The 57,671-nt window shown below is 60.1% G+C and carries 46 protein-coding genes (2 of these 46 only partly in view); 14 read left to right on the forward strand and 32 right to left on the reverse strand.

The window, feature by feature from the left end; all coding sequences use genetic code 11:
- From FP026_RS19695 to FP026_RS19705, 3 genes are all read left to right on the forward strand, one after another.
- Nucleotides 1–247, forward strand: the final stretch of a protein-coding gene (locus FP026_RS19695) for a YcjX family protein (RefSeq protein WP_149636300.1). Its footprint begins 1,229 nt before the window's first position; 247 of the gene's 1,476 nt are visible here — the last part of the coding sequence; its start codon lies off the left edge, out of view; the stop codon is at nt 245–247.
- Nucleotides 244–1,335: a YcjF family protein gene (locus FP026_RS19700; protein WP_149636301.1), complete on the forward strand. Its 1,092-nt coding sequence runs from the start codon at nt 244–246 to the stop codon at nt 1,333–1,335. The genes FP026_RS19695 and FP026_RS19700 overlap by 4 nt, the downstream gene beginning before the upstream one ends.
- Before the next feature lie 104 nt (nt 1,336–1,439).
- Nucleotides 1,440–1,991, forward strand: a complete 552-nt coding sequence (locus FP026_RS19705; protein ID WP_149636302.1) for a hypothetical protein — start codon at nt 1,440–1,442, stop codon at nt 1,989–1,991.
- A 74-nt stretch (nt 1,992–2,065) separates the two neighbouring features.
- On the opposite strand, the gene folK is transcribed toward FP026_RS19705, so the two are convergent.
- Genes folK through folP form a run of 3 tightly spaced genes read right to left on the reverse strand, consistent with a single transcriptional unit; the run spans nt 2,066 to nt 3,878 of the window.
- Nucleotides 2,066–2,584, reverse strand: coding sequence for a 2-amino-4-hydroxy-6-hydroxymethyldihydropteridine diphosphokinase (gene folK, locus FP026_RS19710; RefSeq protein ID WP_188112643.1), 519 nt, complete (start codon nt 2,582–2,584; stop codon nt 2,066–2,068).
- Nucleotides 2,577–2,948, reverse strand: a complete 372-nt coding sequence (gene folB / locus FP026_RS19715; RefSeq protein ID WP_120664156.1) for a dihydroneopterin aldolase — start codon at nt 2,946–2,948, stop codon at nt 2,577–2,579. Before folB ends, folK begins: the two co-directional genes overlap by 8 nt.
- Before the next feature lie 54 nt (nt 2,949–3,002).
- Nucleotides 3,003–3,878 carry a dihydropteroate synthase gene (gene folP, locus FP026_RS19720; RefSeq protein ID WP_149636303.1) on the reverse strand — a complete coding sequence of 292 codons (876 nt, stop codon included), beginning with the start codon at nt 3,876–3,878 and terminating at the stop codon, nt 3,003–3,005.
- Between the two features lie 92 nt (nt 3,879–3,970).
- Here folP and FP026_RS19725 point away from each other — a divergent pair, with 92 nt between their 5' ends.
- Nucleotides 3,971–4,594, forward strand: a complete 624-nt coding sequence (locus tag FP026_RS19725; protein ID WP_149636520.1) for a DUF922 domain-containing Zn-dependent protease — start codon at nt 3,971–3,973, stop codon at nt 4,592–4,594.
- A 450-nt stretch (nt 4,595–5,044) separates the two neighbouring features.
- Here the strand turns inward: FP026_RS19725 and FP026_RS19730 are convergent, their stop codons facing one another.
- The gene (locus tag FP026_RS19730; RefSeq protein ID WP_112339981.1) at nt 5,045–5,365 is read right to left on the reverse strand and encodes a 2Fe-2S iron-sulfur cluster-binding protein; all 321 of its coding nucleotides are present in this window, start codon (nt 5,363–5,365) and stop codon (nt 5,045–5,047) included.
- A 163-nt stretch (nt 5,366–5,528) separates the two neighbouring features.
- Nucleotides 5,529–5,897: an Hpt domain-containing protein gene (locus tag FP026_RS19735; protein ID WP_149636304.1), complete on the reverse strand. Its 369-nt coding sequence runs from the start codon at nt 5,895–5,897 to the stop codon at nt 5,529–5,531.
- A 492-nt stretch (nt 5,898–6,389) separates the two neighbouring features.
- Between FP026_RS19735 and FP026_RS19740 the strand changes: the two genes are divergently transcribed.
- Entirely contained in the window at nt 6,390–13,151 is a 6,762-nt protein-coding gene (locus tag FP026_RS19740) for a hypothetical protein (protein ID WP_149636305.1), read from the forward strand.
- Nucleotides 13,152–13,286: 135 nt separating this feature from the next.
- On the opposite strand, the gene FP026_RS19745 is transcribed toward FP026_RS19740, so the two are convergent.
- From FP026_RS19745 to FP026_RS19790, 10 genes are all read right to left on the reverse strand, one after another.
- Nucleotides 13,287–13,613 (reverse strand): RcnB family protein, encoded by a 327-nt coding sequence (locus tag FP026_RS19745; RefSeq protein WP_149636306.1) that lies wholly within the window; start codon nt 13,611–13,613, stop codon nt 13,287–13,289.
- 119 nt (nt 13,614–13,732) lie between these two features.
- Nucleotides 13,733–15,343, reverse strand: coding sequence for a glycoside hydrolase family 43 protein (locus tag FP026_RS19750; RefSeq protein WP_149636307.1), 1,611 nt, complete (start codon nt 15,341–15,343; stop codon nt 13,733–13,735).
- A 92-nt stretch (nt 15,344–15,435) separates the two neighbouring features.
- On the reverse strand, nt 15,436–16,467 hold the full coding sequence (gene mgrA / locus FP026_RS19755; RefSeq protein WP_149636308.1) for an L-glyceraldehyde 3-phosphate reductase: 1,032 nt from the start codon (nt 16,465–16,467) through the stop codon (nt 15,436–15,438).
- Nucleotides 16,468–16,638: 171 nt separating this feature from the next.
- The gene (locus FP026_RS19760) at nt 16,639–17,772 is read right to left on the reverse strand and encodes a Gfo/Idh/MocA family protein (RefSeq protein WP_149636309.1); all 1,134 of its coding nucleotides are present in this window, start codon (nt 17,770–17,772) and stop codon (nt 16,639–16,641) included.
- 11 nt (nt 17,773–17,783) lie between these two features.
- Nucleotides 17,784–18,545, reverse strand: a complete 762-nt coding sequence (locus FP026_RS19765) for a sugar phosphate isomerase/epimerase family protein (RefSeq protein WP_149636310.1) — start codon at nt 18,543–18,545, stop codon at nt 17,784–17,786.
- Between the two features lie 79 nt (nt 18,546–18,624).
- Nucleotides 18,625–21,102: a beta-mannosidase gene (locus tag FP026_RS19770; protein ID WP_149636311.1), complete on the reverse strand. Its 2,478-nt coding sequence runs from the start codon at nt 21,100–21,102 to the stop codon at nt 18,625–18,627.
- A 57-nt stretch (nt 21,103–21,159) separates the two neighbouring features.
- The gene (locus tag FP026_RS19775; RefSeq protein ID WP_149636312.1) at nt 21,160–22,251 is read right to left on the reverse strand and encodes an ABC transporter ATP-binding protein; all 1,092 of its coding nucleotides are present in this window, start codon (nt 22,249–22,251) and stop codon (nt 21,160–21,162) included.
- Nucleotides 22,252–22,254: 3 nt separating this feature from the next.
- The gene (locus FP026_RS19780) at nt 22,255–23,184 is read right to left on the reverse strand and encodes a carbohydrate ABC transporter permease (protein ID WP_246665399.1); all 930 of its coding nucleotides are present in this window, start codon (nt 23,182–23,184) and stop codon (nt 22,255–22,257) included.
- A gap of 4 nt (nt 23,185–23,188) precedes the next feature.
- Nucleotides 23,189–24,094, reverse strand: coding sequence for a carbohydrate ABC transporter permease (locus tag FP026_RS19785; RefSeq protein ID WP_149636314.1), 906 nt, complete (start codon nt 24,092–24,094; stop codon nt 23,189–23,191).
- Nucleotides 24,095–24,305: 211 nt separating this feature from the next.
- On the reverse strand, nt 24,306–25,541 hold the full coding sequence (locus FP026_RS19790) for an ABC transporter substrate-binding protein (RefSeq protein WP_149636315.1): 1,236 nt from the start codon (nt 25,539–25,541) through the stop codon (nt 24,306–24,308).
- Between the two features lie 459 nt (nt 25,542–26,000).
- Between FP026_RS19790 and FP026_RS19795 the strand changes: the two genes are divergently transcribed.
- A complete protein-coding gene (locus tag FP026_RS19795) occupies nt 26,001–27,032 on the forward strand; it encodes a LacI family transcriptional regulator (RefSeq protein WP_149636316.1) in 1,032 nt (343 codons plus the stop codon).
- 62 nt (nt 27,033–27,094) lie between these two features.
- On the opposite strand, the gene gndA is transcribed toward FP026_RS19795, so the two are convergent.
- A complete protein-coding gene (gene gndA / locus FP026_RS19800) occupies nt 27,095–28,522 on the reverse strand; it encodes an NADP-dependent phosphogluconate dehydrogenase (protein WP_149636317.1) in 1,428 nt (475 codons plus the stop codon).
- A 286-nt stretch (nt 28,523–28,808) separates the two neighbouring features.
- Here gndA and FP026_RS19805 point away from each other — a divergent pair, with 286 nt between their 5' ends.
- Nucleotides 28,809–29,207 carry an SRPBCC family protein gene (locus FP026_RS19805; RefSeq protein WP_149636318.1) on the forward strand — a complete coding sequence of 133 codons (399 nt, stop codon included), beginning with the start codon at nt 28,809–28,811 and terminating at the stop codon, nt 29,205–29,207.
- A 108-nt stretch (nt 29,208–29,315) separates the two neighbouring features.
- Here FP026_RS19805 and FP026_RS19810 read toward each other — a convergent pair whose 3' ends face one another.
- The 7 genes from FP026_RS19810 to FP026_RS19840 all read right to left on the reverse strand — a co-directional run bounded on the left by FP026_RS19810 (nt 29,316) and on the right by FP026_RS19840 (nt 36,596).
- Entirely contained in the window at nt 29,316–29,930 is a 615-nt protein-coding gene (locus FP026_RS19810; protein ID WP_149636319.1) for an ABC-type transport auxiliary lipoprotein family protein, read from the reverse strand.
- A gap of 38 nt (nt 29,931–29,968) precedes the next feature.
- A complete protein-coding gene (locus tag FP026_RS19815; RefSeq protein WP_149636320.1) occupies nt 29,969–31,339 on the reverse strand; it encodes an MlaD family protein in 1,371 nt (456 codons plus the stop codon).
- Between the two features lie 9 nt (nt 31,340–31,348).
- Nucleotides 31,349–32,215, reverse strand: a complete 867-nt coding sequence (locus FP026_RS19820) for an ABC transporter ATP-binding protein (protein ID WP_149636321.1) — start codon at nt 32,213–32,215, stop codon at nt 31,349–31,351.
- A 12-nt stretch (nt 32,216–32,227) separates the two neighbouring features.
- Nucleotides 32,228–33,382 carry an ABC transporter permease gene (locus FP026_RS19825; protein ID WP_149636322.1) on the reverse strand — a complete coding sequence of 385 codons (1,155 nt, stop codon included), beginning with the start codon at nt 33,380–33,382 and terminating at the stop codon, nt 32,228–32,230.
- A gap of 115 nt (nt 33,383–33,497) precedes the next feature.
- Nucleotides 33,498–34,754, reverse strand: a complete 1,257-nt coding sequence (locus FP026_RS19830; protein ID WP_149636323.1) for an MFS transporter — start codon at nt 34,752–34,754, stop codon at nt 33,498–33,500.
- Nucleotides 34,755–34,920: 166 nt separating this feature from the next.
- Nucleotides 34,921–35,727, reverse strand: coding sequence for a UDP-2,3-diacylglucosamine diphosphatase (locus FP026_RS19835; protein WP_149636324.1), 807 nt, complete (start codon nt 35,725–35,727; stop codon nt 34,921–34,923).
- 113 nt (nt 35,728–35,840) lie between these two features.
- The gene (locus FP026_RS19840; RefSeq protein WP_188112636.1) at nt 35,841–36,596 is read right to left on the reverse strand and encodes a glycerophosphodiester phosphodiesterase; all 756 of its coding nucleotides are present in this window, start codon (nt 36,594–36,596) and stop codon (nt 35,841–35,843) included.
- A gap of 258 nt (nt 36,597–36,854) precedes the next feature.
- On the opposite strand from FP026_RS19840, the gene FP026_RS19845 reads away from it, so the two are divergent.
- Together FP026_RS19845 and FP026_RS19850 are read left to right on the forward strand one after the other, a co-directional pair.
- Nucleotides 36,855–39,131: an NADP-dependent malic enzyme gene (locus FP026_RS19845; RefSeq protein ID WP_149636521.1), complete on the forward strand. Its 2,277-nt coding sequence runs from the start codon at nt 36,855–36,857 to the stop codon at nt 39,129–39,131.
- A gap of 144 nt (nt 39,132–39,275) precedes the next feature.
- A complete protein-coding gene (locus FP026_RS19850; RefSeq protein WP_149636326.1) occupies nt 39,276–40,028 on the forward strand; it encodes a hypothetical protein in 753 nt (250 codons plus the stop codon).
- 48 nt (nt 40,029–40,076) lie between these two features.
- Here the strand turns inward: FP026_RS19850 and FP026_RS19855 are convergent, their stop codons facing one another.
- The 3 genes from FP026_RS19855 to FP026_RS19865 all read right to left on the reverse strand — a co-directional run bounded on the left by FP026_RS19855 (nt 40,077) and on the right by FP026_RS19865 (nt 44,549).
- A complete protein-coding gene (locus tag FP026_RS19855) occupies nt 40,077–41,849 on the reverse strand; it encodes an ankyrin repeat domain-containing protein (RefSeq protein ID WP_149636327.1) in 1,773 nt (590 codons plus the stop codon).
- Between the two features lie 164 nt (nt 41,850–42,013).
- Entirely contained in the window at nt 42,014–42,841 is an 828-nt protein-coding gene (locus tag FP026_RS19860; RefSeq protein WP_149636328.1) for a TolB family protein, read from the reverse strand.
- A gap of 28 nt (nt 42,842–42,869) precedes the next feature.
- On the reverse strand, nt 42,870–44,549 hold the full coding sequence (locus FP026_RS19865) for an NAD+ synthase (RefSeq protein WP_149636329.1): 1,680 nt from the start codon (nt 44,547–44,549) through the stop codon (nt 42,870–42,872).
- Between the two features lie 461 nt (nt 44,550–45,010).
- Between FP026_RS19865 and FP026_RS19870 the strand changes: the two genes are divergently transcribed.
- Entirely contained in the window at nt 45,011–45,547 is a 537-nt protein-coding gene (locus tag FP026_RS19870; RefSeq protein ID WP_149636330.1) for a DUF1003 domain-containing protein, read from the forward strand.
- Nucleotides 45,548–45,549: 2 nt separating this feature from the next.
- On the opposite strand, the gene FP026_RS19875 is transcribed toward FP026_RS19870, so the two are convergent.
- From FP026_RS19875 to rpiA, 5 genes are all read right to left on the reverse strand, one after another.
- Nucleotides 45,550–45,975, reverse strand: a complete 426-nt coding sequence (locus tag FP026_RS19875) for a GFA family protein (protein ID WP_149636331.1) — start codon at nt 45,973–45,975, stop codon at nt 45,550–45,552.
- Between the two features lie 157 nt (nt 45,976–46,132).
- Complete coding sequence (locus FP026_RS19880; RefSeq protein ID WP_149636332.1) at nt 46,133–47,506, reverse strand: class II 3-deoxy-7-phosphoheptulonate synthase; 1,374 nt, start codon at nt 47,504–47,506, stop codon at nt 46,133–46,135.
- A gap of 155 nt (nt 47,507–47,661) precedes the next feature.
- Nucleotides 47,662–49,047 carry a glutathione-disulfide reductase gene (gene gor, locus FP026_RS19885; RefSeq protein ID WP_149636333.1) on the reverse strand — a complete coding sequence of 462 codons (1,386 nt, stop codon included), beginning with the start codon at nt 49,045–49,047 and terminating at the stop codon, nt 47,662–47,664.
- 182 nt (nt 49,048–49,229) lie between these two features.
- Nucleotides 49,230–49,787: a DUF2059 domain-containing protein gene (locus tag FP026_RS19890; RefSeq protein ID WP_149636334.1), complete on the reverse strand. Its 558-nt coding sequence runs from the start codon at nt 49,785–49,787 to the stop codon at nt 49,230–49,232.
- Nucleotides 49,788–49,800: 13 nt separating this feature from the next.
- Nucleotides 49,801–50,502, reverse strand: coding sequence for a ribose-5-phosphate isomerase RpiA (gene rpiA / locus FP026_RS19895; RefSeq protein ID WP_149636335.1), 702 nt, complete (start codon nt 50,500–50,502; stop codon nt 49,801–49,803).
- A gap of 195 nt (nt 50,503–50,697) precedes the next feature.
- On the opposite strand from rpiA, the gene FP026_RS19900 reads away from it, so the two are divergent.
- Nucleotides 50,698–51,372 carry an HAD family hydrolase gene (locus FP026_RS19900; RefSeq protein ID WP_149636336.1) on the forward strand — a complete coding sequence of 225 codons (675 nt, stop codon included), beginning with the start codon at nt 50,698–50,700 and terminating at the stop codon, nt 51,370–51,372.
- 65 nt (nt 51,373–51,437) lie between these two features.
- Here the strand turns inward: FP026_RS19900 and FP026_RS19905 are convergent, their stop codons facing one another.
- Nucleotides 51,438–53,336: a L,D-transpeptidase family protein gene (locus FP026_RS19905; protein ID WP_149636337.1), complete on the reverse strand. Its 1,899-nt coding sequence runs from the start codon at nt 53,334–53,336 to the stop codon at nt 51,438–51,440.
- A 406-nt stretch (nt 53,337–53,742) separates the two neighbouring features.
- Between FP026_RS19905 and fumC the strand changes: the two genes are divergently transcribed.
- The 3 genes from fumC to FP026_RS19920 all read left to right on the forward strand — a co-directional run.
- The gene (fumC, locus tag FP026_RS19910; RefSeq protein WP_149636338.1) at nt 53,743–55,134 is read left to right on the forward strand and encodes a class II fumarate hydratase; all 1,392 of its coding nucleotides are present in this window, start codon (nt 53,743–53,745) and stop codon (nt 55,132–55,134) included.
- A 283-nt stretch (nt 55,135–55,417) separates the two neighbouring features.
- On the forward strand, nt 55,418–57,025 hold the full coding sequence (locus tag FP026_RS19915) for a fumarate hydratase (RefSeq protein WP_149636339.1): 1,608 nt from the start codon (nt 55,418–55,420) through the stop codon (nt 57,023–57,025).
- Nucleotides 57,026–57,223: 198 nt separating this feature from the next.
- Nucleotides 57,224–57,671, forward strand: the 5' portion of a protein-coding gene (locus tag FP026_RS19920) for a GGDEF domain-containing protein (protein WP_149636340.1). 620 nt of this gene lie beyond the right edge of the window; 448 of the gene's 1,068 nt are visible here — the first part of the coding sequence; its start codon is at nt 57,224–57,226; its stop codon lies beyond the right edge, outside the window.

Genomic DNA, 57,671 nt, shown 5'->3' on the forward strand with positions numbered 1-57,671 from the left:
CATCGCCGGCGAGCTGTTCGACGGCAACCGCAAGACCGCGATCTTTCCCGGCGATCTGCCGGAAAATCCGCGCTGGCTGTTCGAAGCCCTTGAATCGGATGGGACAAAGGTCCATCTGCCCGAGGTGAACGTCGTGCGGTTCCGGCCGCCGGAGCTGGATGAAACCGGCAGCGGCATCAAGCTGTCGGTGCCGCATATCCGCCTTGACCGCGCCATGCAGTTCCTGTTCGGAGACCGTCTCGCATGACGAAGCCGACCGAAAACGAGCCGAACGGTAACCGCCGACCCGCCGCCTTTACGCTGGAACCGGACGCCTCCAGAAAAGACGCAGATATCAAGGCCATGCCACCGGCGGTGCGCAGGCCGCAAAGCTTCGATGCCGATGTCGTCCTGACTCCAGACGAAGAAGATCCCTTCATCAATCCGACCCTCGATGCCGATGCGGACGGAACCGCCATTGCTAGGCCCCGCCGCGCGGGGTTTTCCTTCGGCAAGATAGCGTTTGGCGCGCTCGGAATTATCGTCTCGCTCGCCTTCGGTCTCTGGACCGACCAACTCATCCGCGACCTGTTCAGCCGCGCCGACTGGCTGGGCTATACAGCCCTTGCGGTCGTCACCGTCGGCATTCTGGCCGTGCTTGCCATCGTGATCCGCGAAACGGCCGGCATGATGCGGCTGGCCGCCGTGCAGACCATCAAGGCAGAAGCGGAAGCCGCCATCGTGGAGACCCGACCGGCCCGCGCCAAAGCGCTGGTGAAGCGTCTCTGCACACTGCTGGAAGCCAACCCAGATACCGCTAGGGGCCGTGCGACGCTGAAGGCGGCAGAGGATGACATCATCGATGCGCCACAGCTGATCGACCTTGCTGAGCGCGAGCTCCTCGGCCCGCTCGACCGCCGGGCGCGGGCACTGATTCTCGGCGCCTCAAAACGGGTATCGGTCGTAACGGCGGTCAGTCCACGCGCCCTCGTCGATATTCTCTATGTTCTTTACGAGGCGGCAAAACTGGTCCGCGCAATGGCGGAACTCTATGGCGGCAGGCCGGGCACGCTCGGCATGATCAGGCTTATGCGCGACGTGCTCGCCCATCTCGCCGTTACGGGCTCCATCGCAGTCGGCGACAGCATCATCCAGCAACTGATCGGCCACGGGCTGGCGTCGAAGCTTTCAGCCCGTCTTGGCGAAGGCGTCGTCAACGGCATGATGACGGCGAGGATCGGAATAGCCGCGATGGATCTTTGCCGCCCGCTTGCCTTCAAGGCACTCAAGCGGCCCGGCATCGCCGATTTTGCCGGCGACCTCACGCCGAATATCACCGGCCGCAACACGACGTGATGACCTGAAAATCAGGTGCTTTAGCATCATGGAAACCAAGCATTAACCATTCTGCGGCAAAAGTGGGAACCAGTTTTACGGTTCCGCCTCGCTAGGAAATATCCATGTTTTCGCGTCGATTTCTTCTTGTAAGCAGTTTTGCCGCCGCAGCCCTCTCTACAGGCGCTGGCGTGCAATCAGCCGACGCGGCGCCCCGCGACAAGGCCTTCTTTCAGTCGATATCAGGCACCTGGAGCGGCCCCGGCGAAATCGTGGCCGGCAAGTATAAGGGCACGAAATTCACCTGCAATCTCTCGGGTAAACCGTCCGACGGCGGCAATGCCGGTGTTAAGCTCGACGGCACTTGCCGCGTCGGGGTCTTCCAGCAGCCGATGTCGGCCGAGATCACGCAAAGCGGCGGCTCCTACAGCGGAAAATTCCTTGATGGCGCGGCCGGCAAGGGTCTCGACGTCACCTCGGGCACGGTCAATGACAATACCGTCGTCCTCGGGCTGATCCGTCAGAAACTGAACGGCGCCATGATCGCTCGCGTTTCGGACAACAAGTCGATGAATGTCACCATCTCGGTGAAGGTCGGCGAACAGATGGTGCCTGTCATCGGCGTCACCCTGAAGCGGGCCGATGTCGATCAGATGGCGGTCGGATCGATCCAGTAAACTTCGGATATCGGTGCTCAAAAAGCAAAAAGGCCGGCAAACTCGCCGGCCTTTTTGCTTTTTCATATTGCGGTTCAGGCGGTTCGCCACCAGTCACAATTTTCATCCGCGACCTCGATGCCCTCGACATCGACCTCCAGCAACCAGTCGCTGATCTTGCGGCCGTTGACGACGAGATCGGCTGCAAAATCGGCAAGCGGCATCAGCACGAAGCCACGCTCGACCATCCGCGGATGGGGGATGGTCAAGAGCGGCTCCACCTGCTGCAGATCTCCATAGGTCAGCACATCGATATCGATCGTCCTCGGCCCCCAGCGTTCGATCCGCACCCGCTTCATCTGCCGCTCTATATCGAGGCATACGTCGAGCAGGGCTTCCGGCGCCAGAGTGGTATCGACGGCCGCGCAGGAATTGTAGAAAAAGGACTGGTCCGTCTTGCCCCACGGCGGTGTGCGGTAAAGCCGCGACACCGAAACCACCTGGCAATCGGCGCGCTGATCCAGTGTGCGAAGGGCGAACGCCATGGCACGGACCGGATTGTCCAGGTTGCCGCCAAGACCGAGCGTCGTCCGCACCGCCAGGTTTTCAGGCAAAATGCTCAATGCTCACCTGCACATAATCGAGGACGCCCGGAACCGGGGCATTGGGTTTGCGCACCGTGATCTTGGCGCGGCGGATGCTGGGAAAGCGCCGGCACAGCTCCTTCGCCACATCGAGCGCCAGCGCTTCGATCAGATAGCGACGGCGTCCGGTCACGATCTCCTCGATGACGGTGAATGCGACGCCGTAATTGACGGTATCGTCGATCGAATCACGCTCCAGCGCATCGCCCGCTTCGACGTCGAGCTCGGCATCGACAAAGAAGCGCTGACCAAGGAACTCCTCCTCGTCATGCACGCCATGGCGAGCAAAGAAAGCGCAATTCTGCAGAGTAATGGTATATGTCACGGCGCTCATGGCGTCCCTCCATTTCGAACAGGCACAACGGCGTCCGAAAAACGCTCCCTACCTTCAAGGATCATGTTTAAGTCTCGCGCGCGTTCTGAGAATAGCATCCGCAACCGCCAGCGCGTCCCTGTTGATTGCGACATTGTGTACGCGGAATAGCGCAGCTCCCTGCAGGCGCAGGATCGCACTGGTCGCAGCCGTTCCGACATCGCGATCGGACGCATCGCGGCCCGTGATGGTGCCGACAAACCGCTTGCGCGAGGTGCCGACCAACAGCGGCAGCTCGAAACGAAGCAGCGCATTGAATCGCGCCATCAGTTCCAGATTCTCCTCCGCACTTTCCTTGGCAAAACCAAAACCGGGATCGAGCACGATATTCCGCCTGTCGACGCCCGACGCCGCGGCGATATCGAGCGATCGGCTGAGGAACAGCATCTGGTCGTCGATCACGTCGGGCAGCTTCGATCTGTCACGACCGGTATGCATGATGCAAAGCCCGGCACCCGTTTGCGCCGCTACGGCGGCGATATCCGGCTCGCGCTGCAGGCCGAAGACGTCGTTGACGATATGCGCGCCGGCCCCGACCGCCAGCCGCGCCGTATCGGCACGATAGGTATCGACCGAGATCAGGGCGTCAGTCCTGCCCCGCAACGCTTCGATGACGGGCAGCACCCGCCCCTGCTCCTCGCTGGCGCTGACGGCGGCGGCACCAGGCTTCGTCGATTCGCCGCCGATATCGATGATAGCAGCCCCCTCCTGGACGCAAGCCAAGGCATGCGCAACCGCTGCGTCGACGGCCTCGTAATGCCCGCCGTCGGAAAAGGAATCCGGCGTCACATTGACGATCGCCATGATGGCGCTCTCTTTGCCGAGCTCGAGGCTGCGGCCATGGGCGACATGCCAGGTTTGGCTGCGAAGCTCCGTCACGAACCGTCCCATCCCATTGAAAATGAAAAAACCTTGCGCTTGATATTGCGCTCACAGTGGCTATGCCGCAAGGTTCGCCGAAGTTCAACATGGTAGCGACACGAATGCCGCTTGCGTTCCAAAAGATAAGTATTTCGTGTGCTCTGTTGCTCGCGTTCTGCATACCCGGTGTGGCTAATGCCGAAGTCGTCGCCCGCAAATCCATTTCCTATTTCGATATCAAAGGCAGCACAGCCGACGAGCTTGATGCGGCGCTGAACCAGCGCGGGCCGCTTGCGATGGGTTCCAGCAGCCATCATCCCGGCGCGACGAAAATCCGCTTCGGCGGCAACGCGACCTACAGCGAGGCGAATGGGCGGTGCTATATCTCCAGCGTCAAGGTCACGGTCGATACTGAAATCATCCTGCCGCGTTGGCGCGACCGGCGCCATGCCAGCAAGCAGCTTTCGACGATATGGGACACATTGGCCGCCGACATCCGGCGCCATGAGGACCGGCACGTCGAGATCGCCCGAGAGCACGCACGGCAAATGGAACGACGGATCCTGTCCCTGCCATCGGCGAGCAATTGTGACGCGCTCCAGGAAAAAGCAAACGACGTGACGACGCGGGAAACCGAGCGGCACGACGCCGACCAGGCCCGCTTCGACCGGATCGAGGCCATCAATTTCCAGAACCGGATACAGCGGTTGTTATACTATCGCAGCCGTCACAGCGGCCAGCGATAGATCGCACCCCCATTATTTTAGGGAAATTGCCTACGGACGAACGCCGACTGTGGGAAAACAGCCACTATTTCTGTGAATCGTCCCACCGCGTCGTTCTTTGAACTTTACGAGAATCTGAAATAGGTTTTTCCTATCAATTACAGAGATAAGCGCACCAGATGATTCGAAAATACTGGGCGGTATCTCGAAAAGGATCGATTGAGAGTGCCTGCGGCGGCGGGTTCGTTCGCTCTTCGGCGCAGTCGGGTTTGTTTTTCAAAGCATGCGCTAAGTGTTCTCCTGGCGCGTCCTCAAGCCGCAGGTGTTTCCTCCCTTGCCTGTCGGTGATGCGCCCGCCTTGCCTCGCTCGCTGATCAGCTGAGCGGGGCATCTTTTTGGGATGGGGCTCCGGAATAAATCGTCCGGCGAGTATCAAGAACCTTCCTTGAAGGAAGCCTGCCTGAGAAAGCGTCAGGCCTGGCGCTCCGGCACATGCACGACGAGCCCATCGAGGGCGCTCGTCATCTTGATCTGACAGGAGAGACGCGAATTCGGCCGGACGTCGAAAGCGAAATCCAGCATGTCTTCCTCCATCGCCTCGGGGCTGCCGACCTTCGCGGTCCAATCCTCGTCGACATAGACGTGACAGGTAGCGCAAGCGCACGCACCGCCGCATTCTGCTTCGATGCCGGGAACGGAGTTTCGCACGGCATTTTCCATCACGGTGGATCCCTCGTCGACATTGAGGTCAAAGCGCGTGCCGTCGAAGGCGACGATGGTCAATTTGGTCATGTGGGTGAATTCCGATATTCGTGAATGAGGGACGATCGGAATTTTACTTCCAACAAATCGCTGGGGCAGTCAACATTTGCGCCGCCGAAACGGTTTACCGGTCAGGCGGCGCTGGTATCACATTCTATTGACCTTCAGGCCATTGACCTTCAGGTGGATCGCTTCAGCGCGAGAGCTTCAGAATAAAATTCTGGGCCTCGACGACACAGGTCGTGACCGCCGCCATGCGCGCGGCGTCGCCGACATTGCTTTCGAGCGCGCCGGCTGCATCGGCGACGCGGAAGGCGCCGACGGCACCGGCCGCACCCTTCAGCTTGTGCGACGCCGCCTCGATGCGCTTGGGGTCACCGCTGCCGATCTCCTGCAGGCAGGAACGGGCCTGCCTGGCGAACATCTGCAACACCTCGACCTCCAGCGCCTTGTCGCCCATCGTCTGCTTGCCGAGATGGACGAGATCGATCGCCCGTTCCCGCGAAGGGGCAGCGCCCCTCGAATTATCCGGAGATTCAAACGCAATATTCAAAGCTGCCATGTGCCAATGCTCCCGTCATTTATCTATGACTGTTTTAGGGACGTGCCGCATAGTTGCGGCCCGGGCATGGCCATCCAGTTAAATTTTGGCACATTGAGGGCCGAAAACTCCAGACATGGTTAACGTCCGTTAAACATGCTCAAAATCTTGAGTTTTCATGGCGTTGAACAGGCAAACAGGGTTAATGCCGTCTTAACGATCCACTGACTTTAAGGTGGAATTAATTGTCATGACTGGGGGAATGTGTCACTACGATACTAGTAAATTGGGCTCATGGCACATGTCTTTGCCCAGGAAGTGGATGATGGTAATGTTTTCATAACATCCGTTTGAAAAACCAGTTATCCACTCTGAAATGTAACGGGAAATCCAACGTCGATATTAATCGAAAGCGGAGGACCCAACGGGAGGCAGGGTTCGTCTTTTCCGGCGCGGCGGAATTACCGGAAAAGACACGGCAAGCCCGAGTGAGTTGTAACGAGGCGTAACCGCATGGCGAACAAAAAGTACATCGAGTCGGTCGAAGACAAGGCCTTCCAGGCATTGGACGAAGCTCTGCAGATCGATTTCAGTGACGAGAACTTGGAGTCTCGCAGTGCCCCTACGCCCGATGTCCCGGAGCAAAAAGTGTCTGAGCCGCCGAAACAGCCGATAAAGCAAAGCAGGGATGATGCAGCCCGCAATACCGGCGGCATGCGCAGCACTGCAGCCCCCGCCGCAACACCTCGCTCCGCCGAGGCGCCAAGAAACCCGAACCTTGCGGCCGCCAATGATGGCAACCGGGCAAGTTCCGCCAGCATCCTGAAGGCGCTGGACAGCGGCTCTCAGAGCCGCGCGGTGCGCAATGCCACGATCTTCTCGCTGTTTTGGATCATCGGCGGTGCCGGTCTCGCCTTCCTTCTTTACGGCACCCAGATCCGAAACATCCATTCCTTCGCCGATCTGGCCGCCCTGCCCGGCGTTATCGCCTGCATCGTCGGCATCATCGTTCCGGTCCTTCTTTTCTACGCTTTCGGCATGATGATCTCGCGTGCGCATGACATGCGCAACGCGGCCCGCTCCATGGCGGAAGTCGCTTTGCGTCTGGTCGAGCCGGAAACGGTCGCCTCCGAGCGCATCATGACAGTCGGCCAGGCGGTGCGGCGTGAAGTCTCGGCGATGAATGAGGGCATCGAGCGCACCATTGCGCGCGCCACCGAACTGGAAACCCTCGTCCATTCCGAAGTCAACGCCCTGGAGCGCAGCTACGCAGACAACGAACTGCGCGTGCGCGGTCTCGTCCACGAGCTCGGCACCGAACGCGACGCGATCATCAATCACGCCGAGCGGATCCGCTCGTCGATCGTCGGTGTACACGATCAGATCAAGGAAGATCTGTCGCTGGCGACCGAAGAGATCGCCGTGCGCCTCTCCACCTCGGGCGAAGCCTTCGCGTCGATGATCGACACGCGCGCGGCCGTCTTGATGGAGAAGTCGGATTCCGCCGTCGAGGCGCTCGGCACGCTGCTTGCCGCCAAGACGGACAGCCTGTTGCAGAACCTCAACGCCTCCGGCCTGGCGCTGAGCCACGAATTCGATACCCGCCTGGAATCCCTGTCGTCGACCCTTTCCGAACGCGGCAAGGAACTGCTCGGCCACTTCGAAACGCGCGCATCGACCCTCGACGCCAACACCGAAAAGCTGAACTCCGCGCTCAACGAACGTGCCCGCCAGCTCAATGAAACGCTGGTCGCGCGCACGAAGGAAATCAGCGAAAGCCTCACCGGCGGCGAGCGGTCCATCACCGGTACGCTGGACAATGTGCTGTCCCGCCTCAACACCGCGCTCGATGAAAAGGGCGCGAGCTTCCGCCAGAGCCTGCAGTCGACGGCCGATGACGCCATCATGGATATAGACCTGCGCTCCGGCTTTTTCGACGAGCGCTTCCAATCGACGATCGCGCAGCTTTCGACCGCCTTCGACGAACGCGTATCGGAATTCACCTCCGCCTTCGACAAGCGCGCCGGCTCGCTGGACAGCAAGCTGTCGGAAAGCCTCGCCCGCATCAATCAGAGCCTCGGCAGCAACTCGGATGCCTTGGAAGGCATTCTGACCTCCAGCATCGAACGCCTGGGCTCGCATCTCACCGATCAGTCTTTCGCGCTCGCGACCACTCTTGCGACCGGTCAGGAAGTGCTGGAAAGCGCAATCGGCTCCAGGGCCGGAGAGATCACCTCCGCGCTTCAGAACGCCACCAGCGGAATTTCCTCCGCCCTGGCATCGGGCACGAGCGAACTGAACACCACCCTCGCCTCGCATGCCGGCGCCTTCACCTCGGCTGTACAGGGTGTCACGCGGGATGTCTCGACCGCGCTGCAAAGCGGCACGGAAGAACTCACGACGGCCTTTGCCGGCCGCGCCAGCGAGATCAACAACACGCTCTCCTCCCGGACGAGCGAGATCACCCAGGCGCTTGGCTCCGCGCATGAGCGCATTGATGCCGTCATGGCTGCCCGCAGCAGCGCGCTTTTCGGCGCTCTGACCGACAACCAGTCGCGATTTGAACAGACGCTTGCCGAGCGTTCGCAGGCAATCACCAATGCCGTCAGCGGCTCTCACGAGCACCTGACCGCCGCCCTCGACGAACGCACCTCTATGCTGGCAATTTCGCTGGCGGAAAACCAGCTCCGCCTCGAAAACACGCTGGCAAGCCGCGCCGACGCCATCACCAGCGCCGTTGCCGATACACATGGTAAGCTTGCCGAGACGCTCGACGACAAGACGATGGCGCTCGCCATAGCCCTTTCCGAGGGCCAGTCCCGCTTGGAAGACACTGTGTCCGGCCACGCGGATCATGTTGCCGGCACCATGGACGCAAAGACCAAGGAGCTCGCCCGCGCGCTTGCCGAAGGCCAGGCGCGTCTCGAAAGCACCGTTTCCGGCCACGCCGAAAGCGTCACGAACGCTCTGGACGACAGAACCATGGCACTTGCCATCGCGCTTTCTGAAAGCCAGGCAAGGCTGGAAGAAACCGTCTCCGGCCATGCCGAGCGCGTCGCCGACACGCTAGACGGCAAGACCGGCGCGCTTGCCGCCGCCCTAACCAGCGGGCAAAGCCGCCTTGAGGCAACGCTTGCCAATCGCGCCGAGGAGATCATCAAGGCGTTTGCCGGCAATCATGCGTCCCTGGTCGATGCCCTCGACGACAGGGCAATGGCCCTCGCCATTGCGCTTTCTGAAAGCCAGGCTCGCCTTGAGGGCGCAATCTCGGGTCATGCCGACCAAGTCACCACGACGCTCGACGACAAGACGATGGCTCTGGCCATCGCCCTTTCGGAAGGCCAGGCACGGTTGGAGGATACCGTCGCCGGCCACGCCGAGCGGGTCGCCAATACGATGGACGGCAGGACGAAGGCACTTTCCGACGCGCTGACGTCTGGCCAGTCCCGCCTCGAGGCGACGCTTGCCAACCGCGCCGAAGCGATCACCAACGCCTTCACCGGCAATCATGCCGCTCTGGCCGACGCTTTGGACGAAAAGGCGATGGCTCTCGCCATTTCCCTCTCCGATACGCAGTCTCGGCTTGAGGATGCCGTATCGAGCCGGCTGGACGCCCTTTCCGAAACCGTTGCCGGAACGCATGACAAGATCGTCAATAGCCTTGACGACAAGACAATGTCCCTGGCAATCGCCTTGTCGGAAAACCACGCGAAACTCGAGGAAACCCTGGAGAACAGCGCCAAAGCCATTGCCCACACCGTTACCAGCGGCCACGAAGCATTGACCAATACGCTCGATGACAAGAGCATGGCCTTTGCAATCTCGCTCGCCGAAAACCAGAACCGTTTCGAAAGCACCCTGGAAGAGCGCGCCAATGCCCTGCTCGATAGCGTCTCCGGTGCTGAAGCGCGGGTTGCCGGTGCCTTCGGCGATAAGGCGGACGCAATCCGTGCGGCCTACAGCGAAAATCAGGATCGCCTTGATCGCTCACTCGCGGTCCATACAGAATCCCTATCCGGCTTGCTCGGCAGCAGCAGCGATCGTATCGAAACCGTTCTGGGCGCCACGACGCGCCAGCTCGAAAATACGCTCGGTGTCGGTCTGTCGCAGATGGACGAGAACCTCGCTTCCGCCTACGAGCGCATGCGCTCGACGCTGGAAGATCGCAGCAATGCGATCAGCGTGGCTCTGCGGGACGCCCATGAGCAGATCGACAACACGCTTATGGAGCAGACGACAGCCATCGGCACCTCCATTGCCACCAGCGCCAGCATGCTCGAAATGTCGCTGGAGGACCGCGAGGCATCGCTGCGTCAGACCATCGATGCCAGCGCAAGGACATTGGAAGAGCGCCTGAGCAGCGGCGCGGGCGATGTTGCCGGCCGCATCCAGCAGGCCGCCGGCGATATCCAGCGTTCGGCCGAAACCTTCTCGTCCAACCTCAACCAGACGATCGAGGGCATGACCGGCCGCTTTGCCGAGACCGGTTCGCGCGTCGAAGCCAGCCTCTCGGCTCTTGAAAACCGCATCCACGAAGGCGTCACAGGCGTCACCGCCCAGGTCGACGCGGCCGGCAACCGTCTCTCCGATACGCTGGCGAGCGGCGCTGCCCAGATCGACAACAGCGGCAGCCAGGCCGCCGCCCGCATCGAAGAGCGTCTGTCGACCATGGATCGCGCGCTCAATGTCGGCCTTGAAGCCGTCAACCGCACGATCGAGGGCAAGGCCGCCAATCTCGCGACGACGCTGCGCACGGCCGTTGCCGATGCAGCACAGGGCATGGATACGGAAGCGACGCGTACGGCGGAACTGCTTGCCAATACCGGCCAGCAGTTTGCGGATAACCTCGGCAACCACAGCGATGCGTTCGCACGCGCCATGACCGAGCGCTCCAACGATCTCGTCAATCGCGTCTCGGAAACGCAGAACCGGTTGGCAAGCCAGGCTGCGGCCGTCGCCCAGACCTTCTCGGAAGCGGGCAACGCAATCGTCAACAAGGTTGCCGAAGCCGAAGGCCTCGTCAGCAACCAGGTCAACACGATCTCGCAGGCCCTGTCTTCAGCAGAACAGTCGCTGGAAGCGCGTGGCGCGGCCATCCGCAATACGCTAACCGATGGCAGCGAGCAGATCGCCTCCACCATGGCTCAGGTCGGGCGCGCGCTGGACGAGCGCAGCACCGCCATCCGCGCCTCCCTGGAAGAGCGTGCCCGCGAGATCGACGCAACCCTTACCGGCGTCGACAACGCGCTGGAAGCACGCGGCGCATCCATCCGCACCGCGCTTGACGAGCGCACCCGCGAGCTCAATTCGATGCTGGCTGGCCGCTTCACGGAGCTCTCCCGCCTCATCGACGAAAAGGCCCGTCCGATCGTCGATCGCTACGCGGCAACCGGCCAGGAAGCGGCAGCCCTCATCTCGGCGGCAGCCCAGGAAAGCACGGAGCGCCTGCGCGCCGAAAACGCCGCCCTGATCAACGCAATCGCATCGCGCACGGAACATGCGGTCAATACGGTCAGCGCACTCGAGAACAACCTGCTTGCAAGCGTCAACGGCATCATCGCCCGCCTCGCCGAGAACAACTCCGCGATCGCCGGCCTGCTGACCAATGCCGCCACCGAGTTCGCAACCGTTGACGATCGTCTCAGCGCGACGTCGACGCGCTTCGCCGAATCCGCGGCGAAGGCCGGCGAGATGGTTTCAGCCTCCAGCCGGCTTCTCGAAGGCAAGGTCGACAAACTGTCTGAAATCACCGGCCAGACGCTGTCGCAGGTCGGCAACATCGTCGGCCGCTTCGACGATCACTCCAAGGTTCTGACGCAGGCTTCCCAGCTTCTCGGCGCGGCACAGTCGAACCTCGTGTCGACGCTGGAAGAGCGTGAGACAGCACTGCAGAACCTCGCCGTCGGCCTCGTTCAGCGTTCAGAAGAGATCGAGAACACCATGCGCGCCCTCGGCACGATGGTGGAAACCGCCTTCGACCGTGCCGAGCAGCGCTCCAATCAGGTCACCGGCAATCTGCGCCAGAGCGTCCAGTCGTCCTTCGCAGACATCGGGCGCGTCCTCTCCGAAACGGAGAAGCGCGCCGAGGACGCCGCGGAAAACATGCGCGGCGCATTGCACAAGGCCGGCGAGGAAGCGAGCCAGGCTGTCGAAAGCACCTTCGCCAGTGCCGAGCGCCGCTCTAGCGAACTGACAAACCGCCTGCGCGGCGGCCTCACGGCTTCGCTGTCCGAGGTCGAGCAGATGCTTGCCGACGCAGGCAAGACATCCGATACGGCCGCACAGCAGCTGCGCGAGACGCTGCGTGTCGCCGTCGATGACGCTATCGGCCGCTTCGCCGGTGCGACGGATGAGATCCGCCGCTCGGCCGGCGATATTCGCCGCGAACTCGACCTCACCCGCAGCGAATTGAAGCGCGGCGCCTTCGACCTTCCGGAAGAAGCGAAAGAAAGCGCTGCTGCCATGCGCCGCGCCGTCGCCGAACAGATCAAGGCGCTGCAGGATATCTCGCAGATCGTCGGCCGCTCGACTCAGCAGCTGGAGATTTCCGAACCTTCGGCCCGCGCTCTGGCAGACGCACAGCCGGCCCAACGCCCACGGCCAGCAGCTCCTGCCCCGGCTCCGGCAGCCGCCGCTCCGCGGCCGCAACAGCCCGCTCCGCAGCAACCTGCTCCCCAGCAGCCGGTGCCGCAGCAGCCTTCGATCGAGTCCCTGGGTCTGCGCGGCTCCATTCCCGCAGAACGTCCGGTGGCTCAGCCGCAGCGCCCAGTCGAAACGTCGGCTCCTGCCCGCCAGGAAGCAGCCGGTGGCGGCTGGATCAGCGACCTGCTGCGTGGCGCCTCGCGTGACGAAAACGCCGGCCTGCAGCCAGCACGGCAGGCGACATCGAAAGCACCGGCCGAACCGGCACCCACCGCACGCAACCCGCGCCATGTCGTGGAATCGCTGAACTCGCTCTCGGTCGATATCGCCCGCGCCATCGATCACGATGCGTCGGTCGACCTGTGGCGCCGTTACCAGCGCGGCGAACGCGATGTGTTCACCCGCCGCCTCTACACGCTCAAGGGCCAGCAGACCTTTGACGAAATCAAGCGCAAATATGACCGCGAACCCGAATTCCGCACGGCCGTCGACCGCTACATCGCCGATTTCGAAAAGCTGCTCGCCGATGTCCAGCGTACGGACCGCGATCGCACCGTCACGCAATCCTATCTCACTTCCGATACCGGCAAGGTCTACACGATGCTGGCCCACGCAGCCGGCCGCCTGAGCTGAGATAGACAAGACGAATGCTCAATCCCCGGCTACACGCCGGGGATTTTGATTCAGGACATTGCTTACGTTTGGCGGCATTAGAAAGGGCGGTCCCGAGGGCCGCCCTTGCTTAATTTGGCGATGATTGCGGCCCAACTACCGAACTTCATGCACCTTCGAGATCAAACCGCTGGTAATGCCGACCAGCAGGAAGTTGCTCTTGAGGCGAACCCAGTGATAGCCGCGCGGAGGCACAGACAGCTGGTAGGCGCGATAGTCGATTTCCGTGGCGCGGCGGCGGTCGGAGGCCGACAGGCGGCGCCCCTTGACCCATCCGCCCTTGCGGATAACGACCTTCTTCTTCACCGCCTCTTTTTGAACAACGGCCTGCTTGCCGGCGGGAGCCGGCTTGACCTGCGCTGTCGCAGCCAGCGGCATCCCGAGAATGGATGCAGCAAGAAGGACAGTGAAGATTTTTCTCATTGGTTGTTTCCTCATTTCAGAATCTGCACGCGAACTTATCGTGACAGACATGAAACGAGTCTGACAGTCGAATTACAATTCGGTAATGGGCAAGATTAGACCGCAAACCATCGCCGAACTTACAATTCATCGTAGTTGAACCAGTCGAAATCCGCCGGTTTCGCCCGACCCGACGTGTCGAAGGCAAACATGCCGGCAAAAGCGCCGGTGAAGGAGCCATGCTCGCCGCGCCCACCCTCATCCGAGATGACACCAGCGTCGAGTACAGGCCCGATGGCCTGCCATGCTCCCATGCCTTCCGCCTGCCAGAAGAACTGCAGGTCGTTGCCGCGCACCTCCATGGCAAGCTGGATCCTCCCATCGGGCACGGCAACCCCGCCCTCGATCGGAAAACTCAGGCGACCGTTCGGATAGTCGCCCGGGCAGGTCATGATGGTGACGCAGCGGCCGAGCTTCTCGTGCGAGGTCACGGCTATGGCATGCAGCTTGAAGCGATTGTAGTAATGCGTCAGGCCAGCAACTTGCTGATAGGTGTCGGGCTCGAAATCGACGACGGTTTCAGCGCGGAAGCTGTGATGCTCCTGACGGCGGGCGACGAGCGATTGCTCGAACCAGGAACCAATGCTCTCGCGGGCGATAAGCCGCAAATGGCCGGGACGTTCGGTCAGGCTGAAGATGCGTTCTGGCTGCGGCGTGCGCAGCCATTGAAAATCTATCGGCAATTCGCGCTCATCAAAATTATAGCCGCTGCGGCGCGGCTTTTCGATGCGCTGGGCACCATTCAGGCCAGCCACCTCGACAGCGGGAACGCTGGTGCCGTTTTCGAGATAGAGCCAGCCATCCAATTTCCACACACATTTCTGCAGAGCCGTCTCACGGCCGAGCGTGCAGCGACGATGCGGCGGCAGAGGCCGCCCGCAGAGATGCGTATGATAGAACTGCCCGTCATGCGTCTCGACATATTGTCCGTGGCCGGCGCGCTGCAATGCCGCTTCCGGATGATCCTTCGACGTGATCAGGTACTTGTTCGGATGCAGTTCGTACGGCCCGGCAATGTCGCGGGATCGGGCCATGGTCACGGCATGGTCATAGCCGGTGCCGCCTTCGGCCGTGGTCAGATAGTACCAGCCGTTGCGCTTGAAGAGATGCGGCCCTTCGACCAGCCCCAGTTCCGTGCCGGCGAAGATGTTCCTGATCGGCCCTTTCAACGATTTCGTCGCCTGATCCCATTCCTGCAGCAGGATGCCGTCGAAGGCCGGCGTCTTCGGCGAGCCGCCATAGCTTTCGGTACGGTGGTTCCATTGCATGTTGACGAACCACTTGCGTCCGTCTTCGTCATGAAACAGCGAGGGATCGAAACCGGATGAGTTGACATAGGCTGGCTCGGACCAATCGCCCTCCATGGTCGGCGAGGTTACGATGTAATTATGGGCATCCTTGAAGTTGCCGTCATAGCGCTTGACGTCGGTATAGACGAGCCAGAACAGGCCATCGGCATAAGAGAGGCAAGGCGCCCAGATGCCGCAGCTGTCGGCCTCGCCACGCATGTCGAGCTGTGATGCACGCTCCAGCGGCCGCCGGACGAGCGTCCAGTTCACGAGATCGCGCGAATGATGGATCTGTACGCCCGGATACCATTCGAATGTCGAGGTTGCGATATAATAGTCCTCGCCGACACGGCATATGGACGGGTCGGGATTGAAGCCCGGCAGGATCGGATTGCGGATCATGAAACTCTCTCCTCCAGAGACCACGACATGCGGCGATGTGCGGTCATACAAAGTAAGACGCCCGGAACTAGGTCCCGGGCGTCTTATGATGATCAGTCGCGTTCAGCCGATTTGGCCCAGAGATTGATGTCCGCCTCCTTTGCATAGATATCGATCTGCTTCAGCTCCTCGGCCGTGAAGTCGAGATTGTCGAGCGCCTTGACGCAGTCGACGATCTGCGACGAGCGGCTGGCGCCGATCAGAGCCGACGTAATGCGGCCGCCACGCAGAACCCAGGCGATCGCCATCTGCGCCAGCGTCTGACCGCGCTTCTCGGCGATTTCGTTGAGCTTTCTTATATTGTCGATGATCGACGGACGGATGAAATCGCGCTTCAGGAAATGGTTCTGTGCCGCGCGGCTGTCTTCCGGAATGCCGCCGAGATATTTGGTCGAGAGCATGCCCTGCGCCAGCGGCGAGAAGACGATGGAACCGATGCCGAGGTCTTCCAGCGTATCCACCAGACCGTCATCCTCGACCCAGCGGTTGAGCATGGAATAGCTCGGCTGGTGGATCAGGCATGGCGTGCCCAGGTCCTTCAGGATTGCGGCGGCCTCGCGCGTGCGCTGCGAGTTGTAGGAGGAGATACCGACATAAAGCGCCCTGCCCGAACGCACGATATGATCGAGTGCGCCGCAGGTTTCTTCGAGCGGCGTGTCCGGATCGAAGCGGTGGGAATAGAAGATGTCGACATAGTCGAGGCCCATGCGCTTCAGGCTCTGGTCGCACGACGCGATCAGATATTTGCGGCTGCCCCATTCGCCATAGGGACCCGGCCACATGTCGTAGCCAGCCTTGGAGGAGATGATGAGCTCGTCGCGCAGGCCGGCGAATTCGGTGCGCAGGATTTCGCCGAACGCAGTCTCGGCGCTGCCGGGAGGCGGGCCGTAATTGTTGGCGAGATCGAAATGGGTAATGCCGAGATCGAAGGCCGTGCGGCACATGTCGACTTTGCGATCATGCGGCGTGTCGCCGCCGAAATTGTGCCAGAGCCCCAGCGAGACCGCCGGCAGCTTCAAACCGGAACGGCCGGTCCTGTTGTATTTCATTTTTGAATAACGGTCGGATGCCGGTTGCCAGGCCATGATGGAATTCCTTCGAGATGAAAAAGCGCGCGGATTGTTTACCCGCGCGCAAACTAGAGCAATTCCAGGAAAAGTGTATAGCGGTTTTCCGCCCGGAATTGCGTAAGAACAAGAAGACGGAGCGTTTTCGCGATTCGAAGAAAAGCGAAAATGCTCCAGTTTTTCCAGCGCTTACTTCAAGAGCGCCTGCGCCTCTTCGATGCCGAGTGCCGCCGGCTGGGTGCAGGTCGTGGTCAGGTCGATGAAACGACCTTCCTCGCCCGACTTCAAGATTGAGGTCATGACGTCGACGCCATGCAGCGTCCGGTCCAGCGAGCAACGGGCATCCCGTCCGTCGATCAGCGAAGCAGCAAGGTCGGCAAGGCCAGCTGTGCGATAATTGGCGCGCGAACCGCTCGGGCTTTCCTGGTTGACGATGCCGAAAGGATGCGCCCAGTTTTCCAGCGGCTTGATGTCTTTGTCGCGGCCGCTTGCCTCGACGGTGCCGCCGAAGAAGTTCGGGTCGGGCACGTAGAGCGAGCCCTCGGTGCCGTAGAGCTCCATATTGGCATGGCGGTGCGACCAGACATCCCAGCTCGCCGTCAGCGTGATCCTTGCGCCGCTGACGAATTCGAGCAGAGCCTGGATCGTCGTCGGCGTCTTCACGGGGATAATGTCACCATTGCGCGGCTGGCTGGTGATGGTGCGGGTCGGCGACGCCATGGACGTCATCGCACCCACACGCTTCACCGGGCCGATCAGGTTGATCAGGTTGGCCACGTAATAGGGGCCGAGATCGAGGATCGGGCCGCCGCCGGGCAGGAAGAAGAAGTCCGGGTTCGGATGCCACATTTCCATGCCTGGGCTCATCACATGGCAAGAGCCAGAGGTGACGCGTCCGATACCGCCGTCATCGATGAACTTGCGGGCGAGCTGATGGGCGCCGCCGAGGAAGGTATCGGGAGCGCAGCCGACGGCGAGCCCCTTTTCCTTGGCGATGCGGCGCAGTTCCTCGCCCTGCTCCAGCGTCAGCACCAGCGGCTTTTCGGAGTAGACGTGCTTGCCGGCTTCGAGAATGCGCTTGGAAACCGGGAAATGCGCATCCGGAATGGTCAGGTTGACGATGACGTCAAGCTCGTCATTGGCGAGCAACTCGTCGATGGTCTGGGCCTTGACCTTGTATTCCTCGGCGCGCGCACGCGCCGCTTCCATGTTGATATCCGCGCAGGCCAGCACCTTCAGCCCCTTGAAGAGCGGCGAGAGCGAGAAGTAGGTGGTTGAGATATTGCCGCATCCGATGATGCCGACGCCAAGTTCCTTAGCCATGTGGAAGTGCCTCAAAAGCTCTTGAAGGATGCGATGGAGCGCGTGATCAGGCGATCGACATCGCTCGGATTGTCATGTTCGACGACGAAGTGCTTGGTCTTGGTGCCGGCCAGCGCCTTGAGCAGCTTTGCCCACGGAACGGTACCGTGCCCGACATCCGCCCAGCCGTCTTCATTCTTGTTCTCGCCCGCCGGCGCAATGTCCTTGACGTGAACGGCGGTGATGCGCGGACCCAGCTTTTCGATCCAGGCAAAGGGATCGCCGCCGCCGCGGATGACCCAGGCAATATCGGCTTCCCAGGAAATATCCGGAGCGCCTTCGAAGATCTGCTCGATCGGCAGCGAGCCGTCGGCCTGCTTGACGAATTCGAAGTCATGGTTGTGCCAGCCGAATTCGAAGCCCGCATCCTTGTAGGGCTTGCTCATTTCATGCAGGCGTTTGCCGAATGCGCGCCAGCCGGCGGCATCGCTCGGGCGCTGGTCGGCGCCGATATGCGGCGCATAGATCGAATCCATGCCGAGCGTCTTGGCGATGGTGAGCGATTTCTGCACTTCGCCGTCGAGGAAGTCCGGGCTGAAATGGCCGCTCGCCATCCGCAGGCCGTTCTTGTCGAGTTCGGCGCGCAGGTTCTTGAGGCCGGTCTCATCAAGATCGGCATAGATACCGCCGAAGCCTTCGACTTCGGCATAGCCGGCCTTGCCGAGCTTTACGAAGATCTCCGAATAAGGCTGGAAATTGCGGGCGCTGTAGAGCTGAAATCCAAGTTTCGTCATCAATAGTCCTCCAATGGCCTTCGGGCCGTCCGTCTTGGGGCTTGGGGCCCCGAAAGCGCCGCCACTGCGACGCAATAGTTCAATCCGCCGGTTGGCTGGCCACCGACTGGCTGGATTGCAGATCGTAGATGCAGAATTCGGGCACGCCGCTTGCGAGCGGCTTGGTGGGCGTGAACACGACGCGGCGGCTTTCGCCGGCGGCAAGATCGAAGGCGTTGTCGGAATAGCGCCCTTCCGCCTCGCTCTCGATCATCACGAACAGCGCAAGTCCCCTTGCGGTGACGGTGAGTTCCACGGTCCCGTTTTCCTCTTTCTCCTCCCGCAGCACCGTCAGGCCGGCGGGCTGAAGCTCAAGCGCCTTATAGGTGCCGTGAACATAATGCCCCTCGCCGCCCATGCCGTTCGATGCGGTGAAGCGCCACGCCAGCAGGCAATCGGTGGGAACCTGATCCGCATCGATCGACAATGCCGTGACAGCCGCATCCGGCGTGCAGACGGCATGCGCCGTCGTCAGCGGCAGGCGCTCGCCGTCAAGCTTCAGCAGCGAGACGGAAATATCGGCGGTCACGTCAACATTGGTGTCATTGACCAGAGAGAAGCGGATCGTCTTGTTGTCTTCCGACGGAATAGCCGCGACCGATACGGGTTGGAAGAAGCGCCGCACCAGATAGTGCATGACCTTCCACCGGCCGCCGTAATCGAGGCTCGACCACGAGGCGACAGGCCAAGTATCGTTGAGCTGCCAGTAGATGGTGCCCATGCAATGCGGCTTCAGCGACCGCCAATATTCCACCGCCGTCTTGATGGCGAGACCCTGCTGGACCTGACTCAAATAGACGAAATTCGGGAAATCCTTCGGGAAGCGGAAATAGCGGAACATCGTGCCGGCAATGCGCTCGTTGCCGCCGGCATTCTTTTGGTGCAGCTCCATGACCGGAGAGGCGATGTTCATATCCTTCGCCTCGGCATAGGTCTTGATGACGGGCAGCGAGGTATAGGATTGGAAGCCGAATTCCGAGCAGAAGCGCGGCCGCACGGACCGATAATTGTCGAAGGACTTGTTTTCGTGCCAGACCGACCAGTAATGCATGTCGCCAGAGCCATCGGCATGCCAGGCGTCGCCGAAATTGAGATAGCCCGAAGCCGGGCTCGACGGCCACCAGATCGCATCCGGCAGCGCCTTCTTCATCGCCGTCTCAATGGTCCTGTTCAGGCGGTCGTAGGAGACGAGATAGCGATCGCGATCCTTACGGGACTCCTCGAACCAGGTGAGCGCGCCCACCAGCTCATTGTCGCCGCACCAGAGAACGATGGACGGATGTGTCGCCAGCCGGCGAACCTGATAGCCCACCTCTGCCTCGACGTTCTCCAGAAAATCGCCCGTCGACGGATAGAGATTGCAGGCAAACATGAAGTCCTGCCACACCATGAGGCCCAGGCGGTCGCAGGTATCGTAGAACCAGTCATGCTCGTAGAAGCCGCCGCCCCAGACGCGGATCGCATTCATATTGGCCGCCGCTGCCGATTGTAGCAGATCCTCCGTCGCGGCCGGGTTGGAGCGCGAAAACAGCGCGTCGGCCGGAATCCAGTTGGCCCCGCGGGCAAAGATCTCGCGACCGTTGACCTTCAATGCGAAACGACTGCCGGCCTCATCTTCGTCGGCAATCAATTCGACCGTTCGCAGGCCGATCTGCCGCGTCACGGTTTCGAAATTGGTTTCCACGGACAAAGCATAGAGCGCCTGCTCGCCATTGCCGGCCGGCCACCAAAGCTTTGGCTTATCGATATGGAAGAAATGGGTAATCGAGGTTTCGCCGGCATTGACACCGACGTCGAGACGCACGCGCTCGTCGTCGAGCGAAAAGTAGAGCTGCGCAATCCCTGTTCCATCGGCAAACAGCGCCACCGTCACCTTGAGGTCGACCGAGCCGTCGTCGTTGTGGAGCTGCTGGGTGACGACATTTTCGATGCGGGCGATTTCGAGCTTCTTCAGCGCGATGGTGCCGTAGAGGCCAAGCGGTGCGATTGCGATGTTCCAGTCCCAGCCGAAATGGCATTGCGGCTTACGCAGCATGTTGCCGTTCGGGATCGGTGAGTTCCCGGTGCTGTAGGGAATGTAGAACGGCTGCTTCGCCTGCAGTGCGGCTCCGGCCGCGATGCTCGAATGCAGGACGATGCGAATGATGTTTTCGCCTGTCTTCAGTGCCTTCGAGACATCGGGGCGATAGCGCTGGAAGCAGTTGTTGGCCTCCAGCATGAGCATATCATTGACATAGACGCTTGCGACGGTGTCGAGATAATCGATATCGAGATACCAGTCGCCATCGATATCATCGAGCGTGAAGTTGCGCGTCAGCTCCCAATCCTGCTTGGCGGCCCACTGCACCACCTCTTCATTGCGGCCGAAATAGGGATCGGGAATAAGCCCTTCCGCATGCAGGGCCGTGTGGACATCACCGGGCAGCGACATGGCAAGCGAATGGTCGCTGTCGGGAGAGGTCAGCCTCCACGATCCGGCCAGATCGACAGTGAAGTTATCATTGATCGAAGACGACATCGGACCTCCTCGGACCGCTGCGAGGCGGAGGCGGCAAGGCCGCCTCCTTTCATGGGATCATATTCTGAGTTCTGTCTGCGCATCGAAGAGCGATGCGAGAGACATGTCAAAGCCGAGCTTTACGGCCGAACCGGGGCCGAAGCGCCTGGCGCCATTGACGCGAACCGACATCGTATGGCCGGCATGCTTCAGCCACAGCAAGTTATCGGCACCCATCGGCTCCTCGATATCGACGGTGGCATCGTGGACCTCGGCGCCGGGCGCGGCCACTTCATTGACCTTGATGTGCTCGGGACGAACGCCCAGCACCACCTTGCGGCCGGCTTGCAGCGCCTCGCCGGCCTTATAGCCATCGAGAGAAAACAGCACGTCGTTAGTCGCGAACACGACCTTGCCTTCCCGATTGACCAGCTCGCCCTTGAGGAAGTTCATCGATGGCGATCCGATAAAGCCGGCCACGAAGAGATTGCGCGGCTCGTTGTAGATCGTCGTGGGATCATCAAGCTGCATGATGACGCCGTTCTTCATAATCGCGATGCGGTCGGCAAGCGTCAGCGCCTCGATCTGGTCATGGGTGACATAGATCATCGTGTTCTTCAGCGACTGATGCAGCCGCTTGATTTCGACGCGCAGCTCCGAGCGCAGCTTGGCGTCGAGGTTCGACAGCGGTTCGTCGAAGAGGAAGACGTCGACATCGCGCACTAGGGCGCGGCCGATCGCGACGCGCTGGCGCTGGCCGCCCGAAAGCTCGGCTGGCTTGCGTTTCAACAGCGGCTGGATCTGCAGGATCTCGGCGGCACGGGCGATGCGCTTGTCGATCTCCGCCTGCGGTACCTTGGCGACGCGCAGGCCGAAGGACAGGTTCTTCTCGACCGTCATCTGCGGATAGAGAGCATAGGACTGGAACACCATGCCGATGCCGCGATCCTTGGGCTCTTCCCAGGTGACGTTCTTGCTCTTGATGAAGATCTGCCCCTCGGTGATGTCGAGCAGGCCGGCGATGCAATTGAGCAAGGTCGACTTGCCACAGCCCGACGATCCCAAGAGCACCAGGAATTCGCCATCATTGATCTCGAGATTGAGGTTCTTCAGAACGGTGACCGCGCCGAAATCGAGCGACAGGTCTTTGATGGAAACGCTGCTGTTCATGGATCACCCCTTCACTGCGCCGGCGGCGATGCCCCGAACGAAAAGCCGTCCGGAGACGAAATAGACGATAAGTGGAACAAGGCCCGTAAGGATCGTTGCCGCCATGTTGACGTTGTATTCCTTCACGCCCTGGACGGAATTGACGATATTATTGAGCTGGACGGTCATCGGATAATATTCCGGCCTGGTGAAGACGACGCCGAACAGGAAGTCGTTCCAGATACCCGTAATCTGCAGGATCATGGCGACGACGAAGATCGGCAGCGACATGGGCAGCATGATGCGCAGGAAAATCTGCCAGAAGCCGGCGCCGTCGATACGCGCGGCCTTGAAAAGCTCCGCAGGCAGCGACGCGAAATAATTGCGGAACAGCAAGGTCAGGATCGGCATGCCAAAGATGCTGTGCACCAGGATAAGTCCGCTGAGCGTGCCGTAGATACCGATTTCGCGCAGTACGATGACGATCGGATAGATCATGACCTGATAAGGGATGAACGCGCCGATGATGAGGATCGAGAAGAAGAAATCCGCGCCCTTGAACCGCCAGTTGGCGAGCGCATAGCCGTTGACCGAAGCAATCGCGATCGAGAGGACCGTCGACGGCACGGTGATGCGCACGGAATTCCAGAAGCCGCGGGAAAGACCGTCGCAGTTGAGACCGGTGCAAGCCGTTGCCCAGGCTTTCACCCATGGTTCGAATGTAATCTCGAGCGGCGGCGAGAAGATGTTGCCAAGCCGGATTTCCGGCATTCCCTTCAGCGAGGTGACGATCATCACATAGAGCGGCAACAGGTAGTAGGTCGCGGCAACGAAGAGCGTGCCGTAGAGCATGATGTTGCGGCCGGAAATCACCCGGCGCGGCTTGCGGCCGCTCGGTCCGGAGAGCGTCTTGTCCGTCGAGGCAGCACCGCCGTTCGCATTCTTGAGAGTAATAGTATCAGACACGTTTGCGCCCTCCGCCGAATTCCAGGTAAGCCCAGGGGATGACGACGATCGCGACGGTCACCAGCATCATGGTGGAAGCTGCAAATCCCTGACCGAGATTTTGCGCCTGGAACATGTAATCGTAGACGTATTTCGCCGGGACTTCGGAAGCGATGCCGGGTCCGCCGCTCGTTTGCGCGACGACGAGGTCGTAGACCTTGACGATACCGCTGGCGATGATGACTAGAGTTGTGATGAAGACCGGGCGCATCATTGGAATGACAACGAACAGATAGGTCTTCCACATGGGTATCCCATCCACCCGCGCTGCTTTCCAGATATCTTCGTCGATGCCGCGAAGGCCGGCGAGCATCAGGCACATCACGAGGCCTGTTCCCTGCCAGAGCGCGGCGATCAGCACGCCATAGATGACGATGCTTGGCGTATAGAGCGGATCGAAAGCGAAGGTCGTCCAGCCAAGCGAACGCACCACGGACTGGATGCCGAATTCTGGATTGAGCAGCCACTGCCAGACGAGGCCGGTGACGATGAAAGAGAGGGCGAAAGGATAGAGGAAAATCGTGCGGAAGGTGTTTTCGAACCGGATCTTCTGGTCCATCAGCGCAGCCAACACAAAGCCGATGACGAGACTGAAGATTATGGAAAGAATGCCGTAAATGGCAAGATTTTCGATGGACATGACCCAACGCGGCGCCGCCCACAAACGGTGGTATTGGTCCAGCCCGACGAAGCTGAGACGTGGCAGCAGCTTTGAATTGGTGAAGGAATAAACCACCGTCCAGATTGTGCCGCCCAGGAAGATGACGACGGCCGTCAGGATCATTGGAATGGATGCAATCTTCGAATTCAGATTGCGCAGAAATTGATTTGGCCGGCCGGCTTTCGCATGACCCGTCATTTTAGCTCCTTCTAAAGCGCGATTGCTTCGACGATCAGACCCCGGGATCATGCCCGGCTCATGTCGCTCTCTCCTCATTCACGGCCGAACGTCACATCCCTGTGGGTCCGCGCCTGAGGGGCGCCGTAGCCGGCCGGATCACAAGACGTGTCCCGGCCATGATACCGACCCGCAATGCGAGGCCGGTATCACTACAGCGAGAAGATAGAGATCAATCAGCAGCAGTGATGATCTCGACGAAGCGCTTCTGGGCCGCTTCCGGCGTCATCGAAGGATTGGCGAAGAACTCGGAGAACAGGTCTTCTTTCTGCTTCTGGCTGTCGGCAGAGAGAAGCTGGTCCGTACCCTGGATCACGTTACCCTTCTTCAGAATTTCCAGGCCCTTCTTCATGCAGTCGTTGGCTGATGTGAGGTCCACGTCGCCGCGCACCGGCAGCGAACCCTTCTTCAGGTTGAAGGCTACCTGTGTCTTCGGATCGAGAAGCGTCTTGGCGAGTGCATCCTGAGCCTTCGACTTGGCCTCATCCTTCAGCAGCGGGAAGTAGAATGCGTCGCCGCCTGTGGAAATGACTTCATTGACACCGAGACCCGGAAGGCAGGTATAGTCCGTGCCGGCCTTCTGGCCTGCCAAGGCGAACTCACCCTGCGCCCAGTCTCCCATGATCTGGCCGCCGGCCTTGCCGGTGATGACCAAGTTCGTGGCCTGGTTCCAATCCTGAACGTTGGAGCCCTTGGACATCTTGCGGGCGTCGTCTGCAGCCTTGAAGACCTTGGCGATCTCAGGCCCGGCAGCTACTTTCGCATCCTTATCCTTGAACACTTTCTCGAAGGTATCCTTGCCGGCGATGGCGACCATCAAGACGTCAAAGGCGCCTGCCGCCTGCCATGGCTGACCACCGACGGCAAGCGGAACGATGCCCGCCTTTTCCAGTGCGGGAGCGGCGCCAACAAACTCATCCCAGTTCTTTGGAACAGGAACGCCGGCCTTCTTGAAGGCAGCATTCGAAAGCCAGAGCCACTGCCAGGAATGGATATTGACCGGTGCGCAATAGATCTTGCCGTCGATCGTGCAGGAATCGAGCAAGCTGGATGGACGGATGATGTCTTTCCAGTGTTCCTGCGTCGCGACATCGGTCAGATCGCGCATGAGGCCTGCCTGCACCAGTTCCTCGGCCTGACGACCGTGGTTGAATTGCGTGGCGCCCATCGGATCACCGCCGGTGATGCGGCTGATCATGATCGGACGCGCAGTCCCGCCCGAGCCGGCGATCGCGCCATCGACCCAATGATTGCCGGTGGCGTCGAAAGCCTTTGCCAACTCGGCCACGGCGGCTGCTTCGCCGCCCGAAGTCCACCAATGGGTTACCTCCAGGTCGGTCGCATTGGCCGCACCAAGCGGCAACACTACCGAAGCAGCCAGCGCAGCAGCCATTAAACGAATATTCATGAGTTCTCCTCCCTCACTGAAACGTTGCCGGAAAAACCTAGTCGAATCATTTTCGCTGCGCAACCGCCAACTCGAGATTTTTTCGACAACGAGCGATTATACAACCTATGGATAAGTTTCCGCCTGCGAAATTAAGCCGATGACATTGGCTTTTCAACAGGCATGCGCAAGGATGCATCTTAATAACTATTTGATTATAAACAATATAATTATAAGAATGCATAGCCATCCCCCTGATACCGTGCAACGGATGGAATCCCACCTGCCGGCAGACTCGAATACAACCCTTGGAAATAGTGTCGAAAGACATATCCAAAATAGTGCTCGACATTCGTACTGTATCGTTACAGTTTCTATTTAAAGCGAGGAGGCGCCGCGTTTCGCCCATGCTTGCGATGCAGGCCTGGCGATATAAGCGGATTGGCCGCGGGAGGCGGCCGGGAGGCGGGCTTGGACGGAATGGACAATAAGAAAACTTCAGGCGCCGGCACGCGGTCTGGGCCAGAGCGGCCAACGCTGAAAACGATCGCCTTCATGACGGGACTTGGAATTACCACCGTTTCACGCGCGCTGAAGGATGCTTCCGACATCGGTGCTGAGACGAAGGAACGGGTGCGCATGGTCGCCCGCCAACTGGGTTATCAACCGAACCGGGCCGGTGTGCGCCTCAGGACCGGTAAGACCAATGTCATCGCGCTGGTGCTGAGCATCGACGAAGAAATCATGGGCTTTACCAGCCACATGGTCTTCGGCATCTCCGAGGTTCTGGCCGGCACGCAATATCACCTGGTCATCACGCCGCATTCGCATAGCAAGGATCCGCTGGTGCCGGTGCGCTATATCCTCGACACCGGCTCCGCCGATGGTGTCATCATATCGCGTACGGAGCCGGATGATCCGCGCGTCGAGCTCATGCATGATCGCAATATGCCTTTCGCCACGCACGGGCGGACGGATATGGGTATCATCCACCCTTTCCACGACTTCGACAACGAGGCCTTTGCGCACGAGGCCGTCCGTGCGCTGGTTGCAAGAGGGCGGCGTCGCCTGGCCCTGCTGCAGCCATCGAGCAAGCTCACCTACTATTCGCATACCCGCATCGGTTTTCAGACGGGCCTGCATCAATATGGTGCCGAGGAGATTCCGCTCAGGATAACCACCGACAATGCGCTTGCCGATATCAAGGACGCGACCGAAGCACTGATGCGCTCTCCGCATGCGCCCGATGGGATCATCTGCTCCAGCAGCGGCGGCGCCATCGCCGTCAATGCCGGCATCGAGGCGGCGGGCTTCCGTCTCGGCCGCGACATCGACATGGTCTCCAAGCAATCGGCCGATGTCCTGAGCTGGATCAGGCCCGAGATCATCACGGTGTCGGAAGATTTCCGCCATGCCGGGCGGGAACTCGCCAAGGCTGTCATCGCCCGTATTGACGGGGTGGAGCCGGAACTGCTGCAAAGCATCAGCCCGCCCGTCTGGCCGAAGAGCTGATAAGAAAAAGGCCTGCCGGAGTGGTTTCCGGCAGGCCCTTGATTTCGGATCGATCGAAGCTCTCAACCCTGCGCGCCGCTGCCCCATGGGCCGTGATGGATATCCTTGCCGTCGACACGGTCGAAGCCGTGCGCGCCGAAAAAGTCGCGCTGGGCCTGGATCAGGTTGGCGGTGCCGCGAGCCTGGCGATAGGCGTCGAAATAGGTCAGCGCCGAAGCAAGGGCCGGAACCGGAAGGCCGCCGGCGGTCGCAGCCGAAACGATGCGGCGCAGCGACGGGATCGATTCCTTGACCATCTCGGCAAAGGCCGGCGTGACGATCAGGTTCGCCGCATCCGGGGCCTTGGTGAAGGCGCTGGTGATTTCGTCGAGGAACTGCGAGCGGATGATGCAGCCGGCACGCCAGATCTTGGCGATCACAGGCATCGGCAGCGACCAGTTGAATTCCTTCGAGGCTTCCGCCATGACGGCAAAGCCCTGCGCATAGGCGCCGATCTTGGCTGCAAACAGCGCAAGCTCGAGATCCTTCAGCAGGTCCGGACCAAAGCTGATCGGGAACTTGTAGTCCGGCGTGCCGAAGATCTTCTCGGCAGCTTCGCGCTGGCTCTTGATCGCAGACAGGCTGCGGGCCGCAACGGCCGCCTCGATCGCGGTTGCCGGAATGCCCATGTTCTGCGCTTCGATGGCAGACCACTTGCCGGTGCCCTTCTGGCCGGCTTTGTCGAGAATGACATCAGGCATGGCGCTGCCGGTCGCCGGGTCCTTGGCGGCCAGAACCTTCTCGGTGATCTCGATCAGGTAGGAGTTCAGGCGGCCCTTGTTCCAGTCGCCGAAGATCGAGCTGATTTCAGCGGCGTTCTTGCCGAGGCCGTCGCGCAGAATGCCGTAGATTTCGGCGATCATCTGCATGTCGGCATATTCGATGCCATTGTGGATGGTCTTGACGAAATGTCCGGCGCCATCATTGCCGAGCCATGCGACGCATGGATCGTCATTGTACTTGGCGGCAATCGACGTCAGCACCTTCTCGACGCGCTTGTAGGAATCTTCCGTGCCGCCGACCATGATGGAGGGGCCGTGACGCGCACCTTCCTCACCGCCGGATACACCCATGCCGATGAAGGTCAGGCCGGTATCCTTCAGGCGATCGAAACGGGCGATCGTATCGCGGAAATTGGCGTTGCCGGCGTCGATCATGATATCGCCCTTGTCGAGATGCGGCTGCAGCGCCGCCATCTGCTGGTCGACCGGCTCGCCGGCCTTGATCATGATGATGATCGGGCGCGGCGGACGGATCGCCTCGACGAACTCCTCGATCGTCTTGCAAGGAATGATCTTGTCCTTGAGCGCGCCCGCATTCGCGTAGAATTCATCCGTTACCTGCGGCGTACGGTTGAAAACCGCGATTTTGTTGCCTTTTTCGGCAATGTTGAGCGCCAGATTCGATCCCATCACCGCGAGACCGATCAGCCCGATTTCTGCCTTTTCCACGACAATCCTCCAATGAGTCTTTGACTGCGCCCGGCCCTACCCTGAAGACCCGGAAGACGCATCAACATCCGATATGACGCAATGCCCTCGACGCGACCTGCGACGGCCTACGTTCGGCGTTGTTGTTGCACTCCGGACGGAAAACGGCAAGCCTTCGCAAGCCGTGAATCGTCCCCTTTGCAGGACTGTGCAAGAATGTTGCTGGATTCGTGATTTATCCATTTCTCGAAGCCGCAATTGCCTGACCGATCGTCAGCCCATGAGGGATATAGAGGAGGAAGACACCATGTCGACCATGAGTGCGAAGATCGTGCATATCTCCATCGATCGTAACTGGAAGGAAGTCTACGGCTACGCCAGCCGCCCGGAAAATATGCCTTTCTGGGCGTCGGGCCTGGCATCGGGACTGACGCAGGATGGAGACGACTGGATCGCGGAAGGTACCCTCGGCACTGCCCGCGTGCGCTTCTCGCCCCGCAACGATTTCGGCGTCATCGACCATCGGGTGACGCTCGAGTCCGGTCTGCAGGTTCACAATGCCCTGCGCGTCGTACCGAATGGCGACGGTTGCGAGGTCATGTTCACCCTGCTCCGGCTGCCCGGCATGACCGAAGAACAGTTTGCGGCCGATGCCGCGCACATAATGAAGGATCTGAAGACGTTGAAAGAGCTTATGGAGCGCTGAAGCAATTCCAGGAAAAGTGCGCAGCGGTTTTCCGTCCGGAATTGCGAAAAAACAGAGGGATGGAGCAGTTCGGATATCCCGCGAAGGATTGAACGGCTCCAGGCGCCGTTACAGCGAACGCAACGTCCAATCGACGAGCTCGCCGGCGACGCCCGCAAATGCCGCATCGAGTGCGCGGACGAAATCAGGGTTGCTGCCACCGTTGACCGGCACGACCTTGCGGAAGACATTCTGCGCCTTCACCGTACCGGTGCGGTCGTTCAGGATCTTTTCCGAGATTTCGACCGTCGCAGTCTTCTGGCCCCCGGAGGCATTGATCTCGAAGGAGCGGATGTCGGTGACGATCTGATAGTCGATCGCAAGGCCCTGCCCCGGCACGCCGACGCCGCCGAGCTTTCCGGTATTCTCGAAGGCCTCTACCAGCTTCGACTGCACCATCTTGCTCAGCTTGTCGCTCCATTGCGACTTTCCGAGATACTGGATTTCCGAAGGCGAGACGCGGATGACGATCTGGTTGCTGTCCAGCGCCTGCAGCGCCGTCGGTGGCGGGATGAGGATCTGGCGGCTCTTGACCGAAGGCCCGTTCGCCTTCACCGACGCGGAAAGATCGTAGGTGTCATTATTCGAGGCGGTTCCACAGCCTCCGAGCAAGGCTGCGAGCACCGGCAATGCAATCACAGCTTTCCACACCTGATGACGCTCACTCGACACGCAACCGACCATATTCCGCTTATCCCCTGGAAACCAGATATCGCTATTCATCAACGCCGCGCGCGGCCATCATATGTTTTAACCGTATCGCCGCCGAAGATCAGTCGCTGCGGATTGCGGTCGAAATTTGTGATTGTAGTATTCAGATTGTCAACCGTGCCCCGCATGTCGTTGATCAGGGTCTGCGCGTCGCGCAGGCCACCACTTGAGAACTTCTGCAGGTTGTCGGCGATCGGGCCGATGCGGGCGTTGAGATTGTCAGCCGTCTTCTTGAAGGATTCGAGCGTCTCCTTGGCCTGGGCAAACAGCGACTGCGTGCTGTCGTTACCGAGGAGGGAATCGACCTTCGTCAGAATGCCGTCGACCTTGCCGGATGCCGTATTGAGCTTGGTGGAGATATCGCGGGCATTGGCAATCGTCTGATCGATATCCCGCTGATGCGAAGCAACGGAGTTGACGACATCGCGGATCGACGCGACGGCCGCGCGCGCCTGCTTCGTCACCTCGGCAACGTCATCGACCGATCCTCTGACCTTCGCCGGATCGATCGATGCTACAATCTGATCGACGTGTTCGAGCGTCTTTTGCGCCTTCTGCCCGAAAGCATTGTAGGTGTCGGCCGTCTCCTTGAAACTGGCAACCGTCGCCTTCAGATCGGTCGTGGCGTCCGCTACGTTCGCCGTGATCTTGTCCGCATTGGCAATCACGTCGTTGACCTTCTGGGCATCGACCGCACGCACCAGCTTCTCGATCGCATCCAGCGTCGAGTCGACGCGGACGGAGACCGTCTTGAAGGTATCGGACAGCTGTCCGACGCTTGCCAGGAACTTGTCGATATTGTCTGAATTGTCGGCGATGGCCTTGGAGAATTTCTGCGCGTTGCGCACCGTGTCGGTCAAAGGTCCGCGCGAATCCGACACAAAGCCCTGGATGTCGCCGATCGTGTCGTTGGCACGGTTCAGGATTTTGTCGGCCGTCGTCAGCAGGTTGGTCACGCTCGACTGATCGGCGAGCAGCACCGCGCGCTTACCAGTATCAACCGAACGCTTCAGGATATTCTCGTCGCCGTTGCGACCGCCGGAAAGCTCGATATAGGCGGCACCCGTCAGACCCTGAATTTCCAGGATAGCCTTGGTCGAGGTATAGACCGGCGCATCGGCGCGTACCTGGGTGAAAGCCAGAGAATAATTAGGATCGTCGGCATCGATCGACAGACCCTGCACCGAGCCGACCTGAATGCCGTTGAAACGGACCGGCGAACCGACGCTCAAGCCGTTTGCAGAGCCCGGAATGCGCACCACGAGCTCGACCATCGGGCCGCCGCGGCCGTACTCGGCCATCCAGTAGACGAAACCGAAGGCAGCCGCGATCACCAGCAGCGTGAAGAATCCGACGATCGTATAATTCGCTTTGGTTTCCATTGTCTCCAGTCACTTCTCGCGGCCGTTGGCGCTTCTTGCGCCTTTGTCGTCGTTGTGCCCCCTGATGTCTTCCCGCGGCACGATCGAACGTGCGCGCTTGCCCCTGAAGTAGGATTGCACCCAGGGGTCATCGCAGGCGAGCATGTCCTCAACCGTACCTTCCACCAATACTCGCTTCTGTCCGAGGACAGCAATACGGTCGCAGACGGAAAACAGGCTGTCGAGGTCGTGAGTCACCATATAAACGGTCAGGCCGAGCGTGTCGCGCAGCCTGGCGATCAGCTCGTCGAATTCGGTGGCGCCGATCGGATCGAGGCCGGATGTCGGCTCGTCGAGGAAAACGAGGTCGGGATCGAGCGCCAGAGCTCTCGCCAGCGCGGCACGCTTGATCATGCCGCCGGAAAGCTCGGAAGGATATTTGTCGGCTGCATCCGCGGCGAGACCCACCATCCGGATCTTCATCAGCGCCAGTTCGTCCATCATCTCCTGCGGCAGGTCCAGATATTCCCGCATCGGCACCTGAATATTTTCCTTCACCGTCAGTGACGAAAACAGCGCGCCCTGCTGGAAGAGAACGCCAAGCCGCATGTCGAGCTGGTTTCGCTCCGGCTCGGAGAGTGTGTCATAGTCCTCACCGAGTATCTCGATCTTGCCTGAGCGCCGCGGCAACAGCCGCAGCACCGTGCGCAGCAGCACCGACTTGCCCGCGCCGGAAGCCCCGACGAAACCCAGGATCTCGCCGCGATAAATATTCAGGTTCAATTTATCCAGGACGACTTTCGATCCGAAAGCGACGGTGACATCCTGCGCCGACAGCACGATATCCCGGCCTTGCTCGTCTTTCTGCAGCGGAATGTCCGAGTGAAGCGCGCTCATCCCTGCCATTCCTCAGAAGTCGATTGCTGCGTAGAACATGGCAAAGAGCCCGTCCATCAGGATGACGACGAAGATCGACTTCACCACCGACGAGGTCACATGCTGGCCAAGGGATTCGGCGCTGCCTCCGACCTTCAATCCCTCCACCGCCGCAACGATGCCGATGACAAGCGCCATGAACGGCGCCTTGATCATGCCCGAAATGACCGTCGACAGGCTGATGGCCTCGTGCAGACGCGAGATGAAGGTTGCAAAAGTGATGCCGGAATAGCCCCAGGCGACCATCGCGGCGCCAAAAAGCGAAGCGAAGTTGGCAATGACCGTCAGCAAGGGCAAAGCCACGGTCAGCGCGACCAGCCGCGGGAAAATCAGCACGCCGATAGGATTCAGGCCCATGACCTTCAGAGCGTCGACCTCCTCACGCATCTTCATCGAGCCGATTTCCGCAGTGATCGCACTGCCGGAACGGCCGGCGATCATGATCGCGGTCAAAAGCACGCCGATTTCGCGCAATTGCAGGATGCCGACCAGATCGACGACGAAGACTTCGGCGCCGAAATAGCGCAGCTGGAAAGCACCCTGCTGCGCGATGATGGCACCAATCAAAGACGACATCAGCAGGATGATCGGAACCGCGCGCACTGCCATGTGATCGATCTGGTTGACGATCGAAGCCGGCGAAACGCCGCTGCCGCGCCCGAATTTGAGCTGCGCACCGCGCACGGCCGAACCCAATATATACATGGCGGCGATAAGATTGCCCCAGATCTCATAGACGCTCTTGCCGATCGGTGCGAGAATCCGCTCCGCCAACGATGTCTTCTGTTTCCGCTCTCCGGCCTCAGCATCGGGATCTTCATCGAATGCCGTCAGCAATTCGTCGATATGCGGATTGGAGCCTTCGATGGTGACGCTGGCTTTATGTGCTTCCTGGCTTTCCTTGAGCCGGCGGATCAGCAGCGCACCCGCCGTATCGACATCCGAAAGACCGGAAACGTCGATCACGACTTCGCCGCCGGAGCTGCGCTTCGACAGCTGCTCGATCTGCCGCAGCACGCCATGCACGTTGGCGCTACGCCAATTGCCTTCCAGCCGATAGCGATGACCCGCGCCCTCGGGCGCATCGTCGATCCTCGGTGCATCGGACTTTTGTTCGGCCGCTTTCAATTCACGCGTCTTTCAAATCTGGCACACCATGCGCCGACTCGGAGAGCCCGCATGGCCAATGCTTAATACACCGACTAGGCAGGGAATTTCCATCTCGCGCCGGCGCCAACATATGTCACGGCTTTTTGATATCCAAATGAATTTGTTGCACCGCGTCAGGACACGCCGTGAGCGCCCCGCCTATCGCCGGCTTTCGGGCCTGCAGCCCATAGGCGAAAATGACCGTGCCCAGGCCGAAAGCGGCAATACCGGCCATGACATAATAGCTTTCGAGGTCCAGCCAGGCATAGAGATATCCGGACGCCAGCGTCATCAGGCCGAGGAACATGCCATTATAGAAATAATAGGCGCCCTGAGCCGATGATTCCTGCGTTTCATGAACCGAGGCGACGATGCGGCTCTGGATGCCGGTGTGGACGCAGGCATAGGTGCAGGAGTGAAAACATTGCAGCACGAAATAGCCCATGAAACCGAAATTGATCGGAAACAGAACCCAGCGCAGGATGCACATGGTCGAGCCGAAAAAGATCAGCGTCCACGCGCTGAACCGCCGGCTCAGCTTTTTCGAGAGGAAAAAGACCATCACCTCCGCCGCAACGCCGATGCTCCAGAGAATGGCGATCTCCGCGCCGGAAAAACCCAGCTTGCGCCAATAGATCGACGCGAACGTATAGAGCATCGCATGGCTCGACTGCTGGATCGATACCCCGATCATGGCGACGAGCAACTGCGGGGAACGCAGGTTTCCGGTCGGCGGCTGCAGATTGATCGGCTGGTTGCGGCGGCGCGTCGGCCCGATGCGCGGAGCAAACAGGCCCATCAGCGTCGTCAGGATGAAACCTGCCACCATGACGGGCAATACGGTCGCTCCGCCCCACATGCCGATCAATTGCCCGCCGAGAAGGGTGGACAGGATGAATGTGATCGAGCCCCACACGCGCATGGAACCGTAATCGAAGCCCCAGCGGCGCACGCCCGACATGGCGATCGACTCCACCACGGGCACATATGGCGCATAGGTTGCGCCCTGGATGCCATAGACCAGAAGCACCGGCCAGAAGTCGCTGGTCCAGTAGAGCGCGATTGCCGTCAAAAGTGACAGGGCGCCGGACCACAGCAACACATCGGCACGCTCGGTCATATGATCCGCGAGCACGGCGATGACGGGCGTCACCAACACGCGCACGACCATGGGGATCGCGATCACGAGGCCGATCTCGTGATCGTTGAAATTCAGCCCCGCCAGCCAGACGGGAAAGAACGGCAAGGCAATTCCGTTCACAAATAACGGCGCGCAATAGGACAAGGCGGTGCGCAGGCGAAAATAAGGGGGCGCACCTTCGCCCTGGAAGGATTTGATCGCGGGAATCATGACAGACCTGAAGGGGAACTGATTTGTCCCTATCATGCTATCGAGAATACGACTATGGCGAGAAATGGCCAAAACCGTAACGTTTCGGATAAATCCGAAGCCTCGGCGGCTCTAAGACGATCAATAATTATGACAGGCCATTATCAAGCCCGTGAAAAGATGGGACTCAGGCCGCCTGAGCGCCGAGCGGCTGTGGCATTTCCTCGACTGGCGAGCCGACCGGCTGCGTTTCGAGAATGCTCCGCCAAGTGATGAGTTCGAACGTGCCGTCCTCATGCTCGGCGATCGCCGTGCAGCTTTCCACCCAGTCGCCGGTATTGATATAGCGCACGCCGTCGAGATCCTCGATGACGGCATGGTGGATATGACCGCAGATGACCCCGTCGGCATCGTTGCGCTTGGCTTCCTCGGCGACGACACGCTGGAACTCGCCGATGAAGTTGACGGCATGCTTGACCTGCAGCTTCGCCCAGGCCGAGAACGACCAGTATGGCATGTTCAGGCGGCGGCGCACCGCGGCAAGACCGACATTGATCAGAATGGCCATGTCATAGGCCCAGTCGCCGAGATAGGCGAGCAGGCGGGCATTGCGCACGACGACGTCGAATTCGTCGCCATGCAGGATGAGATACTTCTTGCCGTCGGCCGCTTCATGCATGGCGCGCTGCGCCACCTCGATACCGCCGAAATGCATGCCGGGGAAATCACGCAGAAATTCGTCGTGATTGCCGGGAATGTAGACGATCCGCGTGCCCTTGCGCGCCTTTCGCAGGAGCTTTTGCACGACGTCGTTACAATCCTGCGGCCAGTACCAGTTGCGCTTGAGGCGCCAGCCGTCGACGATGTCGCCGACCAGGAAGATGGTATCGGCCTCGTGGTGACGGAGAAAGTCGAGCAGGTAGTCCGCCTTGGCGGCCTTCGAGCCCAGGTGCACGTCAGAAATGAACAGTGTTCGGAATCGCCGGGTGTCCATGTTTTCATTCACGAACTTTAATGTCCGTGCCCTATCTACCTTAGCTATTCCAAAACCAGACTCGTGTTTCAGGAAGATGACAAACCCTGTGTCTGCCGCCTCTTTGGGCCGGATCAGCCGCGTCTGGCCGCGATTGCGAGGTCCGGACGGTCGCTTGTAAAACTGGCGACACCGAGGCGAAACATGGCTCGCGCCGCCTCCTCCGTGTGCGCGGCCCATCCATGCACTCTCACGCCGCCCTTGCGGAAGAACTCCATGATCTCCGCGTCCAACGCATCGGCGCGGACTGCGATCTCCCGCAGCCCGGCGCTGCGCAAAGCCGCCATGATCCCATTCCAGCCGAGTTGCGCGGCAGCCTGGGGCGAACAGAGCAAGATGAAGCCGAGCAGTTCTCCGACATTCAGGCCGCGTTCGTCGAGCGCGAGGCCGAAGGCCTCCAGGCGCGGTAAAGCGAAGCTCGTCACCATCGTGCGCGTCAGCATGCCCGTCGCCAGCAGCTCATCGACAATGCGGGGTTCCATGCCCTCATAGGGCGAGCCGTCCGCCTTGGTCTTGATCTCCAGCCGGAGGTCGACAGCGGACGGTCCAAAGATATCGATGGTTTCCATCAGCGTTGGAATGGTTTCGCCGCCGCTTCCAATCACGATATGGCGCATCAGCTCCTCGTAGCTGAAATCGGCAATCGCACCCTTACCGTCTGTCATCCGGTCGATCAGCGCGTCGTGGTGAACGACGAGCTTGCCGTCCCTGGTCTGGTGGACGTCGAATTCGCCAAGATCGACGTCGAGCTTGGCGGTCTCCGAAAAGGCGAGCCTGGTGTTCTCGGGCCACAGATGGGCGCCACCGCGATGGGAAGCAATCAAAGTCATGAGGAAATCTCCGCGTGAGAACGTCATAGGTCGTCGCAGTGAACTCCTGATGACGCGGCTGCCGTGGCGCGACCTGCGGCAATGCAAGCGCGAAGGGGCGCGGAACCGGCAATCCATGCTTTGCCACGACAAAAACGCGCGGGAGCAACAATTGCATACTGTGAAGGCGAAGCGATTGATGTATGGAGGGGACTCTAGCGCAGGCAGGAATGGAGACGCGAGTTGGATACGAACGACACTTCGAAAGCAGCCAAGAACATGCCGAGCGGCAATTTCGACGATCAGGCGCTTTATTTCCATCGCTATCCCCGCCCCGGCAAACTTGAAATTCAAGCCACAAAGCCGCTGGGCAACCAGCGTGATCTGGCGCTTGCCTATTCTCCCGGCGTCGCCGCCCCCTGCATCGCCATCCGCGACAATCCCGAGATGGCCGCAGACTATACGTCCCGCGCCAATCTCGTGGCCGTGATCTCGAACGGCACCGCGGTGCTCGGTCTCGGCAATATCGGCCCGCTCGCGTCCAAGCCGGTCATGGAAGGCAAGGCCGTTCTCTTCAAGAAATTCGCCGGCATCGACGTCTTCGATATCGAAATTGCAGCCCCGACCGTCGATGAGATGGTCAACACGATTTCAGCGCTCGAGCCGACCTTCGGCGGCATCAATCTCGAAGACATCAAGGCGCCGGAATGCTTCGACGTCGAGCGCCGCCTGCGCGAGAAGATGGAAATTCCGGTCTTTCACGACGATCAGCACGGCACGGCCATCATCGTCGCCGCCGCCATCCTCAACGGGCTGGAGTTGGCCGGCAAGAAGATCGAAGAGGTCAAGATCGTCGCCTCAGGCGCGGGTGCCGCCGCCCTCGCCTGCCTCAACCTGCTGGTGATACTCGGCGCCAGGCGCGAGAACATTTGGGTCCACGATATCGAGGGCCTGGTCTACAAGGAGCGTAACGTCCTGATGGACGAGTGGAAGTCGGTCTATGCACAGGATAGCGACAAGCGCGTGCTCGCCGAATCCATTCCCGGCGCCGATGTCTTCCTCGGCCTGTCCGCAGCCGGCGTGCTGAAGCCAGAGCTTCTCGAGCAGATGGCGGAAAAGCCGCTGATCATGGCGCTCGCCAACCCGACGCCGGAAATCATGCCGGATCTTGCCCGCGCTGCCCGCCCGGACGCGATGATCTGCACCGGCCGTTCGGATTTCCCGAACCAGGTCAATAATGTTCTCTGCTTCCCCTATATCTTCCGCGGCGCGCTCGATTGCGGCGCCAAGACGATCAACGAAGAGATGAAGATGGCCGCCGTGCGCGCCATCGCCGCTCTCGCCCGCGAAGAGCCTTCCGATGTCGCGGCGCGAGCCTATACCGGTGAAACGTTGGTCTTCGGGCCGAACTACCTGATCCCCTCGCCCTTCGATCCCCGCCTCATCCTGCGCATCGCGCCGGCTGTGGCGAAGGCCGCCGCCGACAGTGGCGTGGCACTGCGCCCGATCACCGATTTCGACGCCTATATGGACGAGCTCAACCGCTTCGTCTTCCGTTCAGGCTTCATCATGAAGCCGATCTTCGCAGCCGCGAAGATCGCGGAACGCAAGCGCGTCGTCTTTTCCGAAGGCGAAGATGAGCGCGTGCTGCGCGCCGCCCAGGTCCTGCTCGAGGAAGGCACTGCCGTCCCGATCCTCATTGGCCGCCCGTCGGTCATCGAAACCCGCCTGAAGCGCTACGGCCTGAAGATCCGCCCGCATACCGATTTTGCCGTCATCAATCCGGAAGACGATCCGCGCTTCCGCGAATATGTCGATCTCTATTTCTCGCTCGTCGGCCGCGCAGGCGTCATCCCCGAGGCTGCGCGCACGATCGTCCGCACCAACGCGACCGTGATCGGTGCGCTTGCCCTGAAGCGCGGCGAAGCCGACGCGCTGATCTGCGGCCTGGAAGGCCGTTATGAGCGCCATCTGCGCATCGTCCGCCAGATCATCGGCAAGCGGCCGGACGTTCGGGATTTTTCGGCACTGAGCCTGCTCATCTCGCAGCGCGGCGCCACCTTCTACACCGATACCTACGTGACGTTTAATCCGACCGCCGAGGAAATCGCGGAATCGGCCGTCCTGGCAGCAGAAGAAATCAAGCGCTTCGGCATCGAGCCGCGTGCCGCTCTCGTTTCGCATTCCAACTTCGGCTCGCGGGAATCGGAAAGCGCCACCAAGATGCGCGATGCGCTGGCGCTGGTTCGCGCGGCCGCGCCGGAACTGGAAGTCGACGGCGAAATGCATGGCGACAGCGCCATCTCCGAAAGCCTGCGCCGCCATGTCATGCCGGACAGCGCGCTTTCCGGCGAAGCCAATCTGCTCGTCTTCCCGAACCTCGATGCCGCCAACATCACGCTCGGCGTGGTCAAGACCATGACAGACGGCCTGCATGTCGGCCCGATCCTGCTCGGCACCGCGCTTCCAGCCCACATTCTCTCGCCTTCGGTCACCTCCCGCGGCGTGGTCAACATGGCGGCTCTGGCCGTGGTCGAAGCATCCCAGCTCGTCTAGGTAAAATTCTCGCAGCCGTCGTCGGATGGCTGCGAGCTGCAATTTCATGAAAATCCTCTCGAAATCCATGCGTTTTCATGGATACGTTGTTAAGCTACAGCGTGTAATCTTCAGCGACTTAAAACCGCTTTCGAGAGCAGAACCGTGAATCGCGGCACCCATCTAGTTTCCTTTGCCCTGCTGTCCCTGCTGACGGCCACACCGAGCCTCGCGCAGGCGAATTTCTGCGACGAATTGCGCGGCCGCTATATAGACATCGATGAGGTGACCGGCGCGAGCCAGGAAACACGCCAGCTCTCGCGCGCCATCGTGCAGCAGAACCTGATGATCCGCCGGACGATGAGCGATCTGCGCAGGCAGGGCTGCGTTGAGAATGATGACGCGCCGTTCGGCGGCGAAGACAATCAGGGCGCCTGCGACGACATGCGAATGTCCTTGGACCAGATGCGTGACGATCTCGCCACGCTGATGGATCAGCGCGAGGAAAGCGTTGGCCGCATCGACGCCGCCGCCATGCAGCGCCGGCAATTGCTGGACGCGATGCAGCGGAACGGCTGCAGCCTGCCAGCTTCGGCAACGCCGGATATCGTCATCGATACCCACACGAAACTGGATGCCTATGCGCCGGATCAGCAATCCCTGGCGCGGCCCGATAGCTCCATCACCGTCATCGAAACGCCGAGACTCCAGAAGAACTCCAGCCTGGAGCAGAAACAGGCCCCGGCAGCAAAAGCGCCTGTCGTGACGCAAGCCGCGCCACAGCAGTTTCCGCCGGACCGGCCCTACGATCCGTCCGAAAAAAAGGTCCGCCAGGTCGGGCCGCAATTTCTCGCGACCGACCAGGGCAGCATAGACCTGAGGCATCCGAAAGCAGCCGGCCCCCAGCCGGCGCAATAAGCAGCCGGGTGTTTCGAGTGGGCGCCCGACCGCTTCGTCTGTTGATTTTCAAGCACTTCCGCGCTGACGTAAAAGCGAAATGATAGTGTCGTCTCCTTCTTCCTCCGAGAGATCGCGATAGGACCGTCCGGATGCATCCCTGACCGACCGATCCGCGCCGCGCTCCAGTAGGAGGCGCACGGCATCGGCGCGCCTATTGACGATGGCAAAGCCGAGAGGCGTCATCCAATCGCGGTCGAAAGGTTGGCCGTGAGGGTGGAAATCACCAAAGTGGAGATCTCTCAGTTCGGGGTGTTTGGCGAGATGTTCGGCCAGCTGATCGAGTTGCCCGAAGGCAGCAGCCGCGAAGATATCGAGCGGATAGGTCTTCAGAAACTCGACCATGTCCAGCTTGCCATTGTAGTCTGCCCAACCGATTGGCGGCCCGTAAAAGTGGGGGTCGCGAATGGTGGTATCGGCTCCATGCGCGATCAGCAGTCTCGCCATTTCCATATGGCCATGCAGCGCCGCCTCATGCAGCGGTGTGCGGCTCGTCATCGCGTTGACGTCGAAGCCCAAAGCCAGCATGCGGCGCACGGCCTCCAAGTCGTTTTCCCCGGCAGCGTCGTGGAACATGGCCGGATGAGCCTTACGCATCGACGCCGCGATATCACCATCGCCCGCAAGTCTCTTTATGTGTTTAATGAATGACGCCATGTGCTTGCTGGCTACCGCCGGAGCGATCGCCTTTTTTCGAGGCTTCTGACGTATTTGGATATAGACCTGATCCTCGTCTTTCAGACGAACCGCTACAGCTCCCTGCTGAACGAGATACAATGTGAGACCCTTGTCATTACCTAGGCGCGCCCATTCGTAGGGCGTTCTCCCATTGACAGGCTTGTGAACATCAGCACCATTTTCCACCAGCAGGCGCACCCGGTCGCCCATGCGATGCTCCAGCGCCCATGCGAGCTGATAATCGAAAACGGTCTGCGAGTTCGCAACAAACTTGCCGTCCTCGCGCACCAGCCAATTGTTGGTATCCGTCGCCGACAAGCCGTATTCCAGCAGCAGTTTCAGGCAGGTATTGTCCGGCTCGAACATGCGGTTGTAGAGCGCCTGGCTGTCATTGGCTTCGGCGCCAGCCTCAAGCAGCAGCCGCGCGAATGCCTCGCATTCCGGATGCGGCGGCTGGCGGACTTTTCCTGCCTCACCCTCGCCGAAGACGCCCGTCAACACGGTGAACCGGTACTGTCCGCCATCGAGGAAAAAAGCGTTGACGTCAGCCCCGCGCCTGACAAGCTCCCGGGCCGCCGGCAAACTGGAATGACCCGGCACGCGGGCAAAGGCTGCATACATCAGCGGCGTTAGATCATGCGGCCCACCCTTGCGGTCGAGAAGCTGCGGCTGCCGATCGAGCCAGCGACCTATGCCGTCGGCATCGCCGAGCGCGGCCGCGACATGGATGCTTTCTCCTGCAATCTCCGGATTGGATTCCAGGAGCTCCAGCGCCTCATCGAACCGTGCGGGATCGGCCGGAATATTGGCAAAATAGGAAACCGTTGCCAACGACAGGAAGCGGTTGGCGAGCTGATCAGGCGAAATGCGCTTTCGATCGCCGTTCTCCAGATGCGCCTTGAGTTTGGTCCAGCTCAAAAAGCCGAATTCGCGGGCAAGAACCATCTGAATGTCCTGGAGCCCGATACCAGAGATGTCGGCAAAATACGGTGCAACGCGGCCGAGTGCCGAAGCATCACCGGCTTGTACGGCTTTGAGGAAAGATTTGGCCTGCTTTTTCAGGGAATCGAGAGTGGCTGTGCTCGCCAAAGAGCGCGTGGTCACGGTAGACCTCCTTCCATTTACGTCCGGTATCCGCGCCCACAGACTGAAAAGAGGTGTGGCAGTCTCATTCTACATGCATCAGGTGGGCTTTGCCCTTCCCGCGGATCGGATGCGCCCTGCGAACGCATCCAGATCTATAGCGCCGGTTGCAACCTGTCCAGAGCTCAGGCCGGCTCGTATCGCACATAGGCGAAGGAATCACCATCCGGTGACCAGTTCGGCACATTGATGGATCCCTGCCCGCCGAAGAGCTCGAACAGCGTCGTGAGATTGCCGCCATCCATGTCCATCAGCCGCATTCGCACATTGAGATCACGCGGGTGATCAAAGACATCGGGATCGTAGGAGATCAAGACGACCTTGTCGTTTTTCGGCGAAGGATGCGCAAACCAGTTGCCGTAATTGTCGTCGGTCAGTTGCTGCAGGCCGGTGCCGTCGGGATGGATGCGCCAGATCTGCATCAATCCGGTGCGGCTCGAATTAAAATAGATCCATTGCCCGTCGGCGGAGAAATCCGGCCCGTCATTGCGGCCTTCGCCATGCGTCAGGCGTGTCTCTTCGCCGCCGTCGATCGAGATCGTATAGATATCGAAAACGTCGTTGCGGATGCCGCAATAGGAAAAACGCGTCCCGTCCGGCGACCAACCATGCCAGTAGGACGGCAGATTGGTCGTCACCTGCCTTGGCGTGCCGCCTTCGGCGGGCAGCACATATATGCAGGACTTGCCGTGCTCGGTTTTGTCTGAAATTGCGATCAGCGATCCGTCGGGCGAAATCCCATGATCGTTGTTGCACTGCGTCGCAAAGCCGGTATCGACGCGCGCAACGTCGCCGCTGCCATCCAGCGGCAATCGATAAAGCAATCCGTCGCCGTTCAGCAGCAGATAACGTCCGTCGGGCGAATAGTTCGGCGCTTCGACAAGCTCGTTCGTTTGCCAGATAACACGGTTTTCACCGGTACGGATGTTGTAGATCTCGACGGAGCTGCGCAATTCGTTCCCTCCCTATGCCGGCGTGCGATCAGCGATCGCGGAACCGGTTGGTGATCGGATAGCGGCGGTCGCGACCGAAATTCTTCTTGGTGATCTTCACGCCCGGCGCCGACTGGCGGCGCTTGTATTCCGCGAGATAGAGCAAGTGTTCGACACGATGCACGGTCGCGACATCATGGCCGCGCGCCACGATCTCCTCGACCGACATTTCCTTTTCCACCAAGCATTCAAGGATATCGTCAAGCGCTGGATAGGGCGGAAGCGAATCCTGGTCGGTCTGGTTCGGCCTCAATTCGGCGGAAGGCGCCTTGTCGATGATGTTATAAGGGATCACCTCGCCTGATGGGCCGAGCGCACCCGGCGGCACATGCAGGTTGCGCCAGCGCGACAGCGCATAGACCTGCATCTTGTAGAGATCCTTGATCGGATTGAAGCCGCCGTTCATGTCGCCATAGAGTGTGGCATAGCCAACCGACATTTCCGACTTGTTGCCCGTCGTCACCACCATCGAGCCGAACTTGTTGGAGATCGCCATCAGGATAGTGCCGCGGGCGCGGCTCTGCAGGTTTTCCTCGGTGATGCCGCTCTCGGTACCCTCGAAGAGATCGGACAAAGCCGAGGTGAAGCCGGTGACGGGATCCTCGATCGGCACGATATCGTAGCGGCAGCCGAGCGCCTTTGCGCAATCGGCCGCATCCTTCAGCGAATCCTGCGACGTATAGCGATAGGGCAGCATGACGGTGCGCACGCGCTCCTCGCCCAGTGCATCGACAGCGATAGCAGCGCAGATCGCCGAGTCGATGCCGCCGGAGAGGCCGAGCACGACCGACTTGAAGCCGTTCTTGTTCACATAGTCGCGGAAACCCAGCAGGCAGGCGCGATAATCGGCTTCCTCGCCTTCCGGAATATGGGCCATCGGGCCTTCTGTGCAGTGCCAGCCATCGCCATTCTTCTTCCAGGTCGTCACCGCCAATGCGGTTTCGAACTGGCTCATCTGGAACGCCAGCGACTTGTCGGCGTTGAAGCCGAAGCTCGCGCCATCGAAAACGAGCTCGTCCTGCCCGCCGACCTGGGCGGCAAAGATGAGCGGCAAACCTGACTCGATCACCTGGCGGAGTGCAACCTGATGACGGACATCGACCTTGCCGCGATAATAAGGCGAGCCGTTCGGAACCAGAAGGATTTCCGCCCCGCTTTCGGCCAGCGTTTCGCAGATGCCGAGATCGTTCCAGATCTCCTCGCAAATGGGGATGCCGATCCGAACCCCCCGGAAATTGACCGGCCCCGCGATAGTGCCTTCGTCGAAGACCCGCTTTTCGTCGAACTCGCCATAGTTTGGCAGATCGACCTTGTCCCTGACGAAGATAATCTTGCCGCCATCGAGCACAACGACGGAGTTGTAACGGCCGATCGCGTCCTGGCGCGGAACGCCGACGACAACGCCGGGGCCGCCATCGGCGGTATCTGCAGCAAGGCTCTCGACCGCCTTCCAGCAGGCGCGGATGAAGGCCGGCTTCAGCACCAGATCTTCCGGCGGATAGCCGGAAATGAACAATTCCGTCAGCAATAGCAGCTGCGCGCCTTCGCGTGCCGCCTCGGCGCGTGCCTCACGCGCCTTGGCGAGATTGCCGGAGACGTCACCGACCGTCGGATTGAGCTGCGCGACGGCGATGCGGATGGTGTGGGTGATCGGGCTTTGCTCTGTCATGCCATACATTTAGCGATGGCATCTTCCTTCCGCAACCGACTTCCACCGCCCGCACGCATCAAAGATCACGCAACGCGCATAGGCCGTGTTTCTACATGGAAAAATACTGAGCCTGCCTTGCGGAGAAAACTTTGATCGCATTGATCATTGAATCCGCGCTGGCAGACCTGACATCATCACGGACGGCGCGAACGGTTGGGTGCGGCTGGTCGGATGGTCCGAACCTCCGAGCGACGAGAGCCTTTCCGCTTTTCTCCGAATCGCGAAAACGCTCTATCCTTTTGTTGTTACGCAATTCCGGACGGAAAACCGCTACGCACTTTTCCTGGAATTGCTCTAGCAAACGCTCTGGCTGCACGGCGGCAAACCGCCGCGTGATGTTTGAAACTCGTCGATTATTGCATTTTTGCGCTTTGGTCGAATAGTTGCGTTCAATGCCACCAGGATGTCGGAGCTATCCCATGTATAACTTGCCCAATTTCGTTCATCTGCATTTCGACAAGACGGCCGACGAGCTCGGCGACATCGAGAAGCGCGTTCTCAAGAAGGCGCACGAAAGAAAAATCATATCCACCGACATCAACGCGGCCCTCTCGGCGGAAGCCTCCACTGGGCAGCGTCTGGCGGACGGTATCGCCCGTGTCGGCGGCTCCTGGTCTTTTATCGTCACCTTTTTGGTGTTCCTGGTGTTCTGGTGCATCGTCAACACCATTCTTCTCGCCACACGGGCCTTCGACCCCTACCCCTTCATCTTCCTGAATCTCGTCCTCTCCATGCTCGCCGCCATCCAGGCGCCGATCATCATGATGTCGCAGAACCGCCAAGCCGAACGCGACCGCTTCGAAGCCGCCAAGGACTACGAGGTCAATCTCAAGGCGGAATTGGAAGTGCTATCCTTGCACCAGAAGATCGATATGCAGGTGCTGACGGAGCTTGCGGTCGTGCGCGAAGACATCGCCAGGCTGAGCAAGCTGGTTGCCGAGAAAAGCGGAATCTGAGGTCAATCGGAGGGGCCGGCCGTCAGCAATCCGGGTCGCCCCTGCCGATACTGCGGCAATCCATCGCTGATCTCATAGTAGTCGCCCTTATCGCCGCAGTAGATGTGATAGGTCAGCTTCAGGTCGCTCGGCTGATCGAACAGCCCTGCCATGATCGATATTTCGTCGACGCCATCCGCCGCCCAAAACAGGGCCGAGCCGCAGGTCCTGCAGAAACCGCGGCGGGCGAATGTGCTGGCGCGATACCAGGTAATCGCATCCTCCCCGTCGATCGTCAGGTTGGCGACTGGCACGTTGGTCGCAGCGTAATAGAGCCCGGTCTGCTTGCGGCACTGCGAGCAATGGCAGGCCACCACCTCACGCAATTTGCCGCGTGTCCTGAAACGCACGCTGCCGCAAAGGCAGGCTCCGCTGTGTTCGTCTGTCATAGTTGCTCCCCATTTTCCGAGGAGCCTTCCCGAGAATGATCACCGGGTCAATCTCAAAGAAATGAAGCGTCTTTCAACCGGATTGATCTGCCGGCCACAAAAGCAGACGGGCCGGCGGTAGGCCGGCCCGTCTGATGAATATTGGCTCTGCGTTCGCTCAGCCGTGCGCGCGCATGCGCTTTTCGTCACGGCCGCCCTTCATCCGCTCGGCGAGCAGGAAGGCAAGCTCGAGCGCCTGGTCGGCATTGAGGCGCGGGTCGCAATGCGTGTGGTAGCGATCCTGCAGATCCTCGGCGCCGACGGCGCGGGCGCCGCCCGTGCATTCGGTCACGTCCTTGCCGGTCATCTCGATATGGATGCCGCCCGGATGCGTGCCCTCGGCACGATGGATCTGGAAGAAGCTTTCGACTTCCGACAGGATGCGCTCGAACGGGCGCGTCTTGTAGTTGTTGAGCGTGATCGTGTTGCCGTGCATCGGGTCGCATGACCAGACGACCTTGCGGCCCTCGCGCTCGACGGCGCGGATGAGGCGCGGCAGGTTATCGGCAACCTTGTCATGGCCGAAACGGCAGATCAGCGTCAAACGCCCGGCTTCGTTCTGCGGGTTGAGAATGTCGATCAGGTTGATGAGATCGTCCGCCTGCAGCGAAGGACCGCACTTCAAGCCGATCGGGTTCTTGATGCCGCGGAAATACTCGACATGCGCATGATCGGCCTGGCGTGTGCGGTCACCGATCCAGAGCATGTGGCCCGAGGTCGCATACCAGTCGCCGGTCGTGGAATCGACGCGGGTGAAGGCCTCTTCATAGCCAAGCAGCAGCGCCTCGTGGCTGGTGAAGAAATCGGTCTCGCGCAGGCTCGCATTGCTCTCGGCGGTGATGCCGATCGCTCTCATGAAATCCATGGTCTCGCCGATGCGATCGGCAAGCTTGCGGTAACGCTCGCCCTGCGGACTGTCCTTGACGAAACCAAGCATCCATTTCTGCACGTTTTCGAGATTGGCGTAGCCGCCCATGGCAAAAGCGCGCAGCAGGTTCAACGTCGCGGCAGACTGGCGGTAAGCCATCAACTGACGTTCCGGATTGGGAATGCGCGCCTCTTCGGTGAAGTCGATGCCGTTGATGATGTCACCGCGATAGCTCGGCAGCGAGACGCCGTTCTGCGTTTCGATGTTCGAAGACCGCGGCTTGGCGAACTGGCCGGCAATGCGGCCGACCTTGACGACCGGCAACTGCGCGCCGAACGTCAGCACGACAGCCATCTGCAGGAAGGCGCGGAAGAAGTCGCGGATCGTATCGGCGCCGTGTTCCGCGAAGCTTTCGGCACAATCGCCGCCCTGCAACAGAAAACCGTTACCCTCGGCAACATTGGCAAGATGTGCCTTCAGACGACGAGCTTCACCGGCAAAAACGAGCGGAGGATAGCTTGCAAGCTGCGCTTCCGTGTCTGCAAGCGCTGCCCTGTCCGGAAAATCCGGCACCTGCTGGATCGGTTTCTGCCGCCAACTGTTCGGTGTCCAATTCTGTGCCATCTCACTCACCTGCTTGTGCGCCCGATCTTGGCCGGGCGTCCCGTCGTCGTAAATAACGCGCGCTTATAAACCTTTGCCGCCCCCTTGCATAGGCAGGCAAACTACTGTGCTGATCTTTTGTGGCGCAGCCGATAACCTGCCGCCAGCCGGGCGCGTTACACGCGCTGGCCGTTGCGGATGCGATAGCTCGGCGAATACATCGTCACCAATTCTTCCGCTGCTGTCGGATGCACGGCCATGGTGCGATCGAAATCATCCTTGGTGCAGCCGGCCTTCACAGGAATGCCGAGAAGCTGCGCCATCTCGCCGGCATCGTGGCCGAGGATATGGGCGCCGATCACCTTGCGGTCGGCGGCATTGACAATCAGCTTCATGATCATCTTCTCGGCTCGGCCCGAAAGCGTCGCCTTCATCGGCCGGAACTGCGCGCGATAGACTTCCAGTTCCGGATAGCGCTTGGCCGCCTCTTCTTCGGTCAGTCCGACCGTGCCGATCTCCGGCTGCGAGAAGACCGCGGTCGGGATCAACTCATGATCCGGCCGCGTCGGATTGTTCTTGTAGACGGTCTCGATGAAGCACATGGCCTCATGGATCGCGACCGGCGTCAATTGTACCCGATCAGTGACGTCGCCGAGGGCATAGATGTTTGCAACAGAGGTGCGCGAATATTCGTCGACGACGACGGCACCCCGCTCGTTGATTGCGACGCCGGCTGCCTCAAGCCCCAGATTTTCGGTATTCGGCGTGCGGCCAAGCGCCAGCATGACGGTATCGACCGTCAGGGATTTATCATTCTTAGTTCGGACGCTTAGGCCATTTTCCGTCTTCTCGACGCTCTGGATGATATCGTGGCAGAGAATGCGGATGCCCTTTTCCTCCATTGCCTCATGCAGGCCCTTGCGCAGGTCCTGGTCGAAGCGGGAGAGGATCTCAGCACCGCGATAGATCAATGTCGTCTCGACGCCGAGGCCATGGAAGATATTGGCGAACTCGACGGCGATATAGCCGCCGCCGGCGATCAAGATCGACTTCGGCAGTTCCTTCAAATGGAAAGCTTCATTGGAGGAGATGCAAAGCTCATGCCCCGGCAGCGCCGTATGCAAGTTCGGCCGGCCGCCGGTGGCTATGACGATGGTTTCCGCGGTGACGGTCTGGCCGGTCTTCAAAAGCTTGATCGTATGGGCGTCCACCAGCTCGGCGCGGGTATCGAAGATCTCGGCCTTGGCATTGTCGAGCCCCTTGCGATAAAGTCCCTCCAGCCGAGCAATCTCCTTGTCCTTCGCTTCGATCAGCTTCTTCCAGTTGAATGTGCTTTCGCCGACCGTCCAGCCGAAACCGGCAGCATCCTCGAAATGCTCGCTATATTGCGAGGCATAGACGAACAGCTTCTTCGGCACGCAGCCACGAATGACGCAGGTGCCGCCGTAGCGGTATTCCTCGGCGATACCGACCTTCTTGCCAAGTGAGGCCGCGACACGCGCGCTGCGCACGCCGCCGGAACCGCCGCCAATCACGAAAAGGTCGAAATCAAACGAAGGCATCGGTGGCTCCTGTCGAAATGAACATGCGCAAAAGTGTCATTGGGGTTCGCACTCATATAGGGAGCCGCGATACAAAAAGAAAAGCCCGGATCTCGCCCGGGCTCTGAATTTGCAACTGCCAACCGATCATTCCGAAAACGCGAGACGTCGCGCCGAAAATGGCCGAGGCAAGAAATTTCTGCTTACTGCTTCGGCGCGGGCTGCGCTGCTGCGGCACCGGCATCCGGCACTGCGACGGGCTGTTTGACGACTTTCTGCAGAGCGTCGTTGCTCTGCTTTGCGAGATCGCGCGAAATGCCCTGGCTCCAGATGTCGGCTGCCTTGTAAAGCTCGCGGGTGGCGAGCGGACCATCCTTGAGAAGCTTCTTGCCGGCCGGCGAACCGTAGAAATCGGCAATCGCCTTCAGTTCATCGGCCGAGAAGGCCTTGGCATAGGTGACGGCAGCTTCGCGCTCGAGATCGGCACGACGCGGAGCGAGCGCCAGAGCGGTGGCATCGACGGTCGAGTTGATCGCATCACCGAAATTCGGGTTTGCCTGGATCATCGTGCTCTTCAGCTGCTCGGCCAGGTTCGGCAGGATATTATCGAACTGATTGGTGATGCCCAGAGCATTGATCGCGGCGCGCGCAGCCTTGATCTGATCCTCGGAAACTTCCTGAGCGTTCACGGAACCGAAGGCAATGCCCGAAAAAAGGATGGTTGCAGCGGCAAGACGGCCAAGACCCGCAAATTTGATCATGAGATGAGTGCTCCTATGTATTGTTCGCCTGCAACGTACGCGCACCGGCAGGGCCGGCAATAATCGCTAATGTCGCCATATGGATAAAGAGCCCGTGTTCGACAACGCCGGGAATCGAATAGAGCTCGCTCGACAGCGCCTCTGCATCAGGAATACGGCCGAAAGATGCATCGACGATGTAATGCCCCCCGTCGGTGACAAAGAGGCTGTCGCCGGAGCGGCGCATGTTGAGCGCGCCCGAGAGCCCAAGACGCGAGGCCGCCTTCTCGATGAGGATGCGAGTGGAAACGAGACCGAAGGGATTGACCTCGATCGGCAGCGGGAAGGCTCCGAGCGTCTCGACGACCTTGCTTTGATCCGCGATGACGATCATGCGGGCTGAGGAAGCAGCAACGATCTTCTCGCGCAGCAGTGCGCCGCCGCCGCCCTTGATCAGCGTCAGCGCGCCATCCAGCTCGTCGGCGCCATCGATGGTCAGATCAAGTTCCGGAAGCTCGTCAAGCGATTTTAACGGCACGCCGAGCTCGTTGCAGAGCTTGGCAGTCCTTTCGGAGGTCGGAACGCCCTGGATCGAGAGGCCAGCCGCGACCTTTTCGGCGAGCAGGCGAACGAATTCCTCCGCCGTGGTGCCGGTGCCGATCCCGAGCCGCATGCCGCTCTCGACATGAGCGAGCGCGGCTCTCGCAGCCTCAATCTTCATCTGGCGGGCGTCCATGCGCCACCTGCTCCCATTGTTACGTTGGTCTGCTGTTTACACGGCTCTCCAGCCAAACGAAAGCCAAAATAACGGCATGATATAGAAATCCCCGCCCCCTCCTCACCCGGGCTTCCGGGGTGCTTCAGTTGCAATTGCCCGCGCGATCTTTTAACTCCGAAGACGTACTCTTTTCTCTGCAAAGGCCGATTCCTCGTGAAATCTCCCCTTGTCGTATTCGATCTCGACGGCACGCTGCTGGACACGCATGCGGACCTCATCGTCAGCCTCAACCATACGATTGCCGCGCTCGATCTTCCGCCGGTCAGCTACGATGACGTGACGCATCTCGTCGGCAATGGTGCGCAGGTGATGATCGAGCGAGCTTGCAAACTGCACGGCTATGCGCTGACGTCGGAAGAATTGCCGGCTCTGCTCCAGCGCTTCATAACCCATTACTCCGAGACGATGCCCGGCGTCACGCAGCCCTATCCCGGGCTCCTGGCCGCGCTTACCACGCTGAGGAACAAAGGCTACAAGCTTGCCGTCTGCACCAACAAGATGGAATCGCTTGCGCGCACGCTTCTCGACCGGCTCGAACTGACCCAATATTTCGAGACCATCACCGGCGGAGACACCTTCACCGTGCGCAAGCCGAATGCCGAGCACCTGATCGGTACGGTCGAACGCGCCGGCGGCGACATCGCGCGCACGATCATGATCGGCGACAGCATCAATGACATTCTCGTTGCCCGCAACGCCGGCGTCCCCTCGATCGCCGTCCCATTCGGCTATTCCGATGTCGGTATCGAAACGCTCGGCCCGAACCGCATCATCTATCACTACGACGAGCTTACGCCGGAACTGGTCGAAGGGCTGCTGGCGGCCTGAGAGATTCCCTTAATGCAAAGGGCGGCCGATGGGCCGCCCTTCTGTGTTTCGTGATCGAACTGATCTCAGATCTGAGCAGTACGCGCCTTTGAGGTCGCATCGAGCGCCTTCAGCGTTGCCGCGTCGCGATCGTAGACGTCGTTGAAATACTGTACGACGCCGTCCTTGTTCGGCCAGGCGGTGAAGTAGGCGATATAGATCGGGAATTTCTGCGGCACCGGAACAGCCTTGTTCTGGCCGGCTGCGATCTGCTTGGCGACGTCATCGACCGTGGTGTTCAGCACGGCGGCTGCCATCGCGCGCGGATCAGCGAGGCGGACGCAGCCATGGCTGAGTGCGCGCATATCCTTCTTGAAGAAGCTCTTCTGCGGCGTATCGTGCATGTAGATCGCATGCGAATTCGGGAAGAGGATCTTCAGCTCGCCCAGCGCGTTGTCGCTGCTCGGCGGCTGGCGAACCGAGATGCTCTTCGTCGAACCGTACCAGTCGACGCTCGACGATGCGACGGCCTGGCCGCCGACTTCGACCTGATAGCCCATGCGATCGAGATAGTTCGGATCGGAGCGCAGCTTCGGCAGCATCTCGTTGATGATGATCGACTGCGGAACGCCCCAGAAAGGATTGAACTCGACCGTCTGCACTTGATTTTCGAAGAAGAAGGTCTGGTGCTGCTTGCTGCCGACGACGACGCGCATCGACAGCTGTTCCTGGTTATTATTGTGGTAATAGACCATGAATGCCGGCTGGTTGATGAAGACGTAGCGCGGTCCGAGCTCCGCCGGCAGCCAGCGCAGCTGCTCCATCGCGACGACCAGCTTCTGGATCTTCGCATCGTTGTTCTCGCCCACCATGGCGCGAACGGAGGACGGGCCGATCACGCCGTCAGCGGTCAGTCCCTTTTCCCTCTGGAAGTCTTCGACCAGCGACACCAGTTCGGGCGTGTAGTCAGGTGTGCCGAGATAGGCCGAGAAAAGATCGGCATGAGCAGTCTTCAGCGCATCCGAGCCGCGATGCTCAATCGCCTTGACGATATTGGCCATTTCCGGCGAATTACCGCCTGGCTTCAGGATACCGGTCAAAGAAATGGAAATGTGGCTGCCGTCCGCTCCCGATTCGGCACGCAGCTTTGCGAGCTCCGTCTTCAACAACTGGAACTGCTGGTTGGACGGGCTGCGGCTGTTGAGATAGGAGGCAACGTCCGGGCTGGAACGCAACACGTCGAGCATTGCCGCCAGATTGACGTCCTTGCGCTTGAAATCGTGATAGCCGGAGAGCTTGTTCGGATCGAGACGGCCGCGGACCGTATCCTGGACGAACATCAGCACCTTGCTGGAGAGCGTGAGCTCGAACTGCATGAGAGCCCGATCACGCATCACCGGATCAGCATTTTCAGCATTGTCGCCGGGCAGCGTCACCGCATAGTCGGCGGGATCGAGGCCGACGGAACCGGCGTCGGCAAGAACCGCCATCGCGGCCTTCGCCTTGTCGCTGACAACGTGATCGGCAACCCAGAGAAGGGGTTTGCTCTGATCGGCGTAATAGGATTCGATCGCCTTGGCGATATCATTCGTCGCCATGACGCGCGCATCGGAAAGATACCGACGCTGCGAAATCTCCGTATCGACCGCGACCGGCGTCGGAGAGGCATCGGCGACCGCGCCTGTCACCATCGGATCGGCAAAATGCGCGGTCGAAACCAGACGCATCGCATCTGCCTTGTAGGTATAGTATTTCGGCGCATCGACCGTCGGCAGCGGCTGTTTTGCCCGCGGAGGCTGATCGGCATCCAGCGTCTGCATCGGGTTGACAGGAACCGGCGCCGAAACCTGTGTGCTCTGCTGGCGTCCCTGACCGCCACGGATGAAATCCATGAGGGTCATCGCGCTCGCGGAGGTTACGCCGATGGAGGAAAGGCAACAGGAAAGAGCCAGGACGGATGCTGTGGCTTTGATGGCAAGTTTCATTCTCTAATCGGGTCCCTGTATCGTGCGATAACTTCGAGCCTGGCGGGGCTGTTTTCAACTCGGCCGCGATGTCGTGAGACATCGTATATCCACTAGAATGAAAACGGCGAAACCCGCCTTTCGTTCAATGCCTCAACTTCACATTACGAAGCAGCGGCGTTTTCCGCGGCTCAGTTCACACAAAATTATGAAATTATTGGTTAATCTTTTATTGAAATTTCCCAGGCTTTTTAAGCGTCGGAAAATGCAATTCTGTGAATATATGTGGAGCGTGTCAAAAAGGGCACGCCGGAGCATGAGAAAAACATGATCAACAGGATCATGAAATAGCGCTTTGATGTTTTCATAGGCGCCGTTCGGCCCTATATGGCTGCTATCCGTCTCAATGGAAAGCAGGACCAGTAACATGACGTCCACCCGCACCGAAACCGATACCTTCGGCCCGATCGAGGTCGCCAGCGACCGTTATTGGGGCGCGCAGGCGCAGCGTTCCCTCGGCAATTTCAAGATCGGCTGGGAAAAGCAGCCGCTGTCGGTCGTCCGCGCTCTCGGCATCGTCAAGCAGGCGGCGGCGCGCGCCAACATGGATCTCGGCCAGCTCGATACGAGGCTCGGCAAGGCCATCGTCGCCGCGACGCAGGAAGTCATCGACGGCAAGCTCAACGATCATTTTCCGCTGGTCGTCTGGCAGACCGGCTCGGGCACGCAGTCGAACATGAACGCCAACGAGGTGATCTCCAACCGCGCGATCGAGATGCTCGGCGGCGTCATGGGCTCAAAGAAGCCGGTGCATCCGAACGATCACGTCAACATGAGCCAGTCGTCGAACGACACCTATCCGACGGCCATGCACATCGCCTGCGCCGAGCAGATCGTTCATCACCTGCTGCCGGCGCTCAGGCACCTGCATGAGGCCCTGGAAAAGAAGGTCGCCGACTTTGCGCATATCATCAAGATCGGCCGCACCCACACGCAGGATGCAACGCCGCTGACGCTCGGCCAGGAATTTTCCGGCTATGCCGCCCAGGTCGCCTCCTCGATCAAGCGGATCGAGCTGACGCTGCCGGGTCTTTGCGAACTCGCCCAAGGCGGCACTGCGGTCGGAACCGGCCTCAATGCGCCGATCGGCTTTGCCGAGAAGGTCGCCGACGAAATCGCGGAGATCACCGGCCTGCCCTTCGTTACCGCTCCGAACAAATTCGAGGCGCTGGCCGCCCATGATTCGATGGTCTTCAGCCACGGCGCCATCAACGCGGCGGCAGCCGCACTCTTCAAGATCGCCAATGACATCCGCCTGCTCGGCTCCGGCCCGCGCTCCGGTCTCGGCGAACTGGCGCTGCCGGAAAACGAACCGGGCTCGTCGATCATGCCGGGCAAGGTCAATCCGACCCAGTGCGAAGCGCTGACGCAGGTCTGCATTCACGTCTTCGGCAACAATGCTGCTTTGACCTTCGCCGGCAGCCAGGGCCATTTTGAGCTCAACGTCTACAACCCGATGATGGCATACAACTTCCTGCAGTCAGTACAGCTGCTCGGCGACGCCGCCGTCTCCTTCACGGACAATTGCGTCGTCGGCATCGAGGCGCGCGAGGACAATATCAAGGCAGGTCTGGAACGCTCCCTGATGCTGGTGACGGCGCTTGCCCCGAAGATCGGCTACGACAATGCCGCCAAGATCGCCAAGACGGCGCACAAGAACGGCACGACCTTGAAGGAGGAAGCCCTGGCGAGCGGATTGGTGTCATCGGAAGAGTATGATGCCATCGTCCGGCCGGAGACGATGATCGGGCCGAAGTGAGTTCTTCGCTCGGGATCGTCAGGCACGTTCGCGGCCGACGCAATGATCTGTCTGGCCCTCACCCCGCTAGTGGAAAGGAATCGCATATGGGGCATGTTGGCGCCGCATGCTCTTTCTCCCCGCCGGGGAGAGGGAGCTTCCAGTGCTGATCCGCCCCATTGCCATCGACAAACTCCCATTTTGAAATTTCGACATAGCAGCCAAGCAATTGCTTTTGCCTCAAGCCGGATTTAGATCGTTTCCAAACATCTTCCCCGCCAATCCGGCTTGAAAGGTTTCCCACATGGCTGACGATCTATTTCCTCTCGGCGATGACGCCACTCCCTATCGCAAGATTTCCGGCGATTACGTTTCCGTCGACACCTTCAAGGGCCAGGAAATCCTGACCGTCGAGCCCGAGGGCATCCGCCTGCTCGCTGAGACGGCTTTCGCCGATATCAATCACCTGCTGCGCCCTGGCCACCTGAAACAATTGGCCTCGATCCTCGAAGACCCGGAAGCTACCGATAACGATCGCTTCGTCGCTTACGATCTGCTGAAGAACGCCAATATCGCCGCCGGCGGTGTGCTTCCGATGTGCCAGGACACCGGCACCGCCATCATCATGGGCAAGAAAGGCCGCCGCGTCTGGACCGAAGGCGGCGACAGCGCAGCGATCGCCAAAGGCGTGCTCGACGCCTACGAAAAGAAGAACCTGCGCTATTCCCAGCTCGCACCGATCAAGATGTTCGAAGAGAAGAACACCAAGAACAATCTGCCCGCACAGATCGATATCTACGAGGAAGGCACGGACGCCTACGAATTCCTCTTCGTCGCAAAAGGCGGCGGCTCGGCCAACAAGACCTTCCTCTATCAGGGCACGCCGTCGCTTCTGACACGCGACCGCATGCTGGATTTCCTGAAAGAGAAGATCCTGACGCTCGGCACGGCAGCCTGTCCCCCCTACCATCTCGCCATCGTCATCGGCGGCACGTCGGCCGAGATGAACCTCAAAACGGTCAAACTCGCCTCGACGCGGTATCTGGACTGTCTTCCCACGGAAGGCTCCGAAGACGGGCACGCCTTCCGGGATATCGAAATGGAAAAGGAAATCCATAAGCTGACACAGAGCCTCGGCGTCGGCGCCCAGTTCGGCGGCAAGTATTTCTGTCACGACGTGCGCGTCATCCGCCTGCCCCGCCACGGCGCCTCGCTGCCGATCGGCCTCGGCGTTTCCTGCTCCGCCGACCGCCAGGCCAAGGGCAAGATCACGCGCGACGGCATCTTCATCGAACAGCTCGAGACCGATCCCTCCAAATACATGCCTGAGATCGACGAAGCAAAGCTCTCCGAATCGATGGTGCGCATCGATCTCAACCGGCCGATGGCGGATATTCTGGCCGAACTCTCGCAGCATCCGGTCAAAACGCGCCTCTCTCTCACCGGCACGATCATCGTGGCGCGCGACCTGGCGCATGCGAAGATCCGCGAGCGCCTGGAAATGGGCCAGGGCATGCCGGACTACCTCAAGAACCATCCGGTTTACTACGCCGGCCCGGCCAAGACGCCCGCCGGCTACGCCTCCGGCTCCTTCGGCCCGACGACGGCCGGCCGCATGGACAGCTATGTCGACCAGTTCCAGTCCTTCGGCGGCTCCATGGTGATGCTCGCCAAGGGCAATCGCTCGCTCGCCGTACGCGAGGCCTGCAAGGCGCATGGCGGTTTCTATCTCGGCTCGATCGGCGGCCCGGCCGCCCGCCTCGCTCAGGATTGCATCAAGAAAGTTGATGTTCTGGAATATCCGGAACTTGGCATGGAAGCCGTCTGGAAGATCGAGGTGGAGGATTTCCCAGCCTTCATCGTCATCGACGACAAGGGTAACGACTTCTTCCAGGAACTCAACCTGGGGTAATATTCCGGCCTATTATTGCCCAGATCGAACGAAGGCGCTGCCAGCGCCTTCGTATGTAAAAACATACTTTAATTGTAATACTTTTGAATAAAACTTTACGGATCGACAATTTCTCACTATCAGGACCTTAATATTTTTTCAAAGATTCTTCGTATAAATAAAAATGGGATTTAACCAATACATGTTACGGAGCTCACGATGAGTACGGCGATTGCGCCAAAGGCGCATAATCCCGACGTGGCAGGGCAGATTACCTATGCCATGCGATCCATGGGCATCGCACCTATTCCGCGCAATTACGAGCTTTTCTATGAAGCCTATATCGGCTCCAATCCCGCTCTCACGCGTGAACTGGCGGCACTCGGCAACAGCGCCACCCAGGAGGAACTGGATGCGATCGGAGCCAAGTACTTTCCGCATCACGCAGGCCGTGTTTTCGATAATGCGCATGCCCGCCTGACCATCGGGCTCGATACGGTCCTGCGCGCATTGCGGCAGGAGCAGGCCACGCTCCAGAGCTATAACCGCCTGCTTGGCGAGACCTATGAGAACATAAGCTCCAGAAGCCACAACAGCGCCGAGCTGCTTCGTGGCGCCATCGACATGCTGACGGTAGCGACCGGCGATACTATGGCGCAGGGCGAAA

Origin of the sequence: Martinezella tropici (genome assembly GCF_008370325.1) — a bacterium.
Classification (GTDB): domain Bacteria; phylum Pseudomonadota; class Alphaproteobacteria; order Rhizobiales; family Rhizobiaceae; genus Rhizobium; species Rhizobium tropici_B.

What these genes read in the sequence shown, in the direction of transcription:
- FP026_RS19830 (WP_149636323.1), bottom strand. Translation starts at nt 34,754, where the DNA reads ATGATTCCCGCGATCAAATCCTTCCAGGGCGAAGGTGCGCCCCCTTAT.
- FP026_RS19875 (WP_149636331.1), bottom strand. Translation starts at nt 45,975, where the DNA reads ATGACAGACGAACACAGCGGAGCCTGCCTTTGCGGCAGCGTGCGTTTC.
- FP026_RS19880 (WP_149636332.1), bottom strand. Translation starts at nt 47,506, where the DNA reads ATGGCACAGAATTGGACACCGAACAGTTGGCGGCAGAAACCGATCCAG.
- FP026_RS19915 (WP_149636339.1), top strand. Translation starts at nt 55,418, where the DNA reads ATGGCTGACGATCTATTTCCTCTCGGCGATGACGCCACTCCCTATCGC.
- FP026_RS19740 (WP_149636305.1), top strand. Translation starts at nt 6,390, where the DNA reads ATGGCGAACAAAAAGTACATCGAGTCGGTCGAAGACAAGGCCTTCCAG.
- FP026_RS19835 (WP_149636324.1), bottom strand. Translation starts at nt 35,727, where the DNA reads ATGGACACCCGGCGATTCCGAACACTGTTCATTTCTGACGTGCACCTG.
- FP026_RS19810 (WP_149636319.1), bottom strand. Translation starts at nt 29,930, where the DNA reads ATGGTCGGTTGCGTGTCGAGTGAGCGTCATCAGGTGTGGAAAGCTGTG.
- FP026_RS19845 (WP_149636521.1), top strand. Translation starts at nt 36,855, where the DNA reads ATGCCGAGCGGCAATTTCGACGATCAGGCGCTTTATTTCCATCGCTAT.
- FP026_RS19725 (WP_149636520.1), top strand. Translation starts at nt 3,971, where the DNA reads ATGCCGCTTGCGTTCCAAAAGATAAGTATTTCGTGTGCTCTGTTGCTC.
- FP026_RS19750 (WP_149636307.1), bottom strand. Translation starts at nt 15,343, where the DNA reads ATGATCCGCAATCCGATCCTGCCGGGCTTCAATCCCGACCCGTCCATA.
- folB (WP_120664156.1), bottom strand. Translation starts at nt 2,948, where the DNA reads ATGAGCGCCGTGACATATACCATTACTCTGCAGAATTGCGCTTTCTTT.
- FP026_RS19865 (WP_149636329.1), bottom strand. Translation starts at nt 44,549, where the DNA reads ATGACAGAGCAAAGCCCGATCACCCACACCATCCGCATCGCCGTCGCG.
- fumC (WP_149636338.1), top strand. Translation starts at nt 53,743, where the DNA reads ATGACGTCCACCCGCACCGAAACCGATACCTTCGGCCCGATCGAGGTC.
- FP026_RS19745 (WP_149636306.1), bottom strand. Translation starts at nt 13,613, where the DNA reads ATGAGAAAAATCTTCACTGTCCTTCTTGCTGCATCCATTCTCGGGATG.
- FP026_RS19735 (WP_149636304.1), bottom strand. Translation starts at nt 5,897, where the DNA reads ATGGCAGCTTTGAATATTGCGTTTGAATCTCCGGATAATTCGAGGGGC.
- FP026_RS19790 (WP_149636315.1), bottom strand. Translation starts at nt 25,541, where the DNA reads ATGAATATTCGTTTAATGGCTGCTGCGCTGGCTGCTTCGGTAGTGTTG.
- FP026_RS19820 (WP_149636321.1), bottom strand. Translation starts at nt 32,215, where the DNA reads ATGAGCGCGCTTCACTCGGACATTCCGCTGCAGAAAGACGAGCAAGGC.
- FP026_RS19785 (WP_149636314.1), bottom strand. Translation starts at nt 24,094, where the DNA reads ATGACGGGTCATGCGAAAGCCGGCCGGCCAAATCAATTTCTGCGCAAT.
- FP026_RS19870 (WP_149636330.1), top strand. Translation starts at nt 45,011, where the DNA reads ATGTATAACTTGCCCAATTTCGTTCATCTGCATTTCGACAAGACGGCC.
- FP026_RS19770 (WP_149636311.1), bottom strand. Translation starts at nt 21,102, where the DNA reads ATGTCGTCTTCGATCAATGATAACTTCACTGTCGATCTGGCCGGATCG.
- FP026_RS19795 (WP_149636316.1), top strand. Translation starts at nt 26,001, where the DNA reads ATGGACAATAAGAAAACTTCAGGCGCCGGCACGCGGTCTGGGCCAGAG.
- FP026_RS19775 (WP_149636312.1), bottom strand. Translation starts at nt 22,251, where the DNA reads ATGAACAGCAGCGTTTCCATCAAAGACCTGTCGCTCGATTTCGGCGCG.
- folP (WP_149636303.1), bottom strand. Translation starts at nt 3,878, where the DNA reads ATGGGACGGTTCGTGACGGAGCTTCGCAGCCAAACCTGGCATGTCGCC.
- FP026_RS19890 (WP_149636334.1), bottom strand. Translation starts at nt 49,787, where the DNA reads ATGATCAAATTTGCGGGTCTTGGCCGTCTTGCCGCTGCAACCATCCTT.
- FP026_RS19705 (WP_149636302.1), top strand. Translation starts at nt 1,440, where the DNA reads ATGTTTTCGCGTCGATTTCTTCTTGTAAGCAGTTTTGCCGCCGCAGCC.
- FP026_RS19905 (WP_149636337.1), bottom strand. Translation starts at nt 53,336, where the DNA reads ATGAAACTTGCCATCAAAGCCACAGCATCCGTCCTGGCTCTTTCCTGT.
- FP026_RS19760 (WP_149636309.1), bottom strand. Translation starts at nt 17,772, where the DNA reads ATGGCTAAGGAACTTGGCGTCGGCATCATCGGATGCGGCAATATCTCA.
- gor (WP_149636333.1), bottom strand. Translation starts at nt 49,047, where the DNA reads ATGCCTTCGTTTGATTTCGACCTTTTCGTGATTGGCGGCGGTTCCGGC.
- FP026_RS19840 (WP_188112636.1), bottom strand. Translation starts at nt 36,596, where the DNA reads ATGACTTTGATTGCTTCCCATCGCGGTGGCGCCCATCTGTGGCCCGAG.
- FP026_RS19765 (WP_149636310.1), bottom strand. Translation starts at nt 18,545, where the DNA reads ATGACGAAACTTGGATTTCAGCTCTACAGCGCCCGCAATTTCCAGCCT.
- rpiA (WP_149636335.1), bottom strand. Translation starts at nt 50,502, where the DNA reads ATGGACGCCCGCCAGATGAAGATTGAGGCTGCGAGAGCCGCGCTCGCT.
- FP026_RS19805 (WP_149636318.1), top strand. Translation starts at nt 28,809, where the DNA reads ATGTCGACCATGAGTGCGAAGATCGTGCATATCTCCATCGATCGTAAC.
- FP026_RS19815 (WP_149636320.1), bottom strand. Translation starts at nt 31,339, where the DNA reads ATGGAAACCAAAGCGAATTATACGATCGTCGGATTCTTCACGCTGCTG.
- FP026_RS19730 (WP_112339981.1), bottom strand. Translation starts at nt 5,365, where the DNA reads ATGACCAAATTGACCATCGTCGCCTTCGACGGCACGCGCTTTGACCTC.
- mgrA (WP_149636308.1), bottom strand. Translation starts at nt 16,467, where the DNA reads ATGGCCTGGCAACCGGCATCCGACCGTTATTCAAAAATGAAATACAAC.
- FP026_RS19700 (WP_149636301.1), top strand. Translation starts at nt 244, where the DNA reads ATGACGAAGCCGACCGAAAACGAGCCGAACGGTAACCGCCGACCCGCC.